Raw genomic sequence first — 57,671 nt, forward strand, 5'->3', positions numbered from 1 at the left:
GCAGTAAATAGATATTTACGACATGGCAAAGCAGGAAGATGTTTTCAAGAAAGTGGTTTCCCACGCTAAAGAATACGGTTTTATTTTCCCTTCTAGTGAGGTGTACGACGGACTTTCCGCAATTTACGATTATGGACAAAACGGTGCAGAACTAAAAAATAACATCAAACAATATTGGTGGAAAGCGATGGTTCAGCTGAACGAAAACATCGTAGGAATAGATTCTGCCATCTTCATGCATCCAAGCATTTGGAAAGCTTCTGGACACGTTGACGCCTTCAACGATCCGTTGATTGATAATAAAGATTCTAAAAAACGTTTCCGTGCCGATGTTTTGGTAGAAGATTGGGCCGCAAAACTGGAAGAAAAAGCGCAAAAAGAAATTGAAAAAGCAGCGAAAAGATTTGGTGATGCTTTTGATAAAGCACAGTTTGAAGAAACAAATCCTCGCGTTTTAGAATACAGAGCTAAAGCCGATACTGCTGTAAAAAGATTAGCAAGATCTTTGGAAACCAACGACTTAGCAGATGTAAAAGCTTTAATTGAGGAATTGGAAATTGCTGATCCAGACACTGGTTCTAGAAACTGGACAGAAGTAAGACAATTCAACTTGATGTTTGGGACTAAACTAGGCGCTTCTGCTGATTCTGCAATGGATCTTTATTTAAGACCAGAAACGGCACAAGGAATTTTCGTAAACTATTTGAACGTACAGAAAACATCCAGACATAAATTGCCTTTCGGGATTGCACAGATTGGTAAAGCCTTCAGAAACGAGATTGTTGCAAGACAATTCATCTTCAGAATGCGTGAATTTGAGCAAATGGAAATGCAATTCTTCGTTCCACCAGGAACAGAATTAGAATTCTATGAACAATGGAAAACAAAGCGTCTAAACTGGCATTTGGCTTTAGGTTTGGGCGCAGAAAACTATAAATTCCACGACCACGAAAAGTTAGCGCATTACGCCAATGCTGCTGCAGATATTGAGTTTAAATTCCCATTCGGATTTAAAGAATTGGAAGGAATCCACTCCAGAACAGATTTTGACCTTTCGGCTCACGAAAAACATTCGGGTAAAAAACTACAATATTTCGATCCAGAAAGAAACGAAAGCTACGTTCCTTACGTTGTAGAAACTTCTGTTGGTTTGGACAGATTATTCTTGGCAATTTTCTCGCATTGTTTAAAAGACGAAGTGTTAGAAGACGGTTCAGAAAGAACAGTTTTATCGCTTCCTCCAGCCATTGCACCAATAAAAGCCGCTATTCTTCCACTAATGAAGAAAGACGGTCTTGGTGAATATGCAGAAAAAATCTTCAATGATTTGAAATACGATTTCAATTTGATTTACGAAGAAAAAGACTCTATTGGTAAGCGTTACAGAAGAAATGACGCATTGGGAACACCATTCTGTATTACGGTTGACCACGACTCCTTAGTAGATAACACGGTAACGTTAAGAGACAGAGACACCATGGAACAAGTAAGAGTTCCGGTAACTGATTTAAGACGAATCATCGATGAGAAAGTGAATTTCAGAACCCTTTTGAGTAAGATATAAATTCAAGATTTTTAGACTTCCAAATTGGAAGTCTTTTTTTGTATTAAAACGATATATTTGTTAAAAAAATAACATGAAAAAAATAATTAGCGCTTTTCTTATTACAAGTTTATTCATCTCTTGTTCAAGCAGTAACGATGATAATCTAAACAATGAAGTTATATTAAACACTTTACCAACGAAAGTCGTTTTTAACAATAATAATTCTGAAACATTTACATATAAAAACACTTCTGAACTTAGCGAAATTAGCAATTCTACAGGAACAAAAATTTTCACCTACGACGCGGGAAATATCGTAAAAGTGAGCATCTTCCAAAACAACAAAGTTGTAGAAACGCTAGATTACAAATACGCCAATAATATAGTTTCTACAGAAACCATCACTTACGAAAATGGGGACAAAATCATTTATTTGTATGAATGGATCACGGAAAACCATCTAAAATATACCAAAGTTGATGTACAAAATCCAGAATCAGAAACGGGAGAATGTTTTTATACCAATGGGAATTTGACGAAAACTGTTAACATCTTAAAAAACAATGATGTCACCTCAACCTATGAAAATATTTATGAATATGATACCAAACAAAATCCTTTTGTCAACATCAAATCTTTTAATAAAATCAATTTATTAGATTCAAATTACGGGAAAAATAATATTATAAAAACAACAATGACAACGACGCATACTAGCAACGGAGGAACTACAACTAACTCTATTACAACCAACTCTAGCTATGTCTATAACTCGAAAAATTTTCCAGATAAGCAGACAACCAAAGGTCTTAACAGCAATGGCGAATCGACAACAAATATTAAGGATTATTTTTATAAAAATTAAAAATGTCGAACATTATACATTTCCAAGCCGAAATTCAGCAACACGAAAACATGAATGCAGCTTTTGTTAAATTTCCTTTTGATACCGAAGATTTGTTTGGTACCAAAGGGCAAATCAAGATAAAAGTCCTTTTTGATGATTCTGTAGAATATCTTGGAAGTCTAGCCAACATGGGAAAAGGCCATTGTCTTATTCTGACACAAGCTACAAGAAAACAACTCGGAAAATCCTTTGGAAACCTAGTTGATGTCAAACTTTGGAAAGACACAGAAGAACGAATAGTCATTGTTCCGGATGACGTTAAAATCTTGTTTGATGAACATCCCAAGGCTAAAGAATTGTATACTGCAATGGCCTACACACACCGAAAAGAGTATATGCGTTGGATAGAAGATGCAAAAAAAGAAGAAACCAGAGAGCGCCGAAAAGTCAAAATGATAGAAATGATTTTGGACGGAAAAAAAGGGATTTGATGTGTCAAGTCCCTTTATAATTTACTTAACTTTTACCAAAGGAATTTCTATATCTCCTTGTTTTATAATTAAAGAGTCTGGCGTAGTATAGGCTGATACACCATTTCTTTCGTAATGCTCACCGTCCGCGGTTTTAGCTTTAAAATCCAATTGGTATTTCTGGTTATTAGCCGATTGGATGAAGATGGTTTTCCCTTTTTTGTCATTCGAGAAAGTCGCAGTGGCACGCGTCCCGTCTAATCCTTTGTACGGTATAGAAGTTTCTGTAGCTTGTTCTCCATTGATGTTGCTTTGTGTTGACGATGTGGTTATGCTATCCACTTTTCCGTTGTCATCAGTCATTATTGTTTCGGTGGACGTACTTATTACAGATTTGTTTCCGCTTTCTTTCTTGTCACAAGAAAAACTTATGAAGCCAACCAGAAGACTGGCAATTACAAATTTTGTTTTCATATAGATTCTTTATTTACTATAAATTTAAGTTTAAAAACATTATAAAGCTAAAAAATAGGATGCAAAAAACTATCCAAAATAAAATTCCCCGAAGAATAATCGAGGAATTTCAGAATAATTTATTTTTTTAAAGATTTGATACCCATTTCAAAAAGTGCAAACGACATCAAATCAGCATTTTCACCAATTACTTGATCTGTAGAACGTCCTGCGCCATGTCCTGCATTTTTTTCTATTCTTAATAAAATAGGATTTTTACAAGATTGTTTTTCCTGCAATTCTGCCCCGAATTTGAAAGAATGTGCTGGCACAACGCGGTCATCATGATCACTTGTGATAATCATTGTTGATGGATAGCACACACCTTTTTTAACATTATGTACAGGCGAATAAGATTTTAAATACTCAAACATTTCTTTAGAATCTTCCGCAGTTCCGTAGTCATAAGACCATCCTGCTCCTGCTGTAAATTTGTTATAACGCAACATATCCAACACACCAACGCCTGGGAAAGCCACTTTCGCCAAGTCGGGACGCATTGTCATCGTCGCACCAACAAGCAGTCCACCGTTAGAACGGCCAGAAAGTGCCATATAATTCTTCGAAGTGTAGCCTTTGGATTGTAGATATTCTCCCGCAGCTATAAAGTCGTCAAATACGTTTTTCTTTTGTTGCTTGGTTCCTGCATCATGCCATTTTTTTCCGTATTCTCCACCGCCTCGGATATTGGGTACAGCGTAGATACCACCATTTTCCATCCAGATCGCATTAACTACAGAAAAATAAGGTTGCAAACTAACATTGAATCCGCCATAAGAATAAAGAATACTTGGATTTTTACCATCCATTTTCAATCCTTTTTTATAATTGATAATCATTGGGATTTTGGTTCCATCTTTTGAAGTGAAAAACACTTGCTCTGAAACAAAATTTTCTGACTGAAAATCAACGATTGGTCTTTGCGTTTGACGCATTGTTCCCGCTGCGATATTGTAACGATAAACGCTGGAAGGCGTAATATAATTTGTAAACGTGAAATAGACATCCAGATCAGTCCTTTTACCTCCAAAACCTGTAACATTTCCTTTGCCTGGAAGTTCTATATTTCTGATGAGTTTTCCTGTTTTATCATATTGTTTCACTTGGTCAACTGCATCGATCATGTAGGTGGCAAAGAAGAAACCACCACCTGTAGTAACTCCCAAAACATTTTCTGTTTCCGGGATAACGTCCGTCCATTTTTCTGGAGCAGGATTCGTCATACTGGCTTTTACCAATCGGCCATTCGGTGCGTTCTTATCGGTGTGTATAAACAGATCTTCTCCGTTATTATCCACAACATTGGCGTTGATATCAAAACCTTTTACAATCTGAACAAAATCGCCGCCTTTCTGTAAATCTTTAATATAAAGTTCGTTACCATTAGTAGCATTTGCAGCTGAAATAACGAGGTATTTTTCATCTTCGGTTAAATAAGCGCTAAGGTATCTTCTCGGCGTTTTTTCGCCTCCAAAAATTAATTGATCCTCAGATTGTTTGGTTCCTAATTTGTGAAAATATACTTTGTGTTTATCTGTCATCCCAGAAAGCACAGTTCCTTCTTTTGGCTTGTCATAACTAGAGTAGTAGAAGCCTTCATCACCTTGCCACGCAATTCCACTGAATTTAACATCTACCAGCGTTTCATCGATTTGTTGTTTTGTAATGGCATCGATGATGATAATTTTGTTCCAATCGCTGCCACCTTCCGAAATAGAATATGCTGCTAAATTTCCTTTTTTATTAAACGAAATATTGGATAAAGACGTTGTTCCTTTTTCTGAAAATTTGTTGGGATCCAAAAAAACTTCAGCTTTTCTTAATCTCTTGCTGTTACGATACAAAACTGATTGTGCTTGCAAACCATCATTTTTATAGAAATACGTATATTCTCCTTCTTTGAAAGGCGCTGAGATTTTTTCGTAATTCCAAATGTGTTTTAGTTGTTCTTTAATCTCATCTCGGTAAGGAATTTTGGAAAGATAATTTTGCGAATAGGCCACTTCGTCGTCAACCCATTTTTGTGTCGCTTTAGAATCATTTTCAAGATCGCGGTAAGGATCGGCTACCTGAGTTCCAAAATAGCTATCCACTTGGTTTCCCTTTTCTGCTTTGGGATAAGAATTTGATTTCATTTTTTGAGCGTAACTATTAGTGAAAAACAATAGGCTAACACTAAGAATTGTAAATCCTAACTTCATAAAAAATATATTTATCTCAAAAATACAGAAAGTTTCAAAATAAAAAAATCTTTCAGTTAACCGAAAGATTTAGTTTATGAGAAATTATGTTTAATTATTTAGCTTGATTTATAAAATATTCAGCTTCTGCTCGTCCCCAATTAGGATCAAGATTTGTTTTTGGTTTATAAGTCCCGAATTGCGACAATGCTTTTTTGAAGAGTTCTATTCCTTTTGTTTTGCTTCCTCCAAATTGCTCTGGTGTGAAGTAAGTGTCTTCGGCTTCTAGTAATGTTATTCTAGGATTTTCAGCGTCCAAAGATTTTGCTTTGGCTAAATGTTGTTGTGCTTCTTGCCCGAAAGTCATAAAACGAGACATCGGATCCACCATCATTTTAAGACTTGCCGACATCTTTTTTAGGATATAGATTTCCGCATTGTTAGGACTTAATTCTTCGGCTTTTGTAATATATTTATCCGCTTGGCTTGCAATAACATCAAGTTCTGACAAGTTGTTTTCGCGCATTAGTAATCTTCCTTTCTGGATTGTAGAAAAAGCTGCGAAATAGTAGGGTTGCCATTGTTTGACCTCTTTTGTACCAATCCTGTCAAAATCATTCGCAAGTGCTGTGAAATCATCTGTTGTCATGTGTGTTTCTATTTTTGAAATTTTTTCAGCCATTATTTTGTCATAAGCCGATTGTGCAAATGCTGTAAAACTTACAAATAGAAGAATTGCTGTTAAGATTAAATTTTTCATATCCTTATTTTTTTATGGTTTGAATTAATGAATTAAAAATGTAAGAAGTACTCAAAATCCAATTTGTATTTTCCCAATAGGATAGTGTATGAAAAGAGAAATTAGATTTTAATCTCATATCAGTATTGCCAACATTAGATTCCAAACTCGGACTAATGTCGTCCATATCCCTTGTTTGGAGATTGGTATAATATTTTATAAAACCAACATGCTTTGTGAGTAAATTCTGCTTCAAAAGTAATTGCTATAAATTCTACAGTAAACTATTTTAACCTGAGAGGTAAAAAAACATTCCTGAATGGTAATTTTTTTAAATTAAGGAAAATACAATCAAATGGCTTAATTTTTGTAAATTCATAATATCTTTTCTATTTTAATAACACAAAAAATAATATTATGAAACAAATGCTTTTACTTGTTTTTTTAGGAGTTGGACTTGCTATAACATCATGTTCCTCACAAAAAAAACATTACACAATTCACTCAAAAAGTGGAACTTTTACGCAAGGATATATAGATTTTTCACAATCTGGAAAAGAGGTTACAATGACTGTAAATGCATACAAATTGAAGCCTGGAGAACATGCCATACACATTCATGAGAAAGGTGATTGCTCAGCAACCGATGGAAGTTCTGCTGGCGGACACTGGAATCCTGCAGGAAATGACCATGGTAAATGGGAATCCGAACATTTCCACATGGGTGATATTGGCAACTTAAAAGCAGATGATAACGGAACGGCGCAATTGGTATTCAAAACGGATAAATGGTGTATTGGTTGTAGCGACGATAGCAAAAATATTATTGGGAAATCCATAATTATCCATGCTGATAAAGACGACTTCCACACGCAACCGACCGGAAATGCTGGTGGTAGAGTAGGTTGTGTTGAGATAAAATAAACGAGATTTTGAGATGATAGACAAATAGATAATAGACACTAAATCTATTTGTTTATCATATTTCTATGTAAAACAATCATACTTCGTGACTTTGGAAAGCATCTGGAATATGTTGTATTTGGAGTTTATTTTCTTTTGTTTTTAAAACAGAAATAATATCAAATCTTACTTCTAAATCTTGCTTTATACTTTGAGAATATTCGTCGGCAGCCATTATCAGAAGTTTCATTTTCTTTTTGTTAACCGCATCTTCGGGATTAATGAAATGATTGTCGGCTCTGGCCTTTACCTCAACTATTATCAAAGTATTTTTGTGTTTCGCAATAATGTCAATCTCCGCTTTTAGAAAACGAAAATTGCGTTCCAGAATTTCATAATGATAGGATTCTAAAAACTTACAAGCAGCATCTTCAGCCTGTTTTCCAAAATCATTATGTTCGGCCATTTTTTTAGAATTTAAAATTAACCTCAGAAGATTTTCCAACTTTTAAGGACACTTCAGCACCGATGATTAAAGGTCGATTATCACGAATATGACCATTCGGAAATTTATATAAAACTGGGAAATTATAAGCTTTCAGACGATGTTCTATCAAATGTAAAGCAAAAGGATCAAAAGCTTCTTCATAAGCTTTGTTATCGGTTTCGTTGCCCATATTGGTCATTCCTCCCACGATAAGTCCATTTATTTTTTTAAATACGCCAGCCAATTCGAGGCTCATTAACATGCGGTCGAGCGCATAAAAATTTTCTCCAATGTCTTCGATAAACAAAATTTTATCTTTAAAATCGAAAGAATATTTAGTCCCTAAAAGTGCATAAATCAACGCCAAATTTCCGCCTATTAATTGACCTTTAGTTTTTCCTTTTTTATTGAATTTATTAGCTTCTAAAGTATAATTAAGCGATTTTCCTTTTAAGACATCAAATATCAAATCATAGCTTTCTTTGGTTACGCCAAAAGAAGAGGTTTTCAAAGTTTGTCCATGGATGCTTACAAATCCTTTTTTCATTAAAAAGCTTTGTATCACCGTATTATCAGAATAACCTATGTACCATTTCGGATTTTTTTTGAAACGATTAAGTTGAAGATGTTCTACAAGATGTTGACATCCATAACCGCCGCGGGTTGCCCAGATGGCTTTGATATCAGGATCGTTGAAAGCCCAATTAAGATCGTCGATACGTTGTTTTTCGGTACCGGCATAAGTGTATCCATCTTGGTGATTTTTAAGTGTGTTTTTCCCTAAAACAGGTTGATAGCCTTTGGAAATTATAAGATCCAATGTGGATTGCAATTGTTCTTTCTCGACCGAACCAGCTGGCGAGATTATGGCAATTTTATCTCCTTTTTTTAAACTTTTAGGAAAAATAATTGATTTCATTATTTGCTTTTGTATTTGGCTTCCGTTTTTTCGGCTTCTTCCAATTTTTTATCAAATTGATTAAATTTTTTAAAACTTTGTAAGAATATAAAGAAACTGAAAATTACTAAAATAACGCCAACACCTTTTCGGATGGCATTTGCTACTTTTTCTGTTAACCTATCATGGAACTGTTTTGCGAGAAAAATTTTAGCCAAATCTATTCCCAAATAAGTTAAAATTACAATGCTAATATACAGGATAAAACGGTCAGTATCAGGATATTGATTACGAACCGAAACAACAGTTACCAACCAAAACAGAATGACACCAACATTTAGTAAATTTAATAAAAACCCATTAGCAAAGGTTTTTAAATAGTTACGACCTATGAGTTTCTCTTCACCTCTGATGTGCATTTTGGTTCTAGAAACAACCATAATACATCCATAAATAAATATCAAAAGTGCGGAGACTCGATAAAAGGAGGGATGTTTATCAATAAGTTCTACCAAGTCTGCGCTGGCATAATAAGCCGCAACAATACAGAGTAAATCTGCTGTAATAACTCCAAAATCTAATGCCAATGCATGTCTAGGTCCTCGCGAAAAACTCGTTTCTATTAATAGAAAAAAGATAGGCCCGATAAAGACCAAACTTAGCATTAATCCTAGTAAAATTGCATATAAAATAAGTTCTAACATAGCTTATAGTATCTTGCAAAGAAAAAGAATTTTTAATAAACCTTAGATTAAATTAAGCTTTACTAAAAATTCTTTATTTTAGATCTAGTTGATAATCTTGAAATCCAACTGTTTAGCTAACAAATTAGCTTTCATGACTTTTATCTTAACTTGGTCACCCAACTGGTAAGTGTTGCCAGTTCTTCGACCCACTATAGCATAATTTTTTGCGTCAAAACTATAGGAATCGTCGATTAGATCGCGAAGTTTTATCATACCTTCGGCACCATTTTCTGGAATTTCTACCCAGAATCCAAAATCCGAAACTCCGGAAATAACACCATTGAAATATTCTCCAACATGTTTCTCCATAAATTTGACCTGCATATACTTGATAGAATCTCTTTCGGCATCAGCTGCAAGACGCTCCATCGCGCTACAATGTTTCGCTTTTTCTTCGACTTCATGGACATCAACAGACTTTCCCCCATCTAGATAATGTTGCAATAATCTGTGTGCAATAACATCTGGATAACGTCTAATAGGCGATGTAAAATGCGAATAATACTCGAAGCCTAAACCATAATGTCCAAGACTTTCTGTGGTGTATTTAGCTTTGCTCATGCTTCGCATGGCTAAGGTTTCTATCATATTTTCTTCCGCTTTACCTTTAACTTCTTGCAGAAGTTTGTTCATAGATTGGGTAGTGGTTTTTGCATTTGCTAAATTCATTTTGTACCCAAAACTACCAACAAAATCGCGTAGCGCATTTAGTTTTGTTGGATCTGGATCTTCGTGAACACGATAAATAAAGGTATTATGAGAAGCTTCATTTCTTTTATTTAAAGAAATAAATTCGGACACTTTTCTATTGGCAAGTAGCATAAATTCTTCTATCAAATGATTAGAATCTTTGCTAATTTTAAAATAAACACCTATTGGATTGCCTTCAGAATCAAGGTTAAATCTTACTTCACTTCTGTCAAAAGTAATTGCTCCGTTATCAATTCTTTCATCACGAAGAATTTTTGCTAATTCATCAAGTTTATTAATTTCTACTTGATAATCGCCTTCTTTGGTTTCGATACGCTCTTGCGCTTCTTCATAAGTGAATCGTCTATCGGAATGCGTCACGGTACGACCAAACCATTGTTTTTTAACTTTCGCATTGTCATCCATTTCGAAAACGGCAGAAAAGGTATATTTATCTTCATTCGGGCGAAGAGAACAAACACCGTTACTCAGCACTTCGGGTAACATTGGCACAACACGATCTACCAAATAGACAGAGGTAGCACGGTCGTAAGCTTCGTCATCCAACAAAGTTCCGGGGCGTACATAATGTGATACGTCGGCAATATGAACGCCAATTTGCCAATTTCCATTTTCTAATTTTTGAATCGATAATGCATCATCAAAATCTTTTGCATCTTTCGGATCAATCGTAAATGTGCAGATATCGCGCATATCCCAACGTTTTGCAACTTCTTCTGGGCGTATACTGGTGTCAATCTCATCGGCTTCTTTTTCAACTTCTGGCGGAAAATTGTAAGGCAAACCATATTCAGCCAATATCGCATGAATTTCGGTTTCGTGTTCTCCTGGTTTTCCTAAAACCTGAATAATTTCGCCTTCCGGATTTTTGCTTCCGGCATCCCATTTAATCATTTTAACGATGACTTTATCACCGTCTTTAGCTTCATTAGCTTTATTTTTTGGAATAAACATATCGGTATTCATATTCTTTTTATCAAAGACTACGAATCCAAAATCCTTATGAGGAATATCCTGGAAAGTTCCTACAAAAGTATCTTTGGCTCTTTCTAAAACATTGATAACAGAACCTTCTAATTTTTTTCCTTTAAAATGATAAGTTACAATGAGAACTTTATCACCTTGCAAAGCGTCTTTTACATTTTTTTGATGAATAAAAATATCATCTTCCAAACCATCAACTTTGACGTAAGCATTTCCGGATTGGTTAAAGTCTATAATACCTGTTAAAGTACCATCAATCTTGAGGTTGATAATATATTTCCCTTTTTCTACTTCTTTTATTTTTTCACTTGCCAATAAGCGATGTAAAGCCTGAATGACTAATTCGCGTTGTCTTGGATTTTTATAATCAATACCATTTGCAATCTGTATATAATTATAAATTTTGTTGGTATTTTCATTCATAAAACGAAGAATAATTCTTCCCAATTCGAGAAGTTTCTGATCGTTTTTAAGACTTGTATTTCTTTTTTTCATAGGTTTAAAAATTAATAAACCTTAATATTTATGGTAAATACTAAGGTTTTTCTATTAAGAGCAAGCTATTTTGCTAACTCTGTTCTGGTGTCGTCCTCCTTCGAAATCTGTTGTGAGAAATTTGTCAACAATATCGAAAGCGAGTTCCTTAGCAATAAATCTAGCTGGTAAGGCTAGCATATTGGCATTATTGTGTTGTCTTGATAGCGAGGCTAATTCTGGCATCCAACATAGCGCACAACGGATTTGCTGATGTTTGTTTGCTGTAATCTGTACGCCTTGACCGCTACCACAAATAAGAATACCGAATTCGGTTTCTCCACTTTCTACAGAAGAAGCCGCTGGGTGTACAAAATCTGGATAATCTACACTGTCAGCAGAAAATGTACCGAAATCTTTTATTTCGTATCGATCGGCAAGGTAATTTTTTATCAACTCTTTATATTCAAAACCTGCGTGATCGGCTGCGATAGCTATTTTTTTCATGATGTACTTTTTTAAGATTAGATTTGTACAAATTTAAGATTATTCTAGTTACGGATAATTGTATTTAATAAAGAATAGAAGAATTAAAGATTATAAATTAATACTTTGTTAATATCTCTAGACAAAACCTGTGGATAAAGCGGAAAAGTCTTGTGGAAAACTCGTTTCAAAATGTGCTTTATACTTTCAAGTTTTATTTGTATTGCACAATTAAGTTCAAAAAACAATCTTCATTTTAAAAAAACTTTTTGCAGGCTCATCCTTGCATTTTCCCCATAAAAGATTTCAGATTTTAATAAAATTAAGATTTATTGACAATTGTGGATAAGTGATATAATTAATTGAAAATCAATATTAATATTTGTTAACAGAATATGAATTGAGTTTAAATTAAATGTTATCAAAAAAATCAATTTTATTTTTCCACAAAACTCACAACTACAATATACAGTAACAATATTTCTTTTTTATAAAATTAAAAATATAGAATAGTAAATGTTGTAACGATGTGGAATCTTTTATGCCGAAAGTTCTTTTTTTGAATCAGAGAAATCTTAAATTTGTAATCGTTGAAACTAGTCTTTCAAATATTAAACCAAAAAGAAATAATTTAATAAATACGAATGAAAACAATTAGAGATTTCGATTTCAATGGCAAAAAAGCCTTGGTACGTGTAGATTTTAATGTTCCGCAAGATGACCATCTTAATGTAACAGACAATACAAGAATTGTAGCAGTTAAGCCAACTGTAGACAAAATATTAGCGGATGGCGGTTCTGTTATTTTGATGACACACCTAGGTCGCCCAAAAGGAGAAGTTAACGAGAAATATTCTTTGAAACATATTGTATCAGAAGTTTCTAAAGTGCTAGGTAAAGAGGTAAAGTTTGTAGATGAATCTATTGGCGAAAAAGCAGAAGCAGCTGCAAAAGCCTTGCAACCAGGAGAAATTTTGTTATTAGAAAATCTAAGATTCCATAGCGAAGAAGAAAAAGGAGACGAGGCATTTGCAGAACAATTATCAAAATTGGCAGATGCTTATGTTAATGATGCCTTTGGCACAGCACATAGAGCACATGCTTCTACGGCAGTAATAGCTAAATTTTTTCACTCAACTAAATTTTTCGGCTTGTTAATGGCGAAAGAATTAGAGGCAATTGATAAAGTTCTTAAATCTGGACAAAAACCAATAACAGCAATTCTTGGAGGATCAAAAGTTTCAACAAAAATTACAATAATAGAAAATATTTTACCAGCAATTGACAATCTTATCATTGGAGGCGGAATGGCATTTACTTTCATTAAAGCTTTAGGTGGAAATATCGGAAACTCTCTTGTAGAAGATGATAAGCTACAACTGGCTTTAGAAATTTTGGAAAAAGCAAAACAAAATAAAGTGGACGTATATCTCCCTAGTGATGTTGTGATTGCAGATGCTTTTAATAACGATGCCAATACAGAAATTGTAAATGTCCATGACATTCCGGAAGGATGGATGGGGCTGGACGCAGGACCAGAATCTCGCTCCAAAATTAACGATGTTATTTTGAATTCACGTACAATTCTTTGGAATGGACCAATTGGTGTTTTTGAAATGTCAAAATTTGCTGCTGGAACTATAGCTTTAGGTGATAGTATTGAAGAAGCTACAAAACTTGGTGCTTTCTCATTAGTTGGCGGTGGCGATAGTGTTGCTTTTGTTAAACAATTTGGTTATGCTGACAAAGTAAGTTATGTATCGACTGGAGGAGGTGCGATGTTAGAAAGTCTGGAAGGTCTTGAACTTCCTGGTGTAGCAGCAATCAATAATTAAATATTAAGTTTCAAAAATAAAAACCGACAAAATGTTGTCGGTTTTTTTATGTCTTAGATTTTACAAATGTCTTGATAAATTTTTTATTCGATTCTCAAGGACTTAGTTTAATTTTATTTTTTTATTCTAAATTTTAAAAATAATAGGTTTTCCACAAAAAAATAACAATTTGTCCGAAAATTGACTTTCATAAATGGTTTAAAAATCCATTTTCTAATTTTTTCTAATAATATATATCAAACTTGAAAATTCGCACGAAAAAGATGCCTTTATGTTAGAAATTGCTCCACGAATTGTTGCTTTGAGCCAAAAAAGCTTAGAATTTTTATATTTTTCGCTCAACATTGAAATATAAAACGAATCGAGTAGGAGCGGTTTTATTTTTAGAAGATCCCATTTTTTATTTTCAGAAATTAAATTTTCCATTCCATTTTTTGAAAAATGATAAATGTGTCTCGGTACATCATAAGCGGCCCAATATTCTTTATAATATTTAGCATCGTAAGAAGTAGGATTGGGAACAGCAATTATTAATTTACCTTTCGCTTTCAATTTTTGATAAAATAAAGAAAGCATTTCTTCTTGATTTTCCACGTGCTCGAAAACATGCCAAAGTGTTATTGCATCAAAAGATTCATCTTCTACTTCATCAAGATTTGAAATTATCTTCGTTTTTGAAGTTTTAGATTTAGCAGCATTTCTTGCATCTTGATTGGGCTCAAATCCAAAAGTTTCAAAATCATTTTCGATATATTTTAAAAATTCTCCTGCGCCGCAACCATAATCCAATATTTTTATTTTCGAATTATTATTTGCATAAGTTTTTATGATATTTTTCTTGTAAGAAAGATTAAATCCTTGCAGAAATTTATATAATTTCTCTTTAGCACTTCCAGAATCTTGATGGTGCGAAATATAGTCTTTGCTTTCATAATATTTTGAAAGATTCGCCGGAATAGGGTAGGTTTTCCAAACCCCTTTGGTTTTAGTTTCTTCTAATTCAAAAATTTCTTGGCTTAGAAAATGATCTTTTATTTTCATTTGATGATATTAATTTTAATGCTTTAAAAAAATGGAATTGTAGTTATCCACAATTCCACAATTTAATAATTAAGTCTAATTTTTAGCTTTTATAAATGTTTCACGTGAAACATTTAACAAGTTATCCACAAATTATCTTCCTAAATATACTAACAAGACGTTGATATCAGCTGGAGAAACACCACTAATTCTTCCTGCTTGTGCAATAGTTTTGGGTTTTATTTTTCCTAGTTTTTGTTTGGCTTCAGCAGATAGACTTGAAATTTTACTAAAATCAAATTCTTCAGGTATTTTGATATTTTCTAATCTGTTAAGTTTAGATACATTTTCTTTTTCCTTTTCGATATAACCTTTGTATTTAATATTAATTTCAGCCTGCTCTCTTACTTCATCATTATATTGGCTTGCGAACTCTTTTATGGCTGGGATTTCTTCTAATTTTTCTAAAGACATATTAGGTCTCGTCAGGATTTGTGCTGCTCTGTATGCTTGATCAACCGGACTAGAATTGATGCTTTCTAAAATAGGATTTATAATGCCGGGTTTTAAAGAAGTTTCTCTCAAAAAGCTCTCAAGTTCTTGACTTTTAGCGATTTTATCATTAACTTTTCTTAAACGCTCTTCTTTTGCTAAGCCAATATTATAAGATTTTTCTGTTAAACGAATATCGGCATTATCCTGACGAAGTAGAAGTCTGTATTCTGCCCTAGAAGTAAACATTCTATAAGGTTCTTCGGTTCCTTTTGTGATAAGATCGTCAATAAGAACTCCTATGTAAGCTTCATCTCTACTTAAGGTGAATTCTGGCTTATCTTGTACTTTAAGCGATGCATTAATACCAGCAATTAAACCTTGTCCTGCGGCTTCTTCGTAACCTGTTGTTCCGTTGATTTGACCTGCGAAATATAGGTTTTGGATAAGCTTTGTTTCTAAAGTGTGATAAAGTTGGGTAGGGGGGAAGTAGTCGTATTCGATTGCATAACCCGGACGGAAAACTTTTACATTTTCAAAACCAGGAATAAGTTTCATTGCTTTAATTTGTACATCTTCTGGAAGTGAAGAACTGAAGCCATTAACATAGATTTCTACGGTATTCCAGCCTTCTGGTTCAACAAAAAGTTGATGTCTTGTACGTTCTGCAAAACGATTAATTTTATCCTCGATACTTGGGCAATATCTTGGTCCTAAACTTTGTATGGTTCCGTTAAACATCGGACTTCTATCGAATCCAGAACGTAAAACATTATGAACTTCTTCGTTGGTATATACGATGTAGCAACTGCGTTGTTCTGTAAGTTTTGGCGTATCCAGATAAGAGAATTTTTTTGGATTTTCGTCACCAGCTTGTTCTTCCATTTTAGAATAGTCAAGACTTCTTCCATCAACACGTGGTGGAGTTCCTGTTTTCATTCTTCCGGCTTCAAAACCTAAAGAAACGAGTTGTTCAGTTATGCCAAAAGCTCTGGGTTCTCCCATTCTCCCACCACCTAATTGTTTTTCGCCAACATGAATTAAACCATTTAAGAAGGTTCCGTTGGTTAGTACAACGGCTTTTCCATGAATCTCTATTCCAAGAGAGGTTATAACTCCAACAGCTTTATTATCTTCGATAATTAAGCTTTTAACCATGTCTTGAAAGAAATCTAAGTTTGGTGTATTTTCTAAAGCTATACGCCATTCTTGAGCGAATAACATTCTATCATTTTGGGTTCTCGGAGACCACATTGCTGGACCTTTTGAAAGGTTAAGCATTTTGAATTGGATAGCGGATTTATCAGAAATTATACCAGAATAACCACCCATGGCGTCAATTTCCCTTACGATTTGTCCTTTTGCAATTCCTCCCATTGCAGGGTTACAACTCATTTGTCCAATGGTTTGCATATTCATGGTGCACAAAAGAGTTTTTGAACCCATATTAGCTGCGGCCGCGGCTGCTTCGCAACCTGCATGACCTGCACCTACGACGATAACGTCATATATTTCTGAAATCATTTTTTATTCAGTTTATAAAAAAAAACAAAATGTTTCACGTGAAACATTTTTAAATTATTGATACTTTTCTTTATATAATGCTAGATAAAAATCTTCTTTAGAACGCATTGTTTTTTGTTCGTCTTCTGATTTGTCTTTGAAACCAACCAAGTGGAGTAGGCCATGCGCTAATACGCGTCTAAGTTCTTCATCCTTGGATTTTTTCATAAGTTCTGCATTATCTGTTACACGCTGCAAAGATACAAAAATGTCAGCGTTTATTGTTTTGCCTCTTACTTTATCAAATGTAATAATGTCTGTGTAATAATCGTGTTGTAGAAAGTCCTGATTAATTTTTAATAAATAATCATCATTACACAATATGTAATTGATATCGCCAAGTTTTTTGTTTTCTTTTAATATAAGTTCTTCAAGCCATGTAGAATAGCTTGTATGTATTGTATTTTCTACTTCTTCAAAGAAAAATTGTATCATAATTTTAAAACCAGTGTCCCAATATTACACTGAACATTCCTTTTTGTTTGTTAATAGATTGGCTGAAATTAAGTTTAATTTGACCAAAAGGAGATTTGTACCCCGCTGTGATGCCAACCGAACTGTAATTAATTTTAACGGTATTTTCTAAATCAAAATTATCAAATGTGTTGGCAAAGCTAAAGTTTCCAATAATAAAATAGTTTTTGTTAAATCTAAATTGTAAATCGTTGGAAGCTGATAATAAATTATTCTCACCAATTTGGGCAAACTGAAAACCAGGCATAGATTTTATATTTCCTAAATTTTGTTCGAAAATTCCGCCAAGACGGAACTGATAAAAATGTGGAATAATTTCTCCAAAACTGAAGCCACCATACAAAGAAAGCCTGTAGGTGAGTTTTGTAGAAATAGGAAAATTCATTCTTATATCTGCTTTGACTTGGACGGGTTTTTTCTCTAATTCTGAAGAAAATACGTCCAAAACTTTGACTTCACTATTTAGATAAAATCCCCGCGTTGGAAAATCTCTATCGTTTTGTGTGTCGCTTTTTACAAAGGCATACAAATTAAGATATCTGTCGGAATTATAATTTGCACCAACTGCATCTTTTTTATCAAAATAATCAAAGCTAATACCGGTTCCCATGGCGTATTTATCTTTCCATACCGATTGAATATAGGCTTCGTTTCTGAACCATTTCCAATCTTCATAAACTGATTTATTAGCATTTAACAATTCAAAACTCATTCCTGATGCATATAATCCAAAGCCAGGAATGTAGCCATTGTCTATAAAATAATTAAAATAATATCTAGGATTGTCGCCCACAACAAAATCCATCGATAAGTCCGTATTCCTGAACAATAGCCGTTTTGCAGAATAATTAATTAATAAACCTGTCTTAAATATCTCATCATAATGCAGTCCAAATTTTATAAAATGTCTTGTATTATCTTCAGTAACTTCTATTTTTAGATAATTACTGTCTTCATTTTGGATAATATCATAATTTATAAAACGGTAATTATTGGTTGAATACAGCTTATCAATCATTTTGTTGATGCTGCCATAGGTCTGCATCGATGGGGTGTGAAGTCCCATTTTTCCTAAAATATAATTTTTTCCGTAGATATAATTTTTTTCAATGATAAGACTGTCTATTTTATAAACATTGCTGTAGATAGGGTTAATTGGAATTCTAAGACGATCAAATTCGCGCTTAGGAAGCCTATCAAGAACCGTTTCGTATCGCTTTGCCGCAACATACCCGCTATCGAGAATGTTTCGTTTGTTATCATAGCTTGTAGCCGTCATACCCGTTAAATCTGGCTTTATGTTGATATCGGTATATTTATATTGTCGTTTTGTATCCCTTTGAATCCCAAAATCGATGATTTGATTTAAAATCGAAATAATACTTTTGAGGTCATCACGTTTGGCAAGACCTTGGTTGAGATCAACACCTATTACGATGTCAATTCCTCTGTCTTTAAGCGGTTTTGATGGATAATTTACCGTCATTGCGCCATCTACATAAAGACTATCACCAATTTTTACAGGTTCTAAAAGCGAAGGAAATGCGGAACTTGCCATGATAGATTGTACCAAATCACCATTTTCTAATACCTTCATATTTCCGCTTTCCAGATTGGTGGCTACGCATAAAAAAGGAATTGGAAGCTTTGAAAAATCTGTCACTGTGGACACATTTTTAAGCAATTCTTTCAACATATAGACATTGCGCTGACCTGTGGATATAGAAGAAGGAAAACTGGCTTTTCCGTCATGTAATGGAATATTTAAAAGATATTTATCAACGGATTTACTAAAAAATGTAGCATCTTTTCTGGAAGTAGGATCTGTGATTAATGAATAAAAATCTGTATCCATCACAATTTTTTCGATGTCTTTCCCAGTATATCCAGAAGCGTACAAACCGCCGATAATAGCTCCCATACTTGTTCCGGAAATATAATCAATTTTAATTCCTAAAGAATCAATAATTTTTAACACGCCAACATGCGAAAATCCTTTGGCACCGCCGCCACTTAAAGATAGACCAATTTTCGGATTTTGAGGAATAACAAGAGGCTCTTTAACTTGTGCATTAAACAAATTAAAGAGTGTTAAACCAATTAAAATCCAAAAATTCTTCACATTTAGTCTTTTATATAAACTCTTTTTACACGGGGCGAAATAGATGATAGTACTTCGTAAGGTATTGTATTACAATAATTTGAGAATTCAAATAAACTTGGTTTTTCAGAAAAAATTATGACATCATCACCTTCTTTCGCGGAAATATCTGTAACATCAATCATTAACATATCCATACAAACAGTTCCTACAATAGGAACTAATTGATTGTGTACACTAACTTTTCCTACGCCATTCCCAATTAATCGAGGAATTCCATCGGCATATCCAACAGGAATTGTGGCGATTCTGGATTCCTTTTCTGCTTTAAAACGTCGTGCATAACCAACTGTTTCTCCGATGTTTATATCAGAAATTTGAGAAATCACAGTTTTAAAACTAACAGTCGTCTGCATACTTTTTTGAATATTTTCATTATAAGCGATTCCCATCATTCCAATTCCGATTCTCACCATGTCATATTGATCCTCAGTGTAATTAAGAATTCCAGAAGAATTAAGGATATGTCTTATTGGTTGATATCCAAGCAAATCTATTAAATTATTTGATGCTCTTTTAAAATTTTCTAATTGAAATTTTACGTATCCTTTTTCTTCTGGCATATCTGCGGTAGCCAAATGACTGAAAATACTTTGTACTTTGATATTGTTTTCATAGACTATTTTGGAAAGTTCCTCAAGTTCAGTCTCTTTAAAACCTAAACGGTGCATACCAGTTTCTAGCTTAATATGGATAGGATATTTTTCAGTAATACCATGACGTTTTAACTCGTTGCAAAATAAATCTAACACACGAAAGCTGTAGATTTCAGGCTCAAGATTATACTCAATAACAGTTCTGTAACTATGTTGCTCTGGATTCATCACAATAATGGGAGTGGTGATTCCTTTTTTTCGTAAATATGCACCTTCGTCAGCAACAGCAACGCCTAGATAATCAATGTGATGGTGTTGCAAAAACTCAGAGATTTCAAAACTTCCTAAGCCATACGCATTGGCTTTAACCATTGCCATTATTTTGGTTTCTGGTTTTAGTAAAGACTTGTGAATGTTGATGTTATGTAACAAAGCATTGAGATTTACTTCAAGCCGAGTTTCATGTTTTCTTAGTTCTAAAATATCTTTAATACGTTCGATCTCAAATTTTCGTGCACCTTTCAGAAGAATGAGTTGATTTTCAAATTCATCAAAATATTTACTTTCTATGAAATCATGGGTTGAAGTAAATGTATAATTTTTAGTTTTAATTTCATTGGAGAATTTAATTATTTCATTTCCAATGAGATAAACCCGTTCAAAATTTTGTTCATTTACCAGATCAATAACTTCTTTGTAAAAATTATCATCAATATCAGACTCTACAAAATCGGTTAATACCAAAGATTTTTTTGGCTTGTTATATTCTTTAATGAATTGAAATGCTATTTTAAGTGAATCTAAATCTAAGTTATAAGAATCATTAATAATCAAGTTATTACGAACTCCTTCGACACTTTCTAGACGCATTTCTACTGCTTGTAAAGCATTTATTTTCTCAACGATTTTTGCATTAGAAAATCCTAATTCTTTCAATACAGCAATCAATGCTAGGGCATTTGACAATGTTGCGCGGTCTCTGTTATGTGCTTGGAAACTAATTTCTTCATTAAAAACTTGAACAATAATTGGTTCTTTTCTATTGTTAAAATTATTTTTAATGAAAATATTATTGGTAGGATTTAATCCAAAACTTATTAATTTTTTACTTGAATAGGATTTGTTTATTTTATTAACAATCAGTTCTTTATCTCCATTAAAGATAATAACTTTAGAATGTTTGAAAAGTTTTATTTTTTCGTCAATAAGTTGTGCTTCATTTTCAAAATTAGCAGAATGAGCAGAGCCGATATAAGTTAATACACCTATGTTAGGATGGAAAATTTCTTCTTGTTGAGTCATTTCAGTAGGTTTAGAAATGCCAACTTCAAAAATTCCCAATTCATTTTTTGGATTAATCTGTAGTAGAGAAAGGGGAAGTCCTATTTGAGAATTGAAACTTTTCGGACTTTTCACTGTCGAAAACTCGCTCCAAAGACTTTGGTACAGCCATTCTTTAAGAATTGTTTTGCCATTGCTTCCTGTAATGCCAATGCTTTTTATAATTGAATTTTCAAAATGATATTTGGCTAATTGCCTCAAAAATTGCAAACTGTTTTCAACAATAATCCATGTAATGTTAGGATTGTCACTACTTTTTTTCTCAGCAATAATAATTTCAATTCCTTTTTCAATCGCGGATTCTATGTATTTTTCACCAGAATTTTTTGAAGAATTGATTGCAATAAAAGCAGTGTTTTTTGAAGAATAAATACTACGGCTGTCAAAAGCAATATTTTTGACAACGCGTTTTGGGTTACCAATTAGTCCAGCATTGGTAATAAAAGCAATTTCTTGAGTTGTATATTTCATTTTGTTGTAGAATCATTATGATTCTGGATTATTTTTTGACAGAACTTCGTCGATAAAAACCCGTCTGCTAACTGCTTCGTAGCTATCGGTTTCTCCAAGTTCAACAATATCTTTTCCATGTGAAGTCCGCATCGAGTAGTTGGCAAGATTTCCCGTTCTTTTACAAATGGCATGCACTTTTGTAACATATTCTGCAGTTGCCATAAGATTGGGCATTGGTCCAAAAGGCCTTCCGAGAAAATCCATATCGAGTCCAGCAACGACAACTCTTGTGCCAGAATTGGCTAATTGATTGGCAACTTCGACAACACCATCATCGAAAAACTGTGCCTCATCGATGCCGACAACATCGCAATGCGAGCCCAACAACAGAATCTCGTTAGAAGAATCTACCGCTGTACTTCTGATTTTGTTTTGATTGTGCGACACAACATCATCATCCGAATAGCGTGTGTCCACTTTTGGTTTAAAAATTTCAACCGTTTGTCCTGCCATTTCGGCGCGTCTTAATCGGCGAATCAGCTCTTCTGTTTTACCAGAAAACATCGATCCACAGATAACTTCCATCCAACCACTCTGTTTAGAATGATTTATTGTATTTTCTAAAAACATTCTTTAATTTAGCAATTCATAAAGGTGAAAAAATTTCACAACATTTAAGCTTTTTTTTAAGCTTTTGTCTTGTAAAAATTTCGCTGTAAAATGAAGTTCAAAATTACGAAAAAGATAATAAGATTGTTATGAACGGACTACAAGAAATCCAAGACGAGTTGTTTCTTGATATTCAAAATATTATTGAGGAATTGACTGAAATTTCATCCATCGATGAGCTTCTTCAAAAAGAAAAATTAATAAAAGAATTGTCAGAAAAGGCAACTTTCTTAAAACTAAGTGAAGCATTTGGACTTAATAATCTTGTTTCAAAATCTAATACCGCCGTGCCAATTGTTTTAAGTCCAGAAACTGAAACTGTTTTTGAAGACGAAATGTTAGAAGAGCCAGAATTGGAAGAAGTTATAGATGACGGAGATCTGGACCTTAATGATAATCAAATTTTAGCAGAAGCGCATCAGGAAGAATTGCTTGAAGAAGTGGAGGAAAAGCTTGTTGATGAAGATGAGCTTGAAAATGACCAACTAGATTTGTACGACAACGAAATGTTAAAAGATGATGATACTGAGCATCACGAAGAACATATTGATTCGAAAATTGAAGAATCGGCTTCGTTTTTAAATAATGAAAGTCAGTTTTCTTTTGCGCTAGATAATTCAGCTGAAGAACAAAAAGTTGAAGAGCCGAGTTTGATTTCCGAAATTTTTGTGTCAGAAGAAGAATCGGATGTTGATAATGTTGAAGAAATTAAGGCAGAAAATAAAGATGAATCTGAAATTGTTGAAGAAGAACCAAGCCAAGACTTAGAAAAAAATACGGAAGTTGCAGAGCCTCAAGAAGAAATTGCAGCCAGAATTGAAGAAAAACTTCATGATTCGATTTTTGAAAGTGACGAAGCAAATGCCAATGCTAAAAAAATAAAATTGGCAAACATCAAAGGAATTGGTAAAACATTATTTGATGACGATCCCTTGGAAAAAATTATATTTACTGATTCGCCAACTTTGGAAACTAAGATTACTGGCAGTCTTAGTAAAAGCAATATGCCGACAGATTACATGGAGGCACCAAAACCAAAACCAGAATTTCGTCTCGACCTGAATGATAAAATAGCCTTCTCGCAACATTTGTTCAAAAACAGTCAAGTAGAACTCAACCAGGTAGTTACTCGCCTTAACGAATTTGATAATGTTGATGATGCTAAAGAATTTTTGAGCGATTTATATTACAACCGAGGTTGGGAAAAAGTTGATAGTTACGCACAGCGTCTTTGGACTTTGGTAGAAAATCGATTTTTATAATGAGTGGTATTTTATATTTTGTTCCTACGCCAGTCGGAAATCTTGAGGATATGACCTTCCGAGCAATAAAAGTTCTAAAAGAAGTCGACTATATTTTGTGTGAAGACACCAGAACTTCAGGTATTTTATTAAAGCATTACGAAATATCTAAGCCGTTAAGATCCTATCACTTACACAACGAACATCAAGCAACGGATAAGGTGATTCAGGATTTGCAAAATGGACAACATATTGCAATTATCACCGATGCAGGAACTCCAGGGATTTCGGATCCTGGCTATTTGTTAGCAAAGGCAGGTGCTGATAACGATATCGAAATGATCTGTTTGCCTGGCGCTACAGCCTTCGTTCCAGCTTTGGTTGTTTCGGGTTTACCGAATCATGATTTTTATTTTGCTGGATTTTTACCACAGAGAAAGGGTCGTCAAACCAAGTTAAAGCAACTTGCTGAAGAGAAGAAAACCATCATTCTTTATGAAAGTCCGCATAAGATAAATACCACACTAGAACAAATTAAAGAGTTTTTCGGTGAACATACTAAAGTAAGTCTTAGCCGAGAAATTTCTAAAAAATTTGAAGAAACTAAACGTGGGACAATCAATGAGTTAATTGAGTTTTCTAAAAGTAAAACTTTAAAAGGGGAAATCGTTTTAATAGTTAATAATGTAATATGATGTAGGAGCCTTTTTAGAGCTCAAAACCCTAACAAGGCTATTAACACAAAATATTATTCGTTACATTTGGTTTAAGAAAAAGATAAAATAATATATGAAATTATTAGAAGGAAAAGTGGCGCTAATCACTGGAGCAACACGAGGAATAGGAAAAGGCATTGCTGAAATTTTTGCAGCGCAAGGCGCACAAGTAGCCTTTACTTATGCAGGATCAGTTGATAAAGCCAAAGCTTTGGAAGAAGAACTCTCAAAGTTGACAAAAGTAAAATCTTATCAGTCGGATGCTTCAGATTTTGATGCTGCTCAAAAGTTGGTGGATGATGTTATGGCTGAATTTGGACAGATTGATATCTTGATAAATAATGCAGGAATTACAAAAGATAATTTGATGTTGAGAATGTCAAAAGACGATTGGGATACCATTATTAAAGTGAATTTAGATTCTGTATTTAATCTTACAAAAGCGGTGATTAAGCCGATGATGAAAGCAAAATCGGGGTCAATTATCAACATGTCATCGGTTGTTGGGGTTAAAGGAAATGCCGGACAAGCTAACTATGCGGCTTCTAAGGCTGGGGTTATTGGTTTTTCTAAATCAATAGCTTTAGAACTTGGTTCGCGCAACATTCGTTGTAATGTTATTGCGCCAGGTTTTATTGAAACTGAAATGACTGCCGTTTTGGATGAAAATACAGTAAAAGGCTGGAGAGAAGCCATTCCGTTGAAGCGCGGTGGACAACCACAAGATGTTGCCAATGCTTGTGTGTTTCTAGGAAGCGATATGTCAGGCTATATCACAGGACAAGTCATCAATGTTGATGGAGGAATGTTAACTTAGGCCCAAAATTAAATTTAAAATATTGCAGCTTTCGGGCTGCTTTTTTTATATCTTCATTGTAATGATTGATTTCCCCATAACGCTTCATTTTTTCGGTTATGATGTATTGTTGCATCCCATCATGGAAAGTTTTGGGATTTTTCTTGCGATGCGTTACTATTATTTTCTAAAGCGACGTTCTACAGAAAAAATGTCGCTTACAGTTTCTTTAGCCGTTATTATTGGTGCAACTGGCGGTGCTTTATTGGGTTCTAAACTTATCGGAAATCTTGAAGATCCATTTACTCTTTTTAATCAACAGTTTAATTTGAAAGAGTTTTGGTCCAGTAATACCATTGTTGGTGGATTAGCGTTTGGACTTATAGGAGTAGAACTTGCTAAAAAAATGGTAAAACATAAAGAAAGCACGGGTGATTTAATTGTTTTTCCGCTTATTCTCGCCATGATTATCGGGAGAATTGGTTGTTTCTTAACGGGAGTTTATGAAGAAACTTATGGACTTCCCACCAATTCAATTTTTGGAATGTATCTCGGTGATGATTACAAAAGACATCCCGTTGCTTTATATGAAATTGTCTTCTTAATTTTCCTTTGGTTTATTTTAAAGAAAATAAAAAAGAAAAATACTTATCCATCGGGATTTGTGTTTCAAATGTTCATGTTGAGTTACTTCATTTTCAGGTTTTTATTAGATTTTATAAAACCTAAAGTTAATTTAATTTTTAATCTTGGAACCATACAAATTGTAAGTCTGTTTGTGATAATTTACTACATTTATAAGATTAGAAATTCTTTAAACTCTAATTTTAAAACACAAATCACATACTAACATGAAAAATTCTTTAATATTACTAGAAGTAGGCAATCTTGGAGGTATTGTTGTTATGATTTTTGCAATAATTGGCATTGGTGCTTTCGTATTATCCTTAATCGTTGCTGGAATTTATAAATTAATTTATGAATTTAAAGGCACGAAAAAGCTTTCTAAATCCCAATTTTGGCAGGTTGTTCTTGTCTGTTTGTTTATTTGCGGACTTATAACAGGAATGATTTGTATGTAATTTTAAAAAAAATAAAATGCCAGTAAGAAATTATACCTATTACGATTATACACTAAGTCTTTGTCCAGAATGTTTGAAGCGTGTTGGCGCGAAAATTATTATCGAAGATGAGAATGTTTTCATGACCAAACGTTGTCCAGCTCATGGATTTTTCAAAACAAAAATTGCCACAGATGTTGACTATTACAAAAACATCAGAAACTACAACAAAGCTTCGGAAATGCCCGTTCATTTTGGGACAGATGTTCTTTACGGCTGCCCTTACGATTGCGGATTGTGTGTAGATCACGAGCAACACAGTTGTTTGTCGATTGTAGAAGTTACAGATCGTTGTAATCTCACCTGTCCGACTTGTTATGCCATGTCTTCGCCACATTACGGAAGTCACAGAAGTTTGGAGGAAATAGAAGCCATGTTTGATATCATTGTAAAAAATGAAGGTGAACCCGATGTGGTGCAAATTAGCGGCGGCGAACCTACCATACATCCAGAGTTTTTTAAAATTATGGATATTGCCAAGTCGAAACCAATTAAACATTTAATGTTGAACACCAACGGAATTAGGATTGCAAATGATCCTGGTTTTGCAGAAAAATTGGCAACTTATGCTCCCGAATTTGAAGTTTATCTTCAGTTTGACTCTTTTAAACCTGAAGTTTTAGACGATTTTAGAGGAAAAGATTTGACGGATGTTCGCATGAAAGCGCTTGAAAAATTAAATGCGCTCAATCTTTCAACAACTTTGGTGGTGGTTCTTCAACAAGGGAAAAATATTGACGAAATTGGTAAAATCATAGATTTTGCTTTGAAACAAAAATGCGTTCGTGGAATTACTTTTCAACCCGTGGAAATTGCAGGAAGAAACCGTGAAGATTCTGCGTACGAAAAAATTACACTTACGGAAGTTCGTCAAGAAATTCTCAACCAGTTTCCTTTGTTAAATTCAGATGATATTATTCCTGTTCCGTGTAATCCAGATGCTTTGGCGATGGGTTATGTTTTAAAAATAGACAATGAAATTATTCCTTTAACCCGATACATCAATCCTGCTGATTTACTGAATAATGAATCCAAAAACACCATTGTTTATGAACAAGATGAGGGTTTGAAAATGCAGCTCATCGATATTTTTAGTACGGGAATTTCTGTGGATAAAGTTCAGCCAAAAGTTAACCAATTGTTGTGTTGCCTTCCAGAAGTTGTGGCGCCAGATTTGGGTTATGATAATCTTTTCAGAATCATCATTATGAATTTTATGGATGCTCATGATTTTGATGTTCGAGCAGTGAAAAAATCTTGTGTACATATCGTGAATAAAGATTTAAAGCTCATCCCTTTCGAAACGATGAATCTTTTTACAGAGATGATAAACAGAAACATTTGGAAGAATTAAGAAAAGATACAAGGGTTTTATTTTAATAAATTTAATTTCAAGAAATTCGCATAAGCTAGTTTTTGTCTGTATTTTTGTCCTTTTAGTAAGAAATAATGTTAGAAATTAATCAGAAAACATATAAAAATCCACTTTTTGTCTTTGCATTAGAAAGTGAAGCAGGCGTTGAATTTAAAGATGAAAATAAAGTCTTTATTGGTGTGGGAAAAGTAAATGCAACCTATTATTTAATGAAAGCTTTACACGAGCATCAGCCAGATGTTGTCATCAATTTAGGAACGGCGGGAAGTACGACTTTTAATAGAGGAGAAGTGGTTTGTTGTAACCAATTTATCCAACGAGATATGGAGGTGATGGCTTTAGGATTTCAAAAATTTGAAACGCCTTTTGAGAACTCTTCAATTATTCTTAATCATGGAATTGTATTAGCACATTTGCCTATCGGGATTTGTGGAAGTGGCGATCAATTTGAGATGGAGCATAACAACCATGAATACAACGTTATTGATATGGAAGCTTTTGCTTTGGCGAAAGTTTGTCAGCTAGAACAAATAGATTTTCTGTGTTTAAAATATATTTCTGACGGCGCCGACGGAAATGCGGTTGACGATTGGACTACGGAAGTTAAAAAAGCAGCAAAAGCTTTAAAAGTAGCTTTGGATAAATAAAATAAGGACTCAATTTTGAGTCCTTATTTGTTTTAGAATTTCATGATAGCATCGAGTTCTTTCATATATTCATAATCGGTAAGATCAAATTTAACAGGGACAATAGAGATATATCCATCTGCTAGAGCCGTTTCGTCAGCATCTTCAGATTGGTCCATGTTGTTAAAATATCCCGACAGCCAATAATATTTTTTACCATGGGGATTGATACGTTCGTCGAAACTTTCTTCCCATTTTGCATGAGCTTGTTTGCAAACTTTAACCCCTTTTATCTCATCTTTCGAAAGTTTTGGAATATTAACATTCAGCACAACGCCTTTGGGCATTGGTTTTTCTAAAGTTTTCAAAACAATTTTTTGAATATATTCTTTGGCTTGTCCAAAATCGGCGTCCCATGAAAAGTCCAATAAGGAAAATCCAATAGCTTGAAGTCCTTCTACACCGGCTTCTACTGCGGCAGACATCGTTCCAGAATAGATGACATTTATGGAAGAATTAGCCCCATGATTAATACCCGAAACAACGATGTCGGGTTTTCTTGTTAAAACTTTGTCCAGTGCAAATTTGACACAGTCAACAGGTGTTCCGCTAAGTGAAAAATCTTTCTGTGGGCCTTCAAGATTAATTTCTTCGTATGTTAAAGTAGAATTAATAGTTATGGCGTGACCTTTTCCACTTTGTGGCGAGTTAGGTGCAACTACGACTACCTCGCCTATTTCGTTCATAAATTCCACCAAATTTCTAATGCCAGGCGCCGTAATGCCGTCGTCATTAGTTACCAAAATCAAAGGTTTTTTCATAATAATAGTCAAAAATGTTTAGCAAAGTATCTTTCAATTGAAAATTACTTTTAAGAATTACACAAAATTAGTTAAAATATAGTAGCAGAATAGAAATAAGGTATTAAATTTGATGTCAGTTTCGCTTAGAATTTTGAAATTATTTTCTTAGCATCTGTAACAAAAATTAAAAACTTTTTACCAATATTTATCATTTAAGTACTTTATATGTTTAAAAATTTTAAATGGAACAGAATATTAATGTTTGCGCCACTTATGACGCTGATGTTTTGTTTCAACGCACCACAGAATGATGATGAAAAGATGCAAACCATAATGGTAAGCGTCAAAAATACACTTTCATATTTACATTATTCACCAAAACCGATTAACGACGCTTATTCTGCGGAAGTTTATAACAAGTTTTTCGAGTCTGCTGATCCTGACAAAAGAATTTTTCTTCAGTCAGATATGGATGAGTTTGCAAAGCACAAAACAAAACTTGATGATTATCTTAACAATGGTGATCTTACGTTTTATAAAACCACAACGGATCGCCTTTATAAGAGATTGGATGATGTCGATAAAATGACACAAGAAATTTTGAGCAAGCCTATTGATCTTAACGAAGATGACAGTATGATTCTTGAACCAAAGTTGAAGAAAAATGCCATAAATAGTGCCGAGCAAAAAGCAGAATGGAAACGTTATGTAAAATACTATATCCTTCGCGAAATGGAGTCTCTTAACAATAAAGAAGAAACTCAAAAGAAAAAAAAGGATTCTGTTATCGCTAACAAATTGAAAGATACCATAAAACTTGACATTTTATCAAGCGAACAAAAACGTATCAAAGCACAAAGCGAGGTTAAAGATTTGATTACCGATATGTTCCGTCGTTACAAAAAGAGAAAACAAAACGACTGGTTCACAGTTTATATGAATGCTTATACGGAAGTTTTTGATCCGCATACGAACTATTTTTCACCAAAAGATAAAGAAGATTTTGACACCAATTTTACAGGTAAGATTATTGGTATCGGCGCTTTAATTCAAGAGAAAAAAGGTTATCTGTATTTAGGCGATTTAACGATTGGTGCGCCAGCGTGGAAATCTAAACAACTTACCAAAGGTGATAAAATACTAAAAGTTCGTTCAAAACCTAAAGAAGATCCTGTGAATGTTGTAGGAATGTTGACAGAAGAAGCCGTAAGACTTATTCGCGGTGAAAAAGGAACACCTGTTACACTTACTGTAGAAAAAACAGATGGAACCGTGAAAGATGTTACATTAATTCGTGAAGAAGTTGCGATAGAAGATACTTATGCCAGAAGCTCTATCATTAATTCTCCAAATGGTAAAAAATTAGGCTACGTTTATTTGCCTGGATTCTATGCAGATTTTGAAGATAGTAAAGGTAGAAATGCTTCCGATGATTTAAAAGCGGAATTGCTAAAATTAAAAGCACAAAAAGTTGAAGGTATTGTTCTTGATCTTAGAAATAATGGTGGCGGTTCTTTAACAGAAGTTGTGGATATTATGGGATTGTTTATTAACGCAGGTCCGGTTGTTCAGGTTAAAGATGGCAATGGAAAAATTAATGTTCTTAATAACAAAACCAGCGCACCAGTATGGACAGGACCGCTTGTTGTGATGCAAAACGAACTTTCTGCTTCGGCATCAGAGATTTTGACAGGCGCCATGCAAGATTATGGTAGAGCAGCGGTTATAGGTTCTCCACAATCTTTTGGTAAAGGAACTGTGCAAACTTTTGTGTCGCTCAATAGATTTTTAAATTCTAATGATGATTTTGGAGACCTTAAATTAACCATTCAAAAATATTATCGTGTAACGGGCGAGTCAACACAAAGAAAAGGTGTAGAATCCGATGTTAAAATGCAAGATCTATTTACCTATGCAGAGATTGGAGAGCGATATGATCAATTTGCTTTGCCTTGGGATAAAATAGCGCCCGCTAAGTTTAACAAAGTAAAAGACATCAATACCGCAGCACTTCAACAATCTATTGATTCTAAAATTAAAAATAATGCCAATTATCAGCTTTTGATAGAATCAGCAAAATGGAGAGAAAAATTATCTAAAGAAGAAAAAATAACGTTGAATGAAACAAAATATTTGGCTTTGATGAAAGAAAGAAAAGCCCAGATTGAAAAATTCAAAGCCTTAGATAAATACAATAATGGGCTCAAAATTTCCTTGCATGCTGACGAAGTAGCAAGAGAGAAAAAAGATGAAGCTTTTGCTAAAAAATCTGAAAACTGGATTAAAAACCTACAGAAAGACTTTTATCTCAAGGAAACTTTAGACGCATTAGAACAATCTACTAAATAAACAAAAAAAAGCTGTCTCAAAAGCACCCCCTCTCTCGGACTCCTATCTGACAACTTTAGTCATTTAGAAGATTCTCAGAGTATTGGTTTACCTTTTGAGACAGCCTCGTTTTTATTTCTATTATTTAAATTCTGTATCTGCTGAGGGACCATAGCTTTCAGGAAGCGGAATGTCATTTAAGCGATAATATACGCCAAGTTGCGCGCGATGGTGTGTAGCCTGATTAAGAGCATGTCGAATGGCGCCATACTTACTCCATTCCATCAGCGTCTTGCCATTCATTTTTATCGCCCAGTTGGGTTCTAGCTGCTCCTCTGTTGCTGCTTCTAGACTTTCTAAACCTGACTTGTAAGAATTGTCCAACATGTTAAGCAGGTCTTCTTTATTAGTTGCTTTGGGTGGATTATATTCATTTTTACCGAAATCAAGTTCGGATGTATCAAGAATATATTTTGGCCAACCGAAAACTTCTGAAATGTGTGCCGCAAGAGGCATCATTTTCATGCTTTTGTCGTGAGGAGAATAATCGTTTTTGTTTTCTGGAAATCGCTCGAAGAAACGTCGGGTCGTTTCGTATTCGCTTTTAAGCTCTGATTTTAAATGTTTTAAAGTATCCATATCTTATGTTTTTAAAAAATAAAATTACAAAGAATAACATCAAAACTATATTAAAGAAGTGATAAAAAAAACACCTACAGATGAATGTAGGTGTTTTACTTTTAAAAGCTCCTCCTGCTGGGCTCGAACCAGCGACCCTCTGATTAACAGTCAGATGCTCTAACCAACTGAGCTAAGGAGGAATGTCCTTTGTTTAAAGTGGTGCAAATATAAAACGAATTTATATTTGCACCAAATTTTTCAAGAACTTTTTCTGATTTTTTTATCTAGAATCGTCCAGTAATCCATTTAACAATGTCATTTCCAAAGATTAAGACCATTAATCCTAGTAAGAAGATGACACCAATCATTTGGGCGTTTTCCAAAACTTTTTGTGGAACAGGTTTTCCTGTAATCATTTCCCAAAGCGTAAACATCACGTGACCACCGTCTAATCCAGGAATCGGGATTAGATTAAGGAATGCTAACCAAACAGAGAACATTGCTGTAAAACTCCAGAAAAATTCCCAATTGATCGTGGTTGGCATTTGTTTGATAATTCCGATTGGGCCAGATACTTTTTTGTAACCTTCGGTTTTGCTATTAAAGATAATTTTGAATTGCTTTACCTGCATTACCAAAACATCAATAGTACGTTCAAAACCTCTAGGGATAGCTTGTAAGAAGGTATAGCTTTTAACAACTTCAGTTTTATTTAATTCTTTTTGAGCAACTTCCAGACTAAAAGAAAAGCCTAATTTTCCATCTTTTCCAACATTAATTTGTAAATCTTGAATTTGGTTGTTTCTAAGAACTTTCATGCTAATTGGTTTGCCTGCATTTTGAGCTAAAGCTGAAGTTACCTGGTCGTAATATTCTGTTTTTTGGTTGTTAATTTCTACAATTTTATCACCTTTTAGTAATCCCATCTTTGCTGCTGGCATATTAGGAACAATGCTATCAACAACAGCAGGAAAACGATTGCTGAAATATAATTTCGCTTCATTGGCTTTCAAAACTTCGGCAACGCCATCTTCGTTAACAGGGAAGGTAACTTCCTGACCATCGCGCAAAACTGTAACATCGTTCGCGAATAACATGTTCATAATTGACGTTTGCATACGCTCGGCAGGTTTTCCGTCTATTTTCAGAATTTTATCACCTGTTTTTAAGCCCATTTTTTCGCCTTCTGAAGTGACAGCTATTCCTGCTTCAAATTTGGAATTGTCGTAATATTTTTCACCTTTAAAATAAGATAAACAAGAATAGATTAACCATGCTAAAAAGAAGTTAACCGTAACACCACCTAGCATGATGATAAGACGTTGCCAAGCTGGTTTTGCTCGAAACTCCCAAGGTTCTGCAGGTTTTTTAAGTTGTTCGGTATCCATACTCTCATCAACCATTCCGGCAATTTTCACGTAACCTCCTAAAGGAAGCCAACCAATACCATATTCGGTATCACCGATTTTCTTTTTAACCACAGAAAACCAAGGGTCAAAGAATAGATAAAATTTTTCAACTTTAGTTTTAAAAAGTTTTGCTGGGATAAAATGTCCTAATTCGTGTAGAATAACAAGAATTGAAATACTCAGTATAAATTGAAATAACTGTTCTGGTGCCATTTATTTTGTTTAAAATTAAATTACGCAAAGGTAAGCAATTGGCTTAGATTCTTAACAAGAAAAAGGCCTTATCCACAAGATAAGACCTTTTTTAACTTATTTTTATAATAATTGTTTATTTTAAAACATATTTGAAACCTAAAGTAAAGCGACCAGCTTCGAAGTTAGAGTCATTAGAAAGGTTCCACCAAGGCTTCCAGTCAAAGCTCATTGCTAATGGAGCAGATGGGATTTTGTATTCTAAACCTAATTGTGGTCTAATGGCAAAAGATGTATCACTATGACCGCCAGCTTTCCAAAAAGTAAGTTGTGGACCAACACCAACATACCATCCAAGACCTCCAGCACCGCTGAATTTTTCGTTATAAGTATAATCTGCACCCAAGACGGTGGTGTTGTCTCCGAATAATACCTGCAAATTACCAGCATTTCTTCCATCGAAAGAGTGTTTGTACTGAGGACCAAATAATGTTGGGCCATCTCCTAGATCTACAGCGATACCTAATGCGTCTTTATACGATTGTGCTTGTACGAATTGGCTTCCTAGGGCTACTGCACCTAATAAAGCGATTGATTTAACTAAGTTTTTCATTATTGTAAATTTTAATTGTTTGTGTCTATTTTGTATTTTATTCTTATAAATTAATAACGACTCCTAATCCGCCACGATTTCCTAGCTCCACAAATCCACCGATTTTATCCGTAAAGAAATAGCGTACACCAACATGCGCACCAAGATCAAAAGTGTCTCCTAACACACCTAGCGTTACACCAGGATAAATATCAAAATTATCATCAAGACTTAATAAATCTTGCAAATGGTAATTAAAACGCCCATGAATAGAAAAGTCCGAGCCATGATCGTCTTTTCCGAAGTAAAGTCCTAATCCTGCACCAACAGAAATAGCATCTGTTACACCATAATCGTAACTGCCTTTAAAACCAAGACCTTCGTTTCCGTAAAAATTAAAGCCAGCCTGAACTTTTTGATCGCCTTTACCATTCCAAGCTTGTGCAGTGGCTGTTGTCATCATAAAGCAGCCCATAACTGCTATCATCAATTTCTTCATAAGATTTCTTCTGTTAAAGTGCTCATCAAAAATAAGACCAAGATTTTATGAATAGCATAGTTTTTTTAACAAAAAATAATATAATATTGTGTTAAAAGCTTCATAATTAATAGGTTTGGATGAATAATGTTCTGTTGTTTTTTAGTATAAAATAATATTTTAAAACTAATATGATTTTGAAATTAAAAAGTAAATTCTTTTAAAAAAATCAAATAGTAATTACTCCAAAATCATCGTTTTAAAATGAGTTTTCGTTCCAGAAATGCCATGGATTTTGCTTAGTTTTGCACTTATAATTAAGTTACAAGTATGAAACAATATTCCTCAATACGAAGTGTACAGATTTTAGCGCATGTTTTACAACAATACGGAATCGATAAAGTTGTAGTCTCGCCAGGATCTCGTAATGCGCCATTGGCAATTCATTTTTCGGAGATGGATGCTATGCAATGTTATAGTATTGTGGATGAGCGTTCTGCTGCATTTGTAGGAATGGGCATGGCAAAAGCTTTGAAAAAACCTGTAGCTATAACCTGTACAAGTGGTTCTGCAGCAACCAACTATTATCCAGCTATTGTGGAAGCTTTTTATCAAAATGTTCCGCTTTTAGTTTTGACAGCAGATCGTCCAGGGGATTATGTTGATATTTTTGATGGACAAACCATTCGCCAAAATAATCTTTACCAGCAACATTCGTATGGTGACTTTCAATTGATGGAGGATACAGAAGAAAACTCTTATGATTACAATTTAGATACTGTAAAAAAAGCGGTAGAACTGTGTATCGAAAAAAGTGGACCAGTTCATATTAACATTCCTTTGAGCGAGCCTCTTTATAATTTGGTGAACGAACTTCCTGTTTTGCCAAGTATAGAGTCAAGCATTCAGCTAAAGAATTTTGACTTTTCATCGAATTTGGCAGCCGAGTGGAATACTTCCAAAAGAATTTTGATTTTGGTAGGTATGCAAGATCCCAATCCAGAATTGCAAATGCAGTTGTCACAACTGGTGAAGAATCATAGCGCGGTAATTCTTACAGAAGTAACGTCTAACTTGGATAACGAAAAATTCTTTTCGCATATCGATCGGTATATTTTTAATTTTAAAGAAGAAGATTTCAAAACTTATACGCCAGATCTGTTAATCACAGTTGGACAAAATGTGGTTTCCAAAAAAGTGAAAAAATTCTTGCGCGAGGCAAAACCAAAACACCATTGGCATATTGATGAATATTGGCAACCAGACACTTATTTTGCTTTAGATAGAAAAATAGAAACTAAACCAGAAGTTTTTTTTGGTAAACTTTTGAATAATATTAGCTTAGAGCCTTCGTCTTATTTTAATCTATGGGATGTTTTGCGAGATAAAATGGATGTGCGCCATCAAGAAAGTTTGCCAAAAATAGGCTATTCGGATTTTTACCTGTTTAATATACTTTCTCAAACAATTCCCGCAGAATATAACATCCATATTTCTAATAGTTCGGCGATTCGTTATGCTCAACTTTTTGATTTTAATAAATACAAAACCTATTGTAATAGAGGAACCAGCGGTATCGATGGTTGTACATCTACAGCAATGGGATTTGCCATGATGACCGACGAACCAACACTTTTGATAACGGGCGATATCAGTTTTTTTTATGATATAAATGGACTTTGGAATCCCTACATCCCGCCATACACAAGAATTGTGATTTTCAATAATGGAGAAGGTAATATTTTCCGAATCATTCCTGGACCTAGTGATACCAATGCGGTTGATGAATTGATCGCTACACAACATCATCGCACGGCAGAGTTGTTGGCTAAGAATTTTGGTTTCGATTATATAAAAGCTGAAGATGAGATGAGTCTAGATCGTGTGATGGAGGCTTTCTTCAAATCTGGACCAAAACCAAAAATTTTGGAAGTTATGACTAAAGACGAACATAATGAAGACAAGCTAAAAGCCTATTTTGAAAATCTAAAATCCTAACTATAAATCATCGATATCGGTAATTTTAGTCGGGAGGTTTTTAATTTTTGAAATGGGATAAATAAAACTTTCTTCAAAATTATTCATGGCGTTAATAATTTTAAAATGACTGAATTCCGAGATGTTGTCAAGTGTGATTTGCATTGTTTTAATTTGATTGGTTTGCAAAAGATGTTGACGTTGTACGCCTTGCAACAGACAAGTTTCTGGCGTATACCATATTTTATTTTTTAGGAAAATTATATTGCTAAAACTCGTGTCTGTAAAAGACTTATTTTGGATGATTATAATTTCGTCAGCGGTAGAATTTTGTTTGAGATTATTAAATTTATTTCGATCTAAATATTTGAACTTATACTTTAATTGATTATTATTAACCAACTCAAAATCTTTAATTTCTGAAATCGCATAAGGAATCATTTGGGTTTCAAAGTTGTTGTCCAAATCGTAAATAATTCTTAGTTTATAAAGACCATCTTCATCGTGTTCCAAAGTCTTAAAAATTTCTAAAAGATTAAGATGACATTCTCTTTCAAAATGCTTAAATGTTTCAAAAACACGTTGTTGATGAAGTTCTACCAAATGGATTTTTTGCTTTTCAATTTTAATACTTTCAATAAATTGGAGCATAAATTTTATTTTTCATTTCTTCGTATTCGTCGAGCAATTGGCTTTGATGTGTAATGCCGCCGCCACTTTTAAAAACATAATTTTCACCCGTCTTTTCAATAAAACGAATCATAACGCAAGAGTCCAAATTTTCACCATCAAAATATCCCGAAACGCCAGAATAATAGCCGCGGTCATATTGCTCTGCTTCCAAAATAATGTCTAAAGTTTTCTTTTTTGGTGCCCCCAAAATAGATCCTGCTGGCAACAAAAGATTAAGAATGCTTCCAATTTTATTCTGAAATTCGGGTTTCAGCATCCCCGAAATTTCAGAACTCATCGCAAAAAGATTTTTTTGTTGCGTTTGGATATAATCAATGCGTTGAAATTTGTCCACTTTAACATCATTTGCAACCATGCTGAGGTCGTTTCTCAACAAATCGACAACAGTGTAATGTTCTGCTTTTTCTTTGATGTTTTGCTTGAGAAGTTCTTGTGCGTTGGGTATGTTAGCATCGATTGTGCCTTTCATCGGATGCGTCGATATTTTGTTGTTTTTAATCTCAATAAAGGTTTCTGGCGAGAAAAATACAAAACGATTGGGAACGCAGGCTTTGTATTTTGCTTTAGAATTCGCAAAAATTTCTTCTAAGGAAAAATTAATTTCAATGGGTGTTTTTCGGGTATAATTCACCAAATAAGAATTGCCTTTCCGAAGATTATGTTGTACAATATCAAATCCAATTTTGTAGGATTCTAAGGATTCTGCATTAAAGTTTAACTTAAATTTATTATCGTTAAATGAAATGTTTTCAGAAGATTGAAAGTTTGGGAAATCAATTAGAATATTAGATTTTTTTAATTCATTATTTTGCAATAGAATCATTTTCTGTTTCAAAAAATCGATGAAGAAAGCGAAAGGCTTTTTCGCAAGAGAAAGCGCATCAATCATCTCGGAATCAAAATCAATTTCTTGTAACATTCTTTTATTAGGCTTTGAAGCTTTATTTTTGCAGTTCAAATATAAATCAATATGGAGAAAACTCCCAATACTTCTGATATTAATCTTGTACTTTCGCGCGCTTTTAACTTGTGGAGTAGTACGCTGAAATTTCAGATCTCGTTCAGTCTTTTTTATTTTGCAATTCTTTTTGCATTGGCGTCATTTGCCTTCAATTATTTTGGAATTAACGAAAAAGTAGAAGCTTTCGCGCCTTTGTTACAAAGCAATCCTGATGCTTTTATGGAGAAGATGAAAGAGTTGGCAGTTACGGAAGAATACTCCAATTTCATGTTTGCTCTTATTGTTATCAAAGCTATTGTTTTTCCTCTTAATATTGGAATGCTGAATATTTTCGCGGTGAAGGAAAGCGGCAAAGATCCTTTATTAAGCGATCTTTTGGTGGGATATCAAGGCATTAATTTTTTTAAATATTTTACTTACGGTATTTTCTGGGGCTCTGTTTATTATTTGAGTTCGATTTTCGCGCCATTACTTTTAGTTTGGGTTTTGGTGAGTTTCTTTGTTAGTCCGATTATGTTTTTTCTTAACCAAAGTAGTTTCAAAGCGATTAGCCTTGGTTTTGCAGCTTTGAAGACTAATTTTATTTTGATATTTGTTTGCACATTGGTGGCAATTGCATTTTCTTATTCTGGGTTACTAATGTTTGGATTTGGCTTTTTGTTGACTTTTCCTTTTTGGAATGCTATCATTTATGCTTGTTTTCGACATGTTTTTGTAGTAAAAGCTTAAAGTTTTTAATTAATTAACATTTTGAAGCTAAAAAAATTGTAATTTGGAATCAACAAAAAAATAAATTATGGAGACATTCAACGATTTTGATTCACAAGGAAAAGTTCCTGCTAGGAATACAGGTGATATTATTTCCCACGCTTTTGAAACCTATAAAGGTGTGGTTTTGTACGCGATTGTAGCGATGATATTGTATATGATTGCATCATTTTTGGTACAAGGGCTTTCTGGTTTTAACTCTCAATCGATGTATGAGGAGATTATGGCTAATCCTGGCGGAAATATTAATTATTTTGCAATTCCAGGGCTTACAACTTATTATGCGTTTTCGTCTTTGTTTGGACTTTTAATTTCCCCATTATTTTTAAGTCTTATCTATATTTCTCACAAAGTGAATGTGAAGGAGGCTGTTTCTTTTGGAGATTTGTTTTATGGCTACAAAAACAATTTGGTAAATATCCTACTTTATAGTGTAATTACAGGAATTATAACAACTATAGGTTTTGCTTTATGCATTCTTCCGGGATTGTTAATATTGCCATTGTTTTTCATTGGTTATCCGATTTTAATTTTTGAAAATGCCTCAGCTACAGAAGCTTTGAGCAAATCTTTTAATATTGCTAAAGAAAATTACGGCACATTTTTAGGCGTTGCATTTTTGTCTGCAATTATCAGTATTGCAGGAATAATCCTTTGTGGTATTGGTATTATTGCAACTGCGCCATTTTATTTAACTGCTGCTTATTCGATGTATATAGCATTTACTGATCTTCCAAAAAAGATTGTTTATAATTCTTAAAATATATTAAAGTGCCTAATCCCGAAAAACAAATCAACGATAACATTATCAAACAAATTGCTCTTATACTTCTGATAGTAATTCTTACAGGGCTCATTTGTTATAATCTTGCGATGTTTATCCCATCGTTGTTAGGCGCTTTAACATTATACATTATTTCCAGAAGATACCTTCTTTATCTTTTAGAAGATAGAGGCTGGAAACCAGCTTTAGCCGCAAGCGTTATTATTGTGGCAACTTTAGTCATTCTTATTTTACCAGTCTATTGGATTGTGGATTTGCTCATCGAAAAGTTGGGAAATGCACAAGCTTATATGGTAAAATTCAATGCTTTTATTGATAAAGTTCACGATTATATCTTTTCTCAACTCCAAGTTGATATTCTTAGCAAAGAAAATCTTGATAAGCTAAAATCCGCAGCTGGACGATTTTCTACTTCAGCGCTAAGTACAACCTTCAATACGTTTACGGTGATTTTTTCAATGTATTTTATTTTGTATTTTATGTTGATTGCACCGCGGAAGTTTGAAAAATTGCTAACCAATGCAGCACCTTTTAAAAAATCCAATATTAATCTGCTTGGTGAAAAAATCCGAAAAATGGTCATTGCTAATGCCGTCGGAATTCCTGTAGTAGCATTGGGACAGGCTGTGGTTGCTATTATTGGTTATTTTATTTTTGGTGCGCCAAGTCCAATCCTTTTGTTTGCTTTAACCTTTGTGACAAGTATGATTCCAATAGTTGGAGCGGCAATCATCTATGTACCGGTGAGTATTTTTATGATTGCAGAAGGACAAACTGGAGCCGGATTAGGACTTGCAGTATATTGTTTGGTAATTGTTGGACTTACAGACAACTTGTTGCGTTTTACATTATTAAAAAAATTAGAAAACATCCATCCTTTGAATACCGTTTTTGGGATTATTGCGGGGATGAATATCTTTGGGTTCCTTGGTCTTATTTTTGGACCAATTCTTGTGTCCGTTACCGCTTTGCTAATTCAGGTTTATCGGGACGAATTCTCAGGTGATGATGATACTCCAAAAGATATTTTGATGCCTGATAAAGACGAACTTGACGATAAAATAGATTTGATTATATAATGACGCCAGAAATTCTTCAAGAACTTTGCAAGACCAAAATGCCTTATGGAAAGCATAAGGATCAATGGATAATTGATCTTCCTATTTCGTATTTGGAATGGTTTAACCGCAAAGGTTTTCCCAAAAACAAATTAGGCTCGCAGCTTGCTACAGTTTATGAAATTAAACTAAATGGCCTCGATCATATTTTCTCTGTTATTCGAGAGAATAAAAAGCCAGAAGCACCAACGAAACCCAAAATATATAGGCTATGATTTCAACGCGGCAATTTCGTCACGAAGTCTTGCTGCAGCTATAAAGTCTAATTTTTTCGCAGCATCTTCCATTTCTTTTTGTTTTTGGTCAATCAATTTCTGGATATCTTCAGAAGCGTAATGGGCTTTAACTTCAGCAACTTCTTGGAGAATAGATTTCTGCGTGTATTTTTCATCAGGGAAATCCTTGCTTCTACCCACAAGATTCTCACTTATTTTTTTGTTAAGAGCAGTTGGTACGATACCATTTATTTCATTGTATCGCATTTGCTTTTCACGACGATAATAGGTTTCATCAATCGTTGCCTGCATGGATTTGGTCATTTTATCAGCATACATAATCGCTTTACCATTCACATTTCTTGCAGCACGGCCAACAGTTTGTATCATCGATCGGCGACTTCTCAACATACCTTCTTTATCGGCATCCAAAATCGCAACCAACGACACTTCTGGTAAATCCAAACCTTCTCTCAAAAGGTTAACACCGATTAATACATCAAATAAACCAAGACGAAGATCCTGCATAATTTGGATACGTTCAAGTGTTTCTACATCAGAGTGGATGTAACGTGTTCTAATTCCGAATTTTATAAAATATTTGGTAAGCTCTTCCGCCATTTTTTTGGTTAGAGTTGTTACCAAAGTTCGTTCATCTATTTCAGCACGTTTTTGAATTTCTTCGATTAAATCATCAATTTGGTTCAAGCTTGGTCGCACTTCAATAATCGGATCCAAAAGTCCTGTAGGACGAATAATTTGCTCGATATATTCGCCACCAGTTTTTTCTAATTCATAATCTGCCGGTGTTGCCGAAACATAGATAACCTGATTTTGCATTTGTTCAAACTCTGGAAATTTTAATGGACGATTGTCCATTGCAGCGGGAAGTCGGAAGCCGTATTCTACCAAAGACTCTTTACGACTTCTATCGCCGCCATACATTGCATGGACTTGCGGAATAGTAACGTGGCTTTCGTCAATGACCATCAAATAATCTTTAGGGAAATAATCCAAAAGGCAGAAAGGTCGAGTTCCTGGCAAACGGCCATCCATATAACGCGAATAATTTTCGATGCCCGAACAATAGCCGAGTTCTTTTATCATTTCTAAATCCAGTTCTGTCCGTTCTTGAATTCTTTTGGCTTCAAGTGGTTTTTCTATCCGATTAAAAAAATCAACTTGCTTAACCATATCATCCTGAATCTCGCGAATTGCGCCTTGCATAGTTTCTGGAGAGGTTACAAAAAGATTGGCAGGATAAATATTAATTTGGTCAAAATTAGAAAGTACATTTCCGCTAACAGGGTCAAAACTCTGTATTTTCTCGATTTCATCTCCAAAAAATTGAATTCGGACGGCATTATCGGCATAAGCGGGGAAAATATCAACCACATCACCCTTCACACGGAAAGTTCCGCGTTGAAAGTCATTCAATGCTCTGGAATATAATGCGTTAACTAACGAGTGGAGCAATTTTGTTCTTGATAATTTTTCATGTTTTTCAATGGTTATCAAAGATTTATGAAATTCTGATGGATTTCCAATACCATAGATACACGATACAGAAGCCACAATCAAGACGTCGCGACGTCCAGAAAGTAAGGATGCCGTTGCCGAAAGTCGCAATTTCTCAACCTCTTCGTTGATGCTGAGATCTTTTTCAATGTAAGTTCCTGTTGTAGCGATGTATGCTTCGGGTTGATAGTAGTCGTAATAACTCACAAAATATTCTACAGCATTATCAGGAAAAAACTCTTTAAACTCCATAAAAAGCTGTGCTGCCAATGTTTTGTTATGTGCCAAGACAATGGTAGGTCTTTGGATTTGGTTAACCACATTAGCAATTGTAAAAGTCTTTCCAGAACCTGTAACGCCCAAAAGTGTTTGGTACTTCTCGTCTTGCTCTATGCCTTTTACAAGTTTTTCGATAGCTTTTGGTTGATCGCCGGTTGGCTGATAATCTGATTGAAGTTTAAAATTCATACCTCAAAATTACGAAAGATTTTAGATTTTTTATCGATGCTTTTTAATTGTGTGTTTTAATAAATTCATTGATTATCAAATGTTTATATTATTTGGTTTAAAAACATTAATTTTAAACTTAATAAAAAAGTGTAAAAGATGAAAATCAATATTAAAATTTCGATCTTTAGTATTTTGGCAATATTATTCTCGTGCGAGTCAAAATCTCAGAATAAAAATACCTACCAAAATAATTCTGTAGAAACTGAAAAACCTAATTCTACAGATCTTAAACCTGCATTTTCTGGACAAACAAGAATTGCTGCTGTTAAGACGAATACCGCTTACAAAGTAGAAACGCTTAATGAAAAACTTGGTCGTCCTTGGGGAATTACGCAGTTGGATGATGGTCGATTTTTAATCACAGAAAAAAGTGGTTTTCTACATTTGGTTTCAGCAGATGGACAATATGTTAAAAAAATAATAGGACTTCCAAAAGTCGATGCTTCTGGACAAGGCGGTTTGCTAGATGTTGCAGTTGATCCAGATTTTGCAAATAATAGAATATTGTTTTGGACATTTTCAGAACCTTTTGAAAATGGCAATCTAACGTCCGTTGCAAAAGGTAAATTATCTTTGGACGAAACCCAAATAGAAAATCCACAAGTGATATTCCGTGCAACACCATCTTATAATGGTAAATTGCATTACGGAAGTAGAATCGTGTTTGATACCTCGGGACATCTTTTTGTCAGCACTGGCGAACGGTCTGATAAAGTGACGCGACCTTTGGCGCAAGATCTTACAACCTATCTTGGGAAAATTGTCCGAATTACAAAAGAAGGAAAAGCTGTTGTCGATAATCCTTTTGTTGGAAAAACCGATGTAAAGCCCGAAATATATTCCTACGGACATCGCAACGTACAAGGTTTGGCGATAGATTCTTCGACTGGAGAACTCTGGAACTCGGAGTTCGGACCTCGCGGTGGAGACGAAATTAATTTAATAAAACCAGGGAAAAACTACGGCTGGCCTGACATCACTTATGGTATTGAATATAGCGGCAACAACATCGGAAAACACATCACACAGAAAGAAGGTATGGAGCAGCCCGTTTATTATTGGGATCCCGTGATTTCTCCAAGTGGCATAACGTTTTATACAGGTACAATTGATGAATGGAAAAATAACTTGTTTTTAGCTTGCCTTAGTGGCGAACATATTGACAGAATCGTCATCAAAGACAATAAAGTTGTTGGTGAAGAACGGCTTTTGGATGACAAAGGCGAACGCTTTCGAGATATTTTGGATGGAAAAGATGGCAATCTTTATACAATAACCGATAGCGGAAAATTGATGAAAATTTCTAAAAAATAAAACAAAATCCTAAGTGGAAACTTAGGATTTTTTTATACGATCAGCTCTCTTGACACCATGAAAATCTTTAAGATAAAATGGTTCAAAATAGGCAACATCTTCAAAATCTTTTGCCTCGTATTTTGCTTTTGCTTTGTTAATTAAATATTGAGCAGAAGGAAAAATATCCGCCTTGTATTCTGCATTAGGAAGTTGTAGAACTTCTTGTGCTTTCGTTGCGCCATCGCCAACAAACAAAACTTTTTCTGATTTTAAATCTTGGAAAGAATGTTCGTCAAGAATTTTAGCTTCAGTTTCAGAAATGATGTTTCCTGTTGTACCATCATAGGTTGCGGTATATACTTCCATTCTTCTGGCGTCAATTAATGGAATAATTTTGTCAAATCCTTGATTCACAAATTTTTCAATCATACTATCTAAAGAATTAATTGAAATAAGTGGCAGCTTTAATCCGAAACAAAAACCTTTGGCAGAAGCCGAGCCAATTCTTAGTCCTGTGTAAGATCCGGGACCTTTTCCAAGAGAAATCGCGTCAAGATCTTTTAGTTCTATTTCTGCTCCTTCCAATGCCCATTCTACAAATGTATGCAGGCTTTCAGATTGTTTATAATTTTCTGAAACTTCCTCACAAAGACATAGCAATTCGGCATTGTCGGAGATGGCAACCGAGCAGTTTTTTGATGAGGTTTCGATGTGTAAAATTTTCATGTTACAAATTTACGATTTCAAACCAACACTTTGTCTGGTCCACAATTTCCAAACGCCTTTTTTATGAATCCAAATTTCTAAGACAGAAAGTTGCATGCTAAAAAGCTGATTGTTGTAAAGACCTTTTACAGAAATAATTCTTCTGATGTTGGCTAATTTTTTTCTGAATTTTAATTCTTTCAGTTCGGTTTGTTTGACAGATTGATATTTTACTTTTCCCGACTCAAAATCCTTGCGAAAATCTTCATAATTCTGAACCCAAGCATTGGAATGTCCGAATGAAACATCATCCGCCAACAAGTTTAAAATCTTATTGTCATTATGTTCCATTAAAGAATCCAGTTTTGAAACTTGCATCAAAATTTCTGTTTCTTTTCTGGAATATTCTTGCGAAAAACCAATGGTAAAGTATAATAGAAATAAAAGCTTTAAAAACGACTTCATTATTTTTTATAGATGGTTCTTGGCTCTGCTTGGGCTTTTGGATAAATGGTCATCTCTGCGATAGAAACTCTTTCGGGCACATTAATGCAATAGGCAATGGCATCTGCAATATCTTCTGCTGTAAGTGGCTCGTAACCAGTATAGACTGTTGCGGCACGTTTTTCATCACCTTTGAATCTCACTTTGGAAAAGTCCGTTTCTACAGCGCCAGGCTGAATGTTGGTAACGCGAATTCCGAATTCTGTTAACTCAATTCTCATGCCTTCAGAGATGACATCCACCGCTTTTTTGGAAGCGCAATAGACAACACCATTGGCGTAAGTTTGTCTAGCAGCAACAGAACTTATATTGATGATTTGTCCATTTTGTTTTTCTTTCATAAACTTAATAATCGGTTGCGAAACATAGAGTAGGCCTTTCACATTGCCATCCATCATAGCGTCCCAATCCTCGATGCTTCCATTAGAAATAGAGTCCAAACCATGAGCATTTCCTGCATTGTTGATAAGGACGTCAATATTTTTCCAAGATTCTGGTAAAGAGTCAATTGCTTTAAAAACCGCCTCCGAGTTTCTTACATCAAAGTTCAATGTAATAATTTCGGTTTCTTCGGATAATTTATTTTTTAAATCTTCAAGAATTGTGACGTTTCTTCCACAAAGAATTAATCTTTGTTTTTGTTTTGCTAGCACAATAGCTGTTGCTTTTCCGATTCCAGAAGTTGCTCCGGTGATGAATATTGTTTTCATAAGAATGTAATTGCGACACAAATTTATTTCATTTCTAAATTTTAAATAGACTTTTAGAATTATATTTTGGACTTAATGATTAATTTTACACTTCAATTCAAAATAATGACAGATTTACCAGGTTTAGCAATTAAAGAATTTTATGAAGGACGAACAAAGTCTAAGCTTTTTGTACATGATGAATTTGGACCGAAAGTGGAAATGCCGATTTCTGCTTATTTCCGTAACGAAATAGAAATGCCCGAATTGGAAGTTTTGGCGCTTGACCAATGTCAAGGAAAGGTTTTGGATATTGGCGCAGGCGCCGGTGCCCATGCTTTGGCTTTGCAAGTGCGTGGCCATGAGGTTTCTGCTTTGGAAATTTCTCCAGCAGCTTGTAATGTTATGAAACATCGTGGAGTAAATAATGTTATTTGTGAGGATTTTTTTGAGTTTGAAACTGTTGAAAAATTTGATACAATTCTATTATTAATGAACGGAATTGGACTTTGTGGAACACTAGATCAGTTGGAAATTTTTCTTAAAAAAGCAGAAAATTTGTTGGCTGATAATGGAAAATTGATTTTTGATTCTTCCGATGTTATTTATATGTACGAAGACGATCTGCTGCCAGAGCGCTATTACGGAGAAATAAAATGTTCTTATTCTTATAAAGACATTAAAACGGAAACCTTCCAATGGCTATACATCGATGAAGAAAAACTACAAGATATTTGTGAAAAACTGGGTTGGAAAATGACACATCTTTTTGAAGACAATCATTACCATTATCTAGTAGAACTAAAAAAATAAACCTCGGATTATCCGAGGTTTTTCTTTATTGTGAATTGTCAATAACTAAAGAATCAAAAAGAAGCTTAACCCTAACAGTTGAAGGAATTGCTTGCCCATCGCAATTTGCGGGCGTCCAATTGGTTTTCACTTTTTTAGCAGCGGACTTTAGATCATCATAAAAATACTTTGAATTTTCAATAGCTGGCCCAACTTTTATGTCAGTCGTTTTACCATCTTTATCAATCAAAAAATCGATGTAAAAAGGTCCATTCGCGGCGTAAGCATCATTATTAAGATATTGGTTAATTCGTTTTTTTAAGTCTTGCTTGAAATTTTCTTCTCCCAAATTAATCTTAGCGCTGTTGAACTGATGTCCTTCTGTGTTGCTACATTTTTTCTCTGCCAATTGATAGATCCCGCGAAGGTCGTACGTCATCAAATTTTTTGAAGAATCTATCGACACAAAACTCTCTTGTCCTTGTTCTTCAACATCGGTTTGTGCAAAAGAAAAGGCAGAAATAAAACTAAAAATTAAAGCTAATCGTTTCATCATACTAATTTACAAAACTTCAATTTGATTTTTTAATAAATCTTCAAAATCTTCACGTTTTCTGATTAAAGTCGCTTTACCATCGATAAACATGACTTCGGCAGGTTTTAATCTGGAGTTGAAGTTAGAGCTCATTTCAAAACCATAAGCGCCCGCATTTCTAAATACCAAAACATCGCCTTCTCGAACTTCGTGAAGTTTTCTATCCCAAGCAAACGTGTCCGTTTCGCAAATATTTCCAACAACTGTGTAGATTCTTTCTGGACCTTTTGGATTCGATAAATTTTCAATCTTATGATAAGCATCGTAGAACATTGGACGAATCAAATGATTGAAGCCAGAATTAACCCCAACAAATACCGTAGCGGTCGTTTGTTTAATAACATTTGATTTTACTAAAAAATGGCCGCTAAGACTTACCAAATATTTCCCAGGCTCAAACCAAAGTTGGAAATCTTTGCCAGAATCTTTGGTGTAGTCTTTCATAGCTTTGTCAACCTTTTTTCCTAAAGACTTCACATCGGTTTCTAGATCGCCGTCTTGGAAAGGTACTTTGAAACCGCTTCCCATGTCCAGATATTTTAGATTTGGGAAATGTTCTGCCAGGTCAAACATAATTTCAAGGCCTTGTAGGAAAACATCAGGATCTTTAATCTCGCTTCCTGTATGCATGTGTAGTCCTTCTACATTGATTTTTGTAGATTTTACGATACGCTCGATATGACGCATTTGGTGGATCGAAATACCAAATTTGCTATCGATATGTCCTGTAGAAATTTTATAATTTCCGCCTGCAAAAATATGCGGATTAATTCTTACAAAAATAGGGTAGCTGTCGCCGTGCTTGTTCCCGAACTGCTCTAGCATCGAGATGTTGTCAATATTGATATGCACGTTAAGGCTCATGGCTTCTTCAATTTCTGTGATATCCACACAATTGGGTGTGAAGAGAATCCGGTCTGACGAAAATCCAGCTTTTAATCCCAGTTTGACCTCGTTGATAGAAACACAGTCGAGATTGGCGCCAAGTTTCTCAACATATTTCAAGATATTAATGTTGGTTAAAGCCTTTGCAGCGTAGAAAAATCGCGTGTTCTTCGAGAAAGAACCAGTCAACTTTTCGTACTGCATTTTTATCGATTCTACATCGTACACATATACTGGTGTACCAAACTCATCAGCAATTTTTAATAAATCTTGATTGGTCATTGGATTAAACTATAATGTATTTGAAATAAATAAATACGCGAATTTCGGTATTTTTTGGATAAAAACACCGAAAAGCTCTGAAATTCTATAATCTAAATCTTAAATTATTTTTCTGGCAAAACTTGGATTTCAAAATCGCCACGCAAAAGGGATAATTGTAACTCGTTTTTAAGATAAGGCGAAACAGAAGAAACGGGAATCATCAGTTTTTTGATTTTGTCCAATGTTTTAATCTGATGATAGAGTTCATAAAAACCGAAACCTTTTAGTTTTCCCTTTTCAAAAACAATGAAAACCTTTTCGCCCAATTGTCTGCCGCTGGAAGTCCAGATTTCGTTGCGCGTTTTAAGATTAATTTTCTGTGTTAAATTAACTAAATCCTGAAGATCTTCCTGATGTTTAAGAAAACTTAATGCCTTAAGGCCTTGTGTATAGCTTTTGAATTTTAAAATAGGTTGAGGTTCAGATTCTTTGGTGAATTTCTCAACATTATATTTTCCATTTTGATAAAATAAACCAAAACCTAATTTCTGAACTTTGCTTAAGTTCTTGGTTTTCATGATAAGCTGTGCAATAACTTCGTTACCAGTTAGTTCGTAATTAATTTGCTCAACGTTTTGCTGTATGGCTTTGTATTTTTTTGCATTGGAATTAAAGACTTTTTTGGCAACTTTGTAAATATTATCTACCAAATCATGGAAAATGATTTTGCCGTCTTTATTTTGGAAATAAATAATGCCTTTGTCAGCTGGAAGATCTTCGGTTAACTCCTTGATTTTGTTGGTATAATTGATGGCTTTGCTTTCTTCGAATTGCGACTGGATTATTTCGTGGTCTTTGTCTTTGGTAATCAGTAATTTAAGTAGGTCCAAAGTCGCTCTCGCATCACCACTTGCACGATGGGCTTCCGAAAGAGGAATGCCAATCGACTTGCAAAGTTTACTTAATGAGTAGCTTTTTTCTTCAGGAATTAGTTTTTTGGCTAAAGGAATTGTGTCTAAAGTATTGATTTTGAAATCGTATCCAAGTCTTTTAAAAGATTGGCGCAACATCCGATAATCGAACTCTATATTATGTCCCACCAAAGTTGAATTTTGGGTAATTTCGATGATTCGTTTAGCGATTTCATGAAATTTAGGAGCTGTTTTCACCATATTTGGAGAAATGCCAGTCAGTTTTTGTACAAAAGAGGTGATGTCAGATTCTGGATTTACCAACGAGATGAACTGGTCAACAACTTCGTGGCCATCGTAACGGTATATTGCGATTTCTATTATATTTTCTTTGCGGTACGGTCCGCCATTGCTTTCTATGTCTACTATGGAATACATCTACATTATTAATGTTCTTCGCTTTTTCAAACGGATCAAATTTTATTATCTTCTACGTCCACCAAGTCCCAACATTCCCAGAATAGCTCTGGCACCTTCGCGCATGATGGTGTTGGTAAAAGTACGGCCAGCACTGGATTTCATAACAGTTTCGAACATGCCTGGTTCTTCTTTGACGGGTTTGTTTTTTTGAGCTTGTGGCGCGGCTTCTACAGCTTGATTCATCCTTTGATTTAAAATTTCAAAAGCTGATTCTTTATTAATGCTTTGCTCATATTTTGAAACCAGGGCAGATTTGCTTGTCAGTTCTGAAACTTCGGCATCATTAAGAACATCCATTCTCGATTCAGGCGAAATTAGATAAGTCTGCACCAATGGCGTCGGAATACCTTTTTCGTCCAAAGCTGTTATAAAAGCTTCCCCAATTCCTAGATTCTGAATAAGATTCGCGGCATTATAATATTCAGTTGTAGGATAATTTTCTACGGCTTTAGAAATTTCTTTTTTGTCTTTAGCGGTGAAACCACGCAATGCGTGTTGGATTTTTAAACCCAATTGTGACAATACATTTTCCGGAACATCTCCTGGAATTTGAGTAATGAAATAAATTCCGACACCTTTTGATCGAATTAATTTCACCATGGTTTCAATTTGTGATAAAAGCGTTTTGGAGGCTTCACTGAAAATCAAATGCGCTTCGTCGATGAACAAGACTAATTTTGGTTTTCCACTATCGCCTTCTTCTGGTAAAGTCATGTAGATTTCAGCAAATAAAGACAGCATAAATGTTGAAAATAATTGCGGTTGATTCTGGATGTTTGCAACGCGCAAAATATTAACAACGCCTTTTCCGTCGCGCGTATGTAACAAGTCCTGAACGTCAAAACTCGGTTCTCCAAAAAAAGCCGTTGCGCCTTGTTGTTCTAATGCAACAATTGATCGCAAAATGGCCCCTAAAGAAGCGGATGCAATAGAACCGTAATTGGAAGCAAGTTCTGCTTTTCCTTGTTTGTTATCGGTCACATATTGGAGAACTTTTTTAAGATCGTCAAGGTCGATCAATGGCAAACCTTTATCATCACAATATTTAAAAACGATAGACATAATGCTCGTCTGTGTGTCGTTTAATCCAAGAATTTTACTTAATAATAGCGGCCCAAATTCTGTAACGGTTGCGCGAAGCTTCACACCTTTTTCTCCAGAGATGCTCATCAATTCTACCGGAAAAGCCTGAGGCTCGTAAGGTAATTGCGTTTTGTTGTAACGTTCATCAATAATAACATTGCGCATTCCTGGTTCTGCAATTCCAGAAAAATCTCCTTTGATATCCAATACCAAAGACGGAACGCCCGCGTGCGAAAGTTGTTCAGCAAAAACTTGAAGGGTTTTGGTTTTTCCTGTTCCTGTTGCACCAGCTATTAGACCATGTCTATTGATGGTTTTCAGTGGGATAGTGACATTCACCTCAGGGATTACTTCACCATCTAACATCGCTTTTCCGAGAATAATATGTTCGCCTTTTGGGCTGTATCTGGAATTTAGTTCTTCAATAAATTTTGCTTTCTCCACCATTTTTTAAATTTAAATAAAAGGATAAAGGTAAATAATTTCTTAGTAAAAATGCAAGATATCTTAAAATGCTTAGTTGATATAAATCTAATCGAATCTTACTTAATTTTAGTAAATTTGTTATTGTACAAAATCGCAGCAATATGGACAGAACCAAAATAATGGATGCTATTATCAAAGAACAACAAAAAGTGATTGATAATTTAAAAGAATCTGTGGATAGATATGTCCTAGCTTCAGATATAGAAGAGGATAGTACGATTGATCCGGACGATTTGTCACAACAAGTACAAGCCAAAGATATGCAACTTCGCTTCGAGCAGCTTTTGAAGAAAGCCCAAGACGAAATGAGTTTTTTGGTTATAGAACGTGATTTGAAACATGAAATAATTGAAAAAGGAAGTCTTGTGAATCTCGACGATGCCCTATTGTTTATTGGACTTTCTCTGCCAAAATTTGACTATTCTGGAAAAACGCTTATGAGTTTTTCTATCGATGCGCCAGCTTTTAAAAATGTTGAAGATAAAAAAGTGGGCGATCAAATTAGTCTTGGAAACCAGATGTATAATATCCTATCGATTTTATAAAAAATGAATATTAAAACAAATATTAAAACAAATAGATAAACCCAATCCAGCAATTCCTGATTTTTAACATTTTTGAAATGAAAAGAATGATTTTTGCTGATATAGAAAACAAAAAAATTTAGATTTAAAAAATATGAAAGTAGAACAAATATACACAGGATGTTTAGCACAGGGCGCTTATTATATCGTCTCTGAAAATGAAGCCGCAATTATTGATCCTCTGCGTGAGATTTTGCCTTATTTATCAAGATTGGAAAAAGATGGTGTTAAGCTTAAATATATTTTTGAAACTCATTTTCATGCAGATTTTGTTTCTGGACATTTAGATTTAAGTAAAAAAACAAAGGCGCCGATTGTCTATGGACCAACAGCCAATCCCGAGTTTGAAGCTATTATTGCTGAAGACGAACAGGTTTTTGAAATTGGAAAAATTAAGATTAAAGCCTTACATACGCCAGGACACACCTTGGAAAGTACAACCTATCTTTTGATTGACGAAGATGGAAAAGAAACCGCAATTTTCTCTGGCGACACTTTATTTTTAGGTGATGTCGGCCGACCAGATTTAGCACAAAAAGCCGCAAATATGACGCAAGAGGAGTTAGCGGGTATGCTGTATGACAGTTTGCAGACTAAGATCGTTCCTTTGTCAGACGATATTACAGTTTATCCTGCGCATGGTGCAGGTTCGGCTTGTGGAAAAAATATGCAGAAAGAAACTGTCGATACTTTAGGTAATCAAAAGAAAACAAATTATGCGCTTAACCAGCCCAATAAAGAGAGTTTTGTAAAAGAAGTTCTGGATGGACTTTCGGCACCGCCAAAATATTTTGGAATGAATGTCGCGATGAATAAAGCTGGCTACGATTCTTTTGATGACGTTATGAAAAAAGGAAATAATCCGCTTTCTGTTGAAGATTTCGAAAGCATTGCAGAAAATACGGATGCTTTAATTTTAGACACACGTGGTGCGGCAGACTTTCATAAAGGCTTTATTCCTAATTCTATTAACATCGGTTTGAAAGGTGATTTTGCGCCTTGGGTTGGTGCTATGATTGTGGATGTTAAACAACCAATTTTGTTGGTGAGTGACGCTGGCACAGAAGAAGAAGTCATTACCAGACTAAGCCGCGTAGGATTCGATAATGTATTAGGTTTTATCAATGGCGGTTTCGAGGCTTGGAAAAATGCAGGAAAAGAAATTGACGTGGTTAAAAGAATTAGCCCGCAAGAATTTGCTGAAGTTTATAAAACGGATGACAAAGTTATTGATGTTAGAAAAGATGGAGAATATGCGGCAGAACATATCAATGAAGCCTATCATAGACCTTTATCGGAAATCAGCGAATGGGTAAACAATGTCGATGATAAAGAACATTTCTTCTTACATTGTGCAGGCGGTTACAGAAGTATGATTGCTGCAAGTATTCTTAATGCTAGAGGAATTCGGAATTTTACCGAAATTGATGGCGGTTTTAATGGGATTAAAAAAACAGAAAAAGTGCCAACTTCGGATTTTGTATGTCAAAGTAAAACATTATAAATGAATAAATTAATTACGGTTGTAATTCTAATGTTTTTGGCGTCATGCCAAACACAACAGCCACAAAATGTTAATGCACGTCCAGATATGAAAGAGTTGATTAACGATTCTGAAACCGTATTGGTAGATGTTCGCGTTCCAGAGCAGTTTGAAAAAAACACAGCGAAAGGTGCTATTAATATTCCTTTAGCCGAAATAGAAGAACATGCCACTGAGTTGAAGGGCAAAAAAGTCGTTTTGTTTTGTAATACAGGAAGACAAGCTGGACAAGCTTTGGACATTTTGAAAAAAGTAGGACACGACAATGTCTATTCTGGTGTAAGCGTTTTTAATATTCAAGCTTTACAGAAAGAAAGTAATGATAAGTAACTGAAAATTAATAAATAATGTCACAAGCATTTCAAGAAATTATAAATTCTGAACGTCCTGTTCTTATCGATTTTTTTGCAACGTGGTGTCAACCCTGCAAAGTACAATCGTCCGTACTAACAACGGTGAAAGAAAATATTGGAGAAGGTGCAAGAATCATCAAAGTTGATGTCGATCAATATCCCGCAATAGCTGGTCAATATGGTGTGCGAGGCGTACCAACTTTAGCCATCTTCAAAAATGGAGAAATGCTATGGAAAGAAAGTGGTGTCCATGATGTCAACACACTGACAGAACTTTTAAAAAGATTTCAATAATAAAAACAGCCAGAAAATATTTTCTGGCTGTTTTTATTTTAATTCAAATTCATCAGCATCTTTCAAAAACGGAAAACGCGCTCGGAATTTCTTTAAATCTTCCAAATCCAATTCGGCTGTAACAATATTATTTTGTCTAGCCGAAATTTCGGTTCCATCTGCGAAAAGTATCAAAGAGCTTTCCTCGTAGTTCAGTTGATTGCCATCTGTCCCGATGCGGTTAAGTCCAAATACGAAAGACTGGTTTTCTACGGCGCGCGCTTTCAGTAATGTACGCCAAGCCTCAACGCGAGTTTCTGGCCAATTGGCAACATTGATTACCAAATCATAATCGCCTAAGTTTCTTTGAAAAACTGGAAATCTCAAATCATAACAAACTTGTAATAATATTCTAAATCCTTTATAATCAATTATTTTCCTGACGTTACCTGCCGTATAGATTTTGTCCTCGCCAGAATAAGAAAACAAGTGTTTTTTATCATAATAATCAAAATTTCCATCGGGTTTTACAAAATAAAATCGGTTGTAAAATTTCTCATTTTCACAAATAGAAACACTTCCAGCAATTGCAGTCTTTTTTTGTTGCGCAAAATTCTGCATCCAGATTAATGTCTCGTTGTTGCGATCAGCAATATCTTCGGCATCCATGCAAAATCCTGTTGAAAACATCTCGGGAAGCAAAAAGACATCAGCTTCTATATTTTTGAAACTATCGGCGATAACGTCGTAATTTCTGACTTTGTTTTTCCAGAAAATGTCTAGATTGAGTCCAGCAATTTTTAGTTTTGACATAATGAAGTTTCTTGCTTAAAGTTAAGGATTAAATCTTAAAACAAACGAAGTTGCTGCGCTCGCGATCCTGAGAAATTTTCTACGGAAAGCTCTCGTTTTTCGTTGTTATGAAAATATTTTTTTCTCCCAACTTCAAAGGTTTTATGAATCATTTCTGCAATGTTTCCTTCGCCTTTATAACGTTCGAAATAACGTTTTTCGCCCAATTTTCCGCCACGCATATTTCGGATGAGGTTAAGAACTTTATCTTTCCTCTCCGGGAAATGAGCCGATAGCCATTCTATAAATATAGGCTCTACACTATCGTTGAGTCTTACCAAAGTGTAGCCAAAATTACGAGCTTCCGCATCAGAAACGGATTTTAATATCGATAGACTTTCATCACTCGTCAAGCCTGGGATAACGGGCGCTAGCATTACATTCACAGGAATGTCGTTCTGAGAAAGGATTTCTATGGCTTTTAATTTATTTTGAGAAGATGAAGTTCTGGGCTCCATCACACGGCGCAATTTTTCATTAAGCGTTGGAATGCTCATAGAAACCGAAACCAAATTCTGACTAGCCATGTCTTTCAAGATATCTATATCCCGAAGAATCAACGCGTTTTTAGTTATGATACCTACGGGATGTCTATAATCCCGGCAAACTTCGAGAAGTTTTCGGGTGATTTCGAATTCGCGTTCTATAGGTTGGTAACAATCGGTGTTTCCGGAAAGCATGATAGGTCTTGGAATGTAGCCTTTCTTTTGGAAGTTTTTTCCAAAAGTTCTGGCGCATTTTTTTTAACCATAATTTTTCTTTCAAAATCGATGCCTGCGCTGTAACCCCAATATTCATGCGTTGGTCTGGCAAAGCAATACGCACAACCGTGCTCACAACCTTGATAAGGATTCATGGAATAATCCATCCTCAGGTCGGGGCTTTTCACTTTGTTAAGGATTGTTTTTGGAAAAACTTCAATGACTTGGGTTTTGATTATTGCTATGTCTTCTTCGTCCGGTTCGTAAGTATAACGATCGAACCGATTAACAATATTGTGCTGCGCACCTTGACCTTTTGGAATATTAACTGTCATTTTCTAAGCCAAAATTTTTATAAATCTAATTGAGTTTTTTTGAAAAAAATGACATTTAACTTAAAGTTTTCCACAAAAAAACCAATCCCGAAAAGAGATTGGTTTTAATATATGTTTATTGACAAAAATTATATAAATGCGTTAATTTCTATTCCATCTCCATGTTCGACAAGTTGGTTTTCTGATTTTTTACTAAAAAGACGATGAGAATCTGTATAGTCTTTTGCGTATGTTTTGTCTTTAAAAACCTTTCTTATAGCTAATGCGCCTACAACCGCGAATAAGCCAATAGCGCTTGCCAATATTACTTCTACATTTTTATTCATAAGAATTAATTTTGAAGTTAAGATACAAAATGTGTTCCTTTTCTACAAAGCTAGTCGGATGATAAGTGTTAATTTTAATTAAAGTTTAAAAACCATTCGGTTGCTAAATTTGACCATTCGGTAATATTTTTTTAATAAAAAATAAAAGCTAAGTATAAATTTGCATTATAATAATTAGAAAATGACACGCAAATCACTAAAAATATGCTTATGGCTAGCATTAGGCTCGGGGCTTTTCTTTTTCCTCTTTTTTTCGAATGAGAAAAGTTTAGAAACTTTTGCTATAAGTTGTTTGATATCATCTATGTATGTTTTTTTGATGGCTGTGCCCAATGGTTTGTTAAATGATTATCTTAATAAAAGATATTCTTGGGTTGACCAGACGCGTACCAGAGCTGTTATTGGCGTTATTGCTACAATTGTACTTAATTTTTTGTTGACCTATTTATGTAACGGGATCAACTTTGTTTTGATACAAAAAGTGACTACCTGGGAGGTTTTCTTTTCGGAGAAATACAATTTTGCCAATTGGTTCATGATTAATTTCGCATTGATGATTTCGGCATTTCTTCATGCTAAAGGCT

General features: G+C 34.5%; 55 protein-coding genes, 1 tRNA gene and 2 pseudogenes (1 of these 58 cut by a window edge). 25 read left to right on the forward strand and 33 right to left on the reverse strand.

Annotated features, from left to right (window positions below; genetic code table 11):
* The first annotated feature begins 22 nt into the window (after positions 1-22).
* The 3 genes from G6R40_RS10235 to G6R40_RS10245 all read left to right on the forward strand — a co-directional run bounded on the left by G6R40_RS10235 (position 23) and on the right by G6R40_RS10245 (position 2,884).
* Positions 23-1,564, forward strand: coding sequence for a glycine--tRNA ligase (locus G6R40_RS10235; protein ID WP_165134901.1), 1,542 nt, complete (start codon positions 23-25; stop codon positions 1,562-1,564).
* 73 nt (positions 1,565-1,637) lie between these two features.
* A complete protein-coding gene (locus tag G6R40_RS10240) occupies positions 1,638-2,411 on the forward strand; it encodes a hypothetical protein (protein ID WP_165134904.1) in 774 nt (257 codons plus the stop codon).
* A 2-nt stretch (positions 2,412-2,413) separates the two neighbouring features.
* Positions 2,414-2,884 carry a YdeI/OmpD-associated family protein gene (locus tag G6R40_RS10245; protein ID WP_165134907.1) on the forward strand — a complete coding sequence of 157 codons (471 nt, stop codon included), beginning with the start codon at positions 2,414-2,416 and terminating at the stop codon, positions 2,882-2,884.
* A gap of 21 nt (positions 2,885-2,905) precedes the next feature.
* On the opposite strand, the gene G6R40_RS10250 is transcribed toward G6R40_RS10245, so the two are convergent.
* The 3 genes from G6R40_RS10250 to G6R40_RS10260 form a co-directional block, all read right to left on the reverse strand.
* On the reverse strand, positions 2,906-3,337 hold the full coding sequence (locus G6R40_RS10250) for a hypothetical protein (RefSeq protein ID WP_165134910.1): 432 nt from the start codon (positions 3,335-3,337) through the stop codon (positions 2,906-2,908).
* Positions 3,338-3,456: 119 nt separating this feature from the next.
* Entirely contained in the window at positions 3,457-5,577 is a 2,121-nt protein-coding gene (locus G6R40_RS10255; protein ID WP_165134913.1) for a prolyl oligopeptidase family serine peptidase, read from the reverse strand.
* Between the two features lie 94 nt (positions 5,578-5,671).
* Positions 5,672-6,316 carry a hypothetical protein gene (locus G6R40_RS10260; protein ID WP_165134917.1) on the reverse strand — a complete coding sequence of 215 codons (645 nt, stop codon included), beginning with the start codon at positions 6,314-6,316 and terminating at the stop codon, positions 5,672-5,674.
* Positions 6,317-6,712: 396 nt separating this feature from the next.
* Between G6R40_RS10260 and G6R40_RS10265 the strand changes: the two genes are divergently transcribed.
* Positions 6,713-7,219 (forward strand): superoxide dismutase family protein, encoded by a 507-nt coding sequence (locus G6R40_RS10265; protein ID WP_165134920.1) that lies wholly within the window; start codon positions 6,713-6,715, stop codon positions 7,217-7,219.
* A gap of 76 nt (positions 7,220-7,295) precedes the next feature.
* Here G6R40_RS10265 and G6R40_RS10270 read toward each other — a convergent pair whose 3' ends face one another.
* The 5 genes from G6R40_RS10270 to rpiB all read right to left on the reverse strand — a co-directional run bounded on the left by G6R40_RS10270 (position 7,296) and on the right by rpiB (position 12,005).
* Positions 7,296-7,664, reverse strand: a complete 369-nt coding sequence (locus tag G6R40_RS10270; RefSeq protein ID WP_165134923.1) for a YraN family protein — start codon at positions 7,662-7,664, stop codon at positions 7,296-7,298.
* 4 nt (positions 7,665-7,668) lie between these two features.
* A complete protein-coding gene (locus tag G6R40_RS10275; protein WP_165134926.1) occupies positions 7,669-8,604 on the reverse strand; it encodes an LD-carboxypeptidase in 936 nt (311 codons plus the stop codon).
* The gene (locus tag G6R40_RS10280; protein ID WP_165134928.1) at positions 8,604-9,287 is read right to left on the reverse strand and encodes a LysE family translocator; all 684 of its coding nucleotides are present in this window, start codon (positions 9,285-9,287) and stop codon (positions 8,604-8,606) included. The genes G6R40_RS10275 and G6R40_RS10280 overlap by 1 nt, the downstream gene beginning before the upstream one ends.
* Before the next feature lie 84 nt (positions 9,288-9,371).
* Positions 9,372-11,519: a ribonuclease R gene (rnr, locus tag G6R40_RS10285; protein WP_165134930.1), complete on the reverse strand. Its 2,148-nt coding sequence runs from the start codon at positions 11,517-11,519 to the stop codon at positions 9,372-9,374.
* A gap of 54 nt (positions 11,520-11,573) precedes the next feature.
* A complete protein-coding gene (gene rpiB / locus G6R40_RS10290; RefSeq protein ID WP_165134932.1) occupies positions 11,574-12,005 on the reverse strand; it encodes a ribose 5-phosphate isomerase B in 432 nt (143 codons plus the stop codon).
* A 623-nt stretch (positions 12,006-12,628) separates the two neighbouring features.
* On the opposite strand from rpiB, the gene G6R40_RS10295 reads away from it, so the two are divergent.
* Positions 12,629-13,819: a phosphoglycerate kinase gene (locus G6R40_RS10295; protein ID WP_165134934.1), complete on the forward strand. Its 1,191-nt coding sequence runs from the start codon at positions 12,629-12,631 to the stop codon at positions 13,817-13,819.
* Between the two features lie 213 nt (positions 13,820-14,032).
* Here the strand turns inward: G6R40_RS10295 and G6R40_RS10300 are convergent, their stop codons facing one another.
* From G6R40_RS10300 to G6R40_RS10325, 6 genes are all read right to left on the reverse strand, one after another.
* The gene (locus tag G6R40_RS10300) at positions 14,033-14,860 is read right to left on the reverse strand and encodes a class I SAM-dependent methyltransferase (protein WP_165134936.1); all 828 of its coding nucleotides are present in this window, start codon (positions 14,858-14,860) and stop codon (positions 14,033-14,035) included.
* A 132-nt stretch (positions 14,861-14,992) separates the two neighbouring features.
* On the reverse strand, positions 14,993-16,855 hold the full coding sequence (gene mnmG / locus G6R40_RS10305; RefSeq protein WP_165134938.1) for a tRNA uridine-5-carboxymethylaminomethyl(34) synthesis enzyme MnmG: 1,863 nt from the start codon (positions 16,853-16,855) through the stop codon (positions 14,993-14,995).
* A 54-nt stretch (positions 16,856-16,909) separates the two neighbouring features.
* A complete protein-coding gene (ybeY, locus tag G6R40_RS10310; protein WP_165134940.1) occupies positions 16,910-17,329 on the reverse strand; it encodes an rRNA maturation RNase YbeY in 420 nt (139 codons plus the stop codon).
* A 4-nt stretch (positions 17,330-17,333) separates the two neighbouring features.
* On the reverse strand, positions 17,334-19,490 hold the full coding sequence (locus G6R40_RS10315; protein WP_165134942.1) for a patatin-like phospholipase family protein: 2,157 nt from the start codon (positions 19,488-19,490) through the stop codon (positions 17,334-17,336).
* 2 nt (positions 19,491-19,492) lie between these two features.
* Positions 19,493-21,937 (reverse strand): bifunctional UDP-N-acetylmuramoyl-tripeptide:D-alanyl-D-alanine ligase/alanine racemase, encoded by a 2,445-nt coding sequence (locus G6R40_RS10320; RefSeq protein WP_165134945.1) that lies wholly within the window; start codon positions 21,935-21,937, stop codon positions 19,493-19,495.
* A 15-nt stretch (positions 21,938-21,952) separates the two neighbouring features.
* Positions 21,953-22,549 (reverse strand): thymidine kinase, encoded by a 597-nt coding sequence (locus tag G6R40_RS10325; protein WP_165134948.1) that lies wholly within the window; start codon positions 22,547-22,549, stop codon positions 21,953-21,955.
* Between the two features lie 128 nt (positions 22,550-22,677).
* Here G6R40_RS10325 and G6R40_RS10330 point away from each other — a divergent pair, with 128 nt between their 5' ends.
* The 7 genes and pseudogenes from G6R40_RS10330 to G6R40_RS10360 all read left to right on the forward strand — a co-directional run bounded on the left by G6R40_RS10330 (position 22,678) and on the right by G6R40_RS10360 (position 28,484).
* Positions 22,678-23,850 (forward strand): hypothetical protein, encoded by a 1,173-nt coding sequence (locus tag G6R40_RS10330; protein WP_165134951.1) that lies wholly within the window; start codon positions 22,678-22,680, stop codon positions 23,848-23,850.
* Entirely contained in the window at positions 23,850-24,524 is a 675-nt protein-coding gene (gene rsmI / locus G6R40_RS10335) for a 16S rRNA (cytidine(1402)-2'-O)-methyltransferase (RefSeq protein ID WP_165134954.1), read from the forward strand. The genes G6R40_RS10330 and rsmI overlap by 1 nt, the downstream gene beginning before the upstream one ends.
* 94 nt (positions 24,525-24,618) lie before the next feature.
* On the forward strand, positions 24,619-25,362 hold the full coding sequence (fabG, locus tag G6R40_RS10340) for a 3-oxoacyl-[acyl-carrier-protein] reductase (RefSeq protein WP_165134957.1): 744 nt from the start codon (positions 24,619-24,621) through the stop codon (positions 25,360-25,362).
* Positions 25,363-25,423: 61 nt separating this feature from the next.
* On the forward strand, positions 25,424-26,191 hold the full coding sequence (locus tag G6R40_RS10345; protein WP_165134960.1) for a prolipoprotein diacylglyceryl transferase: 768 nt from the start codon (positions 25,424-25,426) through the stop codon (positions 26,189-26,191).
* A gap of 1 nt (position 26,192) precedes the next feature.
* Positions 26,193-26,423, forward strand: a complete 231-nt coding sequence (locus G6R40_RS10350) for a hypothetical protein (protein ID WP_165134963.1) — start codon at positions 26,193-26,195, stop codon at positions 26,421-26,423.
* Between the two features lie 16 nt (positions 26,424-26,439).
* Positions 26,440-27,842 (forward strand): annotated as a pseudogene (locus G6R40_RS10355) (radical SAM protein).
* Positions 27,843-27,911: 69 nt separating this feature from the next.
* Complete coding sequence (locus tag G6R40_RS10360) at positions 27,912-28,484, forward strand: 5'-methylthioadenosine/S-adenosylhomocysteine nucleosidase (RefSeq protein WP_165134966.1); 573 nt, start codon at positions 27,912-27,914, stop codon at positions 28,482-28,484.
* A 32-nt stretch (positions 28,485-28,516) separates the two neighbouring features.
* Here G6R40_RS10360 and surE read toward each other — a convergent pair whose 3' ends face one another.
* Positions 28,517-29,284 carry a 5'/3'-nucleotidase SurE gene (gene surE, locus G6R40_RS10365; RefSeq protein WP_165134969.1) on the reverse strand — a complete coding sequence of 256 codons (768 nt, stop codon included), beginning with the start codon at positions 29,282-29,284 and terminating at the stop codon, positions 28,517-28,519.
* A gap of 207 nt (positions 29,285-29,491) precedes the next feature.
* Between surE and G6R40_RS10370 the strand changes: the two genes are divergently transcribed.
* On the forward strand, positions 29,492-31,615 hold the full coding sequence (locus G6R40_RS10370) for a carboxy terminal-processing peptidase (protein ID WP_165134972.1): 2,124 nt from the start codon (positions 29,492-29,494) through the stop codon (positions 31,613-31,615).
* Between the two features lie 120 nt (positions 31,616-31,735).
* Here the strand turns inward: G6R40_RS10370 and G6R40_RS10375 are convergent, their stop codons facing one another.
* From G6R40_RS10375 to G6R40_RS10395, 5 genes are all read right to left on the reverse strand, one after another.
* Entirely contained in the window at positions 31,736-32,233 is a 498-nt protein-coding gene (locus tag G6R40_RS10375; RefSeq protein WP_165134975.1) for a DinB family protein, read from the reverse strand.
* A 108-nt stretch (positions 32,234-32,341) separates the two neighbouring features.
* Positions 32,342-32,415 (reverse strand) — tRNA-Asn (locus G6R40_RS10380).
* Positions 32,416-32,499: 84 nt separating this feature from the next.
* Positions 32,500-33,837, reverse strand: a complete 1,338-nt coding sequence (gene rseP / locus G6R40_RS10385) for an RIP metalloprotease RseP (protein ID WP_165134978.1) — start codon at positions 33,835-33,837, stop codon at positions 32,500-32,502.
* Positions 33,838-33,952: 115 nt separating this feature from the next.
* Positions 33,953-34,429, reverse strand: a complete 477-nt coding sequence (locus G6R40_RS10390) for a hypothetical protein (protein ID WP_165134981.1) — start codon at positions 34,427-34,429, stop codon at positions 33,953-33,955.
* A gap of 43 nt (positions 34,430-34,472) precedes the next feature.
* Positions 34,473-34,907: a DUF6646 family protein gene (locus tag G6R40_RS10395; RefSeq protein WP_165134984.1), complete on the reverse strand. Its 435-nt coding sequence runs from the start codon at positions 34,905-34,907 to the stop codon at positions 34,473-34,475.
* Between the two features lie 309 nt (positions 34,908-35,216).
* Between G6R40_RS10395 and menD the strand changes: the two genes are divergently transcribed.
* Complete coding sequence (gene menD / locus G6R40_RS10400) at positions 35,217-36,884, forward strand: 2-succinyl-5-enolpyruvyl-6-hydroxy-3-cyclohexene-1-carboxylic-acid synthase (RefSeq protein WP_165134987.1); 1,668 nt, start codon at positions 35,217-35,219, stop codon at positions 36,882-36,884.
* On the opposite strand, the gene G6R40_RS10405 is transcribed toward menD, so the two are convergent.
* Both G6R40_RS10405 and G6R40_RS10410 read right to left on the reverse strand, forming a co-directional pair.
* Complete coding sequence (locus G6R40_RS10405) at positions 36,885-37,514, reverse strand: aminotransferase class IV (protein WP_165134990.1); 630 nt, start codon at positions 37,512-37,514, stop codon at positions 36,885-36,887. It lies immediately after the preceding gene.
* A complete protein-coding gene (locus G6R40_RS10410; RefSeq protein WP_165134993.1) occupies positions 37,498-38,475 on the reverse strand; it encodes an aminodeoxychorismate synthase component I in 978 nt (325 codons plus the stop codon). The genes G6R40_RS10405 and G6R40_RS10410 overlap by 17 nt, the downstream gene beginning before the upstream one ends.
* A 51-nt stretch (positions 38,476-38,526) precedes the next feature.
* Between G6R40_RS10410 and G6R40_RS10415 the strand changes: the two genes are divergently transcribed.
* From G6R40_RS10415 to G6R40_RS10430, 4 genes are all read left to right on the forward strand, one after another.
* Complete coding sequence (locus tag G6R40_RS10415; protein ID WP_165134996.1) at positions 38,527-39,246, forward strand: hypothetical protein; 720 nt, start codon at positions 38,527-38,529, stop codon at positions 39,244-39,246.
* A 67-nt stretch (positions 39,247-39,313) separates the two neighbouring features.
* On the forward strand, positions 39,314-40,045 hold the full coding sequence (locus G6R40_RS10420; protein ID WP_165134999.1) for a beta-carotene 15,15'-monooxygenase: 732 nt from the start codon (positions 39,314-39,316) through the stop codon (positions 40,043-40,045).
* Between the two features lie 11 nt (positions 40,046-40,056).
* Positions 40,057-41,148: an AI-2E family transporter gene (locus tag G6R40_RS10425; protein WP_165135002.1), complete on the forward strand. Its 1,092-nt coding sequence runs from the start codon at positions 40,057-40,059 to the stop codon at positions 41,146-41,148.
* On the forward strand, positions 41,148-41,402 hold the full coding sequence (locus tag G6R40_RS10430; protein WP_165135005.1) for a DUF3820 family protein: 255 nt from the start codon (positions 41,148-41,150) through the stop codon (positions 41,400-41,402). The genes G6R40_RS10425 and G6R40_RS10430 overlap by 1 nt, the downstream gene beginning before the upstream one ends.
* Here G6R40_RS10430 and uvrB read toward each other — a convergent pair.
* Entirely contained in the window at positions 41,397-43,388 is a 1,992-nt protein-coding gene (gene uvrB / locus G6R40_RS10435; protein WP_165135008.1) for an excinuclease ABC subunit UvrB, read from the reverse strand. The two genes, G6R40_RS10430 and uvrB, sit on opposite strands and share 6 nt — an antisense overlap.
* Before the next feature lie 138 nt (positions 43,389-43,526).
* On the opposite strand from uvrB, the gene G6R40_RS10440 reads away from it, so the two are divergent.
* On the forward strand, positions 43,527-44,744 hold the full coding sequence (locus tag G6R40_RS10440; RefSeq protein ID WP_165135011.1) for a PQQ-dependent sugar dehydrogenase: 1,218 nt from the start codon (positions 43,527-43,529) through the stop codon (positions 44,742-44,744).
* A gap of 21 nt (positions 44,745-44,765) precedes the next feature.
* Here G6R40_RS10440 and tsaB read toward each other — a convergent pair whose 3' ends face one another.
* From tsaB to G6R40_RS10455, 3 genes are read right to left on the reverse strand one after another with little or no spacing between them, the layout of a single operon-like run.
* Positions 44,766-45,452, reverse strand: a complete 687-nt coding sequence (gene tsaB / locus G6R40_RS10445; protein ID WP_165135014.1) for a tRNA (adenosine(37)-N6)-threonylcarbamoyltransferase complex dimerization subunit type 1 TsaB — start codon at positions 45,450-45,452, stop codon at positions 44,766-44,768.
* A 9-nt stretch (positions 45,453-45,461) separates the two neighbouring features.
* Positions 45,462-45,896: a nuclear transport factor 2 family protein gene (locus tag G6R40_RS10450; RefSeq protein WP_165135017.1), complete on the reverse strand. Its 435-nt coding sequence runs from the start codon at positions 45,894-45,896 to the stop codon at positions 45,462-45,464.
* Positions 45,896-46,645: an SDR family NAD(P)-dependent oxidoreductase gene (locus G6R40_RS10455; RefSeq protein ID WP_165135020.1), complete on the reverse strand. Its 750-nt coding sequence runs from the start codon at positions 46,643-46,645 to the stop codon at positions 45,896-45,898. The genes G6R40_RS10450 and G6R40_RS10455 overlap by 1 nt, the downstream gene beginning before the upstream one ends.
* Positions 46,646-46,750: 105 nt before the next feature.
* Here G6R40_RS10455 and G6R40_RS10460 point away from each other — a divergent pair, with 105 nt between their 5' ends.
* Complete coding sequence (locus G6R40_RS10460; RefSeq protein ID WP_228455842.1) at positions 46,751-47,437, forward strand: methyltransferase domain-containing protein; 687 nt, start codon at positions 46,751-46,753, stop codon at positions 47,435-47,437.
* Positions 47,438-47,462: 25 nt separating this feature from the next.
* Here G6R40_RS10460 and G6R40_RS10465 read toward each other — a convergent pair whose 3' ends face one another.
* The 4 genes from G6R40_RS10465 to G6R40_RS10480 all read right to left on the reverse strand — a co-directional run bounded on the left by G6R40_RS10465 (position 47,463) and on the right by G6R40_RS10480 (position 52,081).
* Positions 47,463-47,972 (reverse strand): hypothetical protein, encoded by a 510-nt coding sequence (locus G6R40_RS10465; protein WP_165135026.1) that lies wholly within the window; start codon positions 47,970-47,972, stop codon positions 47,463-47,465.
* A 6-nt stretch (positions 47,973-47,978) separates the two neighbouring features.
* The gene (gene lysA, locus G6R40_RS10470) at positions 47,979-49,178 is read right to left on the reverse strand and encodes a diaminopimelate decarboxylase (RefSeq protein ID WP_165135029.1); all 1,200 of its coding nucleotides are present in this window, start codon (positions 49,176-49,178) and stop codon (positions 47,979-47,981) included.
* Between the two features lie 104 nt (positions 49,179-49,282).
* Positions 49,283-50,509, reverse strand: coding sequence for a PolC-type DNA polymerase III (locus G6R40_RS10475; RefSeq protein WP_165135032.1), 1,227 nt, complete (start codon positions 50,507-50,509; stop codon positions 49,283-49,285).
* 45 nt (positions 50,510-50,554) lie between these two features.
* Positions 50,555-52,081, reverse strand: a complete 1,527-nt coding sequence (locus G6R40_RS10480; RefSeq protein WP_165135035.1) for a helicase HerA-like domain-containing protein — start codon at positions 52,079-52,081, stop codon at positions 50,555-50,557.
* A gap of 140 nt (positions 52,082-52,221) precedes the next feature.
* Between G6R40_RS10480 and G6R40_RS10485 the strand changes: the two genes are divergently transcribed.
* The 4 genes from G6R40_RS10485 to G6R40_RS10500 all read left to right on the forward strand — a co-directional run bounded on the left by G6R40_RS10485 (position 52,222) and on the right by G6R40_RS10500 (position 54,894).
* Positions 52,222-52,665 (forward strand): hypothetical protein, encoded by a 444-nt coding sequence (locus tag G6R40_RS10485; RefSeq protein WP_165135038.1) that lies wholly within the window; start codon positions 52,222-52,224, stop codon positions 52,663-52,665.
* A gap of 133 nt (positions 52,666-52,798) precedes the next feature.
* Positions 52,799-54,208, forward strand: a complete 1,410-nt coding sequence (locus G6R40_RS10490) for an MBL fold metallo-hydrolase (RefSeq protein WP_165135041.1) — start codon at positions 52,799-52,801, stop codon at positions 54,206-54,208.
* The gene (locus G6R40_RS10495; RefSeq protein WP_165135044.1) at positions 54,209-54,577 is read left to right on the forward strand and encodes a rhodanese-like domain-containing protein; all 369 of its coding nucleotides are present in this window, start codon (positions 54,209-54,211) and stop codon (positions 54,575-54,577) included.
* Between the two features lie 17 nt (positions 54,578-54,594).
* Positions 54,595-54,894: a thioredoxin family protein gene (locus tag G6R40_RS10500; protein ID WP_165135047.1), complete on the forward strand. Its 300-nt coding sequence runs from the start codon at positions 54,595-54,597 to the stop codon at positions 54,892-54,894.
* Between the two features lie 33 nt (positions 54,895-54,927).
* Here the strand turns inward: G6R40_RS10500 and G6R40_RS10505 are convergent, their stop codons facing one another.
* The 3 genes and pseudogenes from G6R40_RS10505 to G6R40_RS10515 form a co-directional block, all read right to left on the reverse strand.
* Positions 54,928-55,686: an amidohydrolase gene (locus tag G6R40_RS10505; RefSeq protein ID WP_165135050.1), complete on the reverse strand. Its 759-nt coding sequence runs from the start codon at positions 55,684-55,686 to the stop codon at positions 54,928-54,930.
* Between the two features lie 35 nt (positions 55,687-55,721).
* A pseudogene (locus G6R40_RS10510) lies at positions 55,722-56,761 on the reverse strand (PA0069 family radical SAM protein).
* A gap of 128 nt (positions 56,762-56,889) precedes the next feature.
* The gene (locus tag G6R40_RS10515) at positions 56,890-57,087 is read right to left on the reverse strand and encodes a hypothetical protein (protein ID WP_165135053.1); all 198 of its coding nucleotides are present in this window, start codon (positions 57,085-57,087) and stop codon (positions 56,890-56,892) included.
* Between the two features lie 304 nt (positions 57,088-57,391).
* On the opposite strand from G6R40_RS10515, the gene G6R40_RS10520 reads away from it, so the two are divergent.
* Positions 57,392-57,671, forward strand: partial view of a 2TM domain-containing protein gene (locus tag G6R40_RS10520; RefSeq protein ID WP_410497329.1) — the beginning only. The gene runs 917 nt beyond the window's last position; only the first 280 of its 1,197 coding nucleotides appear in the window; the start codon lies at positions 57,392-57,394; its stop codon lies beyond the right edge, outside the window.

Origin of the sequence: Chryseobacterium sp. POL2, from assembly GCF_011058315.1 — a bacterium.
Taxonomy (GTDB): Bacteria; Bacteroidota; Bacteroidia; order Flavobacteriales; family Weeksellaceae; genus Soonwooa.

Bases quoted from the DNA above. Each gene is read 5' to 3' on its own strand.
- G6R40_RS10235 (WP_165134901.1), top strand. From the start codon at position 23: ATGGCAAAGCAGGAAGATGTTTTCAAGAAAGTGGTTTCCCACGCTAAA.
- G6R40_RS10240 (WP_165134904.1), top strand. From the start codon at position 1,638: ATGAAAAAAATAATTAGCGCTTTTCTTATTACAAGTTTATTCATCTCT.
- G6R40_RS10245 (WP_165134907.1), top strand. From the start codon at position 2,414: ATGTCGAACATTATACATTTCCAAGCCGAAATTCAGCAACACGAAAAC.
- G6R40_RS10250 (WP_165134910.1), bottom strand. From the start codon at position 3,337: ATGAAAACAAAATTTGTAATTGCCAGTCTTCTGGTTGGCTTCATAAGT.
- G6R40_RS10255 (WP_165134913.1), bottom strand. From the start codon at position 5,577: ATGAAGTTAGGATTTACAATTCTTAGTGTTAGCCTATTGTTTTTCACT.
- G6R40_RS10260 (WP_165134917.1), bottom strand. From the start codon at position 6,316: ATGAAAAATTTAATCTTAACAGCAATTCTTCTATTTGTAAGTTTTACA.
- G6R40_RS10265 (WP_165134920.1), top strand. From the start codon at position 6,713: ATGAAACAAATGCTTTTACTTGTTTTTTTAGGAGTTGGACTTGCTATA.
- G6R40_RS10270 (WP_165134923.1), bottom strand. From the start codon at position 7,664: ATGGCCGAACATAATGATTTTGGAAAACAGGCTGAAGATGCTGCTTGT.
- G6R40_RS10275 (WP_165134926.1), bottom strand. From the start codon at position 8,604: ATGAAATCAATTATTTTTCCTAAAAGTTTAAAAAAAGGAGATAAAATT.
- G6R40_RS10280 (WP_165134928.1), bottom strand. From the start codon at position 9,287: ATGTTAGAACTTATTTTATATGCAATTTTACTAGGATTAATGCTAAGT.
- rnr (WP_165134930.1), bottom strand. From the start codon at position 11,519: ATGAAAAAAAGAAATACAAGTCTTAAAAACGATCAGAAACTTCTCGAA.
- rpiB (WP_165134932.1), bottom strand. From the start codon at position 12,005: ATGAAAAAAATAGCTATCGCAGCCGATCACGCAGGTTTTGAATATAAA.
- G6R40_RS10295 (WP_165134934.1), top strand. From the start codon at position 12,629: ATGAAAACAATTAGAGATTTCGATTTCAATGGCAAAAAAGCCTTGGTA.
- G6R40_RS10300 (WP_165134936.1), bottom strand. From the start codon at position 14,860: ATGAAAATAAAAGATCATTTTCTAAGCCAAGAAATTTTTGAATTAGAA.
- mnmG (WP_165134938.1), bottom strand. From the start codon at position 16,855: ATGATTTCAGAAATATATGACGTTATCGTCGTAGGTGCAGGTCATGCA.
- ybeY (WP_165134940.1), bottom strand. From the start codon at position 17,329: ATGATACAATTTTTCTTTGAAGAAGTAGAAAATACAATACATACAAGC.
- G6R40_RS10320 (WP_165134945.1), bottom strand. From the start codon at position 21,937: ATGAAATATACAACTCAAGAAATTGCTTTTATTACCAATGCTGGACTA.
- G6R40_RS10325 (WP_165134948.1), bottom strand. From the start codon at position 22,549: ATGTTTTTAGAAAATACAATAAATCATTCTAAACAGAGTGGTTGGATG.
- G6R40_RS10330 (WP_165134951.1), top strand. From the start codon at position 22,678: ATGAACGGACTACAAGAAATCCAAGACGAGTTGTTTCTTGATATTCAA.
- rsmI (WP_165134954.1), top strand. From the start codon at position 23,850: ATGAGTGGTATTTTATATTTTGTTCCTACGCCAGTCGGAAATCTTGAG.
- fabG (WP_165134957.1), top strand. From the start codon at position 24,619: ATGAAATTATTAGAAGGAAAAGTGGCGCTAATCACTGGAGCAACACGA.
- G6R40_RS10345 (WP_165134960.1), top strand. From the start codon at position 25,424: ATGATTGATTTCCCCATAACGCTTCATTTTTTCGGTTATGATGTATTG.
- G6R40_RS10350 (WP_165134963.1), top strand. From the start codon at position 26,193: ATGAAAAATTCTTTAATATTACTAGAAGTAGGCAATCTTGGAGGTATT.
- G6R40_RS10360 (WP_165134966.1), top strand. From the start codon at position 27,912: ATGTTAGAAATTAATCAGAAAACATATAAAAATCCACTTTTTGTCTTT.
- surE (WP_165134969.1), bottom strand. From the start codon at position 29,284: ATGAAAAAACCTTTGATTTTGGTAACTAATGACGACGGCATTACGGCG.
- G6R40_RS10370 (WP_165134972.1), top strand. From the start codon at position 29,492: ATGTTTAAAAATTTTAAATGGAACAGAATATTAATGTTTGCGCCACTT.
- G6R40_RS10375 (WP_165134975.1), bottom strand. From the start codon at position 32,233: ATGGATACTTTAAAACATTTAAAATCAGAGCTTAAAAGCGAATACGAA.
- rseP (WP_165134978.1), bottom strand. From the start codon at position 33,837: ATGGCACCAGAACAGTTATTTCAATTTATACTGAGTATTTCAATTCTT.
- G6R40_RS10390 (WP_165134981.1), bottom strand. From the start codon at position 34,429: ATGAAAAACTTAGTTAAATCAATCGCTTTATTAGGTGCAGTAGCCCTA.
- G6R40_RS10395 (WP_165134984.1), bottom strand. From the start codon at position 34,907: ATGAAGAAATTGATGATAGCAGTTATGGGCTGCTTTATGATGACAACA.
- menD (WP_165134987.1), top strand. From the start codon at position 35,217: ATGAAACAATATTCCTCAATACGAAGTGTACAGATTTTAGCGCATGTT.
- G6R40_RS10405 (WP_165134990.1), bottom strand. From the start codon at position 37,514: ATGCTCCAATTTATTGAAAGTATTAAAATTGAAAAGCAAAAAATCCAT.
- G6R40_RS10410 (WP_165134993.1), bottom strand. From the start codon at position 38,475: ATGTTACAAGAAATTGATTTTGATTCCGAGATGATTGATGCGCTTTCT.
- G6R40_RS10415 (WP_165134996.1), top strand. From the start codon at position 38,527: ATGGAGAAAACTCCCAATACTTCTGATATTAATCTTGTACTTTCGCGC.
- G6R40_RS10420 (WP_165134999.1), top strand. From the start codon at position 39,314: ATGGAGACATTCAACGATTTTGATTCACAAGGAAAAGTTCCTGCTAGG.
- G6R40_RS10430 (WP_165135005.1), top strand. From the start codon at position 41,148: ATGACGCCAGAAATTCTTCAAGAACTTTGCAAGACCAAAATGCCTTAT.
- uvrB (WP_165135008.1), bottom strand. From the start codon at position 43,388: ATGAATTTTAAACTTCAATCAGATTATCAGCCAACCGGCGATCAACCA.
- G6R40_RS10440 (WP_165135011.1), top strand. From the start codon at position 43,527: ATGAAAATCAATATTAAAATTTCGATCTTTAGTATTTTGGCAATATTA.
- tsaB (WP_165135014.1), bottom strand. From the start codon at position 45,452: ATGAAAATTTTACACATCGAAACCTCATCAAAAAACTGCTCGGTTGCC.
- G6R40_RS10450 (WP_165135017.1), bottom strand. From the start codon at position 45,896: ATGAAGTCGTTTTTAAAGCTTTTATTTCTATTATACTTTACCATTGGT.
- G6R40_RS10455 (WP_165135020.1), bottom strand. From the start codon at position 46,645: ATGAAAACAATATTCATCACCGGAGCAACTTCTGGAATCGGAAAAGCA.
- G6R40_RS10460 (WP_228455842.1), top strand. From the start codon at position 46,751: ATGACAGATTTACCAGGTTTAGCAATTAAAGAATTTTATGAAGGACGA.
- G6R40_RS10465 (WP_165135026.1), bottom strand. From the start codon at position 47,972: ATGATGAAACGATTAGCTTTAATTTTTAGTTTTATTTCTGCCTTTTCT.
- lysA (WP_165135029.1), bottom strand. From the start codon at position 49,178: ATGACCAATCAAGATTTATTAAAAATTGCTGATGAGTTTGGTACACCA.
- G6R40_RS10475 (WP_165135032.1), bottom strand. From the start codon at position 50,509: ATGTATTCCATAGTAGACATAGAAAGCAATGGCGGACCGTACCGCAAA.
- G6R40_RS10480 (WP_165135035.1), bottom strand. From the start codon at position 52,081: ATGGTGGAGAAAGCAAAATTTATTGAAGAACTAAATTCCAGATACAGC.
- G6R40_RS10485 (WP_165135038.1), top strand. From the start codon at position 52,222: ATGGACAGAACCAAAATAATGGATGCTATTATCAAAGAACAACAAAAA.
- G6R40_RS10490 (WP_165135041.1), top strand. From the start codon at position 52,799: ATGAAAGTAGAACAAATATACACAGGATGTTTAGCACAGGGCGCTTAT.
- G6R40_RS10495 (WP_165135044.1), top strand. From the start codon at position 54,209: ATGAATAAATTAATTACGGTTGTAATTCTAATGTTTTTGGCGTCATGC.
- G6R40_RS10500 (WP_165135047.1), top strand. From the start codon at position 54,595: ATGTCACAAGCATTTCAAGAAATTATAAATTCTGAACGTCCTGTTCTT.
- G6R40_RS10505 (WP_165135050.1), bottom strand. From the start codon at position 55,686: ATGTCAAAACTAAAAATTGCTGGACTCAATCTAGACATTTTCTGGAAA.
- G6R40_RS10515 (WP_165135053.1), bottom strand. From the start codon at position 57,087: ATGAATAAAAATGTAGAAGTAATATTGGCAAGCGCTATTGGCTTATTC.